At 72.6% G+C, this 47,899-nt stretch carries 52 protein-coding genes, 1 pseudogene and 1 riboswitch; of the genes and pseudogenes, 29 read left to right on the forward strand and 24 right to left on the reverse strand.

What is annotated here, in order from left to right; translation table 11 throughout:
* The first annotated feature begins 508 nt into the window (after window positions 1-508).
* The 3 genes from IG86_RS0134300 (at window position 509) to IG86_RS0134310 (ending at window position 2,202) form a co-directional block, all read left to right on the forward strand.
* Entirely contained in the window at window positions 509-1,414 is a 906-nt protein-coding gene (locus IG86_RS0134300) for an aminoglycoside phosphotransferase family protein (protein ID WP_030823363.1), read from the forward strand.
* Window positions 1,411-1,887 carry a GNAT family N-acetyltransferase gene (locus IG86_RS0134305; RefSeq protein WP_030823366.1) on the forward strand — a complete coding sequence of 159 codons (477 nt, stop codon included), beginning with the start codon at window positions 1,411-1,413 and terminating at the stop codon, window positions 1,885-1,887. The genes IG86_RS0134300 and IG86_RS0134305 overlap by 4 nt, the downstream gene beginning before the upstream one ends.
* A gap of 111 nt (window positions 1,888-1,998) precedes the next feature.
* Window positions 1,999-2,202, forward strand: a complete 204-nt coding sequence (locus IG86_RS0134310; protein ID WP_030823369.1) for a hypothetical protein — start codon at window positions 1,999-2,001, stop codon at window positions 2,200-2,202.
* Between the two features lie 19 nt (window positions 2,203-2,221).
* On the opposite strand, the gene IG86_RS0134315 is transcribed toward IG86_RS0134310, so the two are convergent.
* On the reverse strand, window positions 2,222-3,214 hold the full coding sequence (locus IG86_RS0134315) for a zinc-binding dehydrogenase (RefSeq protein WP_030823372.1): 993 nt from the start codon (window positions 3,212-3,214) through the stop codon (window positions 2,222-2,224).
* 96 nt (window positions 3,215-3,310) lie between these two features.
* Here IG86_RS0134315 and IG86_RS0134320 point away from each other — a divergent pair, with 96 nt between their 5' ends.
* Window positions 3,311-3,985 carry a pentapeptide repeat-containing protein gene (locus tag IG86_RS0134320; protein ID WP_173429203.1) on the forward strand — a complete coding sequence of 225 codons (675 nt, stop codon included), beginning with the start codon at window positions 3,311-3,313 and terminating at the stop codon, window positions 3,983-3,985.
* 187 nt (window positions 3,986-4,172) lie between these two features.
* Window positions 4,173-5,180 (forward strand): annotated as a pseudogene (locus IG86_RS0134325) (glycoside hydrolase family 26 protein); the annotation flags it as partial.
* A 24-nt stretch (window positions 5,181-5,204) separates the two neighbouring features.
* Here the strand turns inward: IG86_RS0134325 and IG86_RS0134330 are convergent.
* From IG86_RS0134330 to IG86_RS0134340, 3 genes are all read right to left on the reverse strand, one after another.
* Window positions 5,205-5,708, reverse strand: a complete 504-nt coding sequence (locus tag IG86_RS0134330) for a hypothetical protein (protein ID WP_030823381.1) — start codon at window positions 5,706-5,708, stop codon at window positions 5,205-5,207.
* A gap of 75 nt (window positions 5,709-5,783) precedes the next feature.
* Window positions 5,784-6,407, reverse strand: a complete 624-nt coding sequence (locus IG86_RS0134335) for a response regulator (protein WP_030823384.1) — start codon at window positions 6,405-6,407, stop codon at window positions 5,784-5,786.
* Entirely contained in the window at window positions 6,404-7,600 is a 1,197-nt protein-coding gene (locus IG86_RS0134340; protein WP_045937446.1) for a sensor histidine kinase, read from the reverse strand. Before IG86_RS0134340 ends, IG86_RS0134335 begins: the two co-directional genes overlap by 4 nt.
* A gap of 306 nt (window positions 7,601-7,906) precedes the next feature.
* On the opposite strand from IG86_RS0134340, the gene IG86_RS0134345 reads away from it, so the two are divergent.
* Window positions 7,907-8,467 (forward strand): GlcG/HbpS family heme-binding protein, encoded by a 561-nt coding sequence (locus tag IG86_RS0134345; RefSeq protein WP_030823390.1) that lies wholly within the window; start codon window positions 7,907-7,909, stop codon window positions 8,465-8,467.
* Between the two features lie 53 nt (window positions 8,468-8,520).
* Window positions 8,521-9,933, forward strand: a complete 1,413-nt coding sequence (locus tag IG86_RS0134350; protein WP_030902168.1) for a M1 family metallopeptidase — start codon at window positions 8,521-8,523, stop codon at window positions 9,931-9,933.
* 14 nt (window positions 9,934-9,947) lie between these two features.
* On the opposite strand, the gene IG86_RS0134355 is transcribed toward IG86_RS0134350, so the two are convergent.
* Together IG86_RS0134355 and IG86_RS0134360 are read right to left on the reverse strand one after the other, a co-directional pair.
* Window positions 9,948-10,472 carry a GNAT family N-acetyltransferase gene (locus tag IG86_RS0134355; RefSeq protein WP_030823396.1) on the reverse strand — a complete coding sequence of 175 codons (525 nt, stop codon included), beginning with the start codon at window positions 10,470-10,472 and terminating at the stop codon, window positions 9,948-9,950.
* A gap of 88 nt (window positions 10,473-10,560) precedes the next feature.
* Window positions 10,561-11,136, reverse strand: coding sequence for a TerD family protein (locus IG86_RS0134360; RefSeq protein WP_030031143.1), 576 nt, complete (start codon window positions 11,134-11,136; stop codon window positions 10,561-10,563).
* Window positions 11,137-11,292: 156 nt separating this feature from the next.
* Between IG86_RS0134360 and arfB the strand changes: the two genes are divergently transcribed.
* Window positions 11,293-11,718 (forward strand): alternative ribosome rescue aminoacyl-tRNA hydrolase ArfB, encoded by a 426-nt coding sequence (gene arfB, locus IG86_RS0134365; RefSeq protein ID WP_030663206.1) that lies wholly within the window; start codon window positions 11,293-11,295, stop codon window positions 11,716-11,718.
* Between the two features lie 43 nt (window positions 11,719-11,761).
* Here the strand turns inward: arfB and IG86_RS0134370 are convergent, their stop codons facing one another.
* Complete coding sequence (locus tag IG86_RS0134370) at window positions 11,762-12,328, reverse strand: flavin reductase family protein (protein ID WP_078906132.1); 567 nt, start codon at window positions 12,326-12,328, stop codon at window positions 11,762-11,764.
* Between the two features lie 301 nt (window positions 12,329-12,629).
* Between IG86_RS0134370 and cdgB the strand changes: the two genes are divergently transcribed.
* Both cdgB and IG86_RS0134380 read left to right on the forward strand, forming a co-directional pair.
* The gene (gene cdgB / locus IG86_RS0134375; protein ID WP_030823402.1) at window positions 12,630-14,387 is read left to right on the forward strand and encodes a diguanylate cyclase CdgB; all 1,758 of its coding nucleotides are present in this window, start codon (window positions 12,630-12,632) and stop codon (window positions 14,385-14,387) included.
* A 68-nt stretch (window positions 14,388-14,455) separates the two neighbouring features.
* The gene (locus IG86_RS0134380; protein ID WP_030823406.1) at window positions 14,456-15,496 is read left to right on the forward strand and encodes a CBM35 domain-containing protein; all 1,041 of its coding nucleotides are present in this window, start codon (window positions 14,456-14,458) and stop codon (window positions 15,494-15,496) included.
* A gap of 16 nt (window positions 15,497-15,512) precedes the next feature.
* Here the strand turns inward: IG86_RS0134380 and IG86_RS0134385 are convergent, their stop codons facing one another.
* The 3 genes from IG86_RS0134385 to IG86_RS0134395 all read right to left on the reverse strand — a co-directional run bounded on the left by IG86_RS0134385 (window position 15,513) and on the right by IG86_RS0134395 (window position 18,652).
* Window positions 15,513-16,430 (reverse strand): 1-phosphofructokinase family hexose kinase, encoded by a 918-nt coding sequence (locus tag IG86_RS0134385; protein WP_030823410.1) that lies wholly within the window; start codon window positions 16,428-16,430, stop codon window positions 15,513-15,515.
* Window positions 16,431-16,568: 138 nt separating this feature from the next.
* The gene (gene nagA / locus IG86_RS0134390) at window positions 16,569-17,720 is read right to left on the reverse strand and encodes an N-acetylglucosamine-6-phosphate deacetylase (protein WP_030823413.1); all 1,152 of its coding nucleotides are present in this window, start codon (window positions 17,718-17,720) and stop codon (window positions 16,569-16,571) included.
* On the reverse strand, window positions 17,720-18,652 hold the full coding sequence (locus IG86_RS0134395; protein ID WP_030823416.1) for an ROK family protein: 933 nt from the start codon (window positions 18,650-18,652) through the stop codon (window positions 17,720-17,722). The genes nagA and IG86_RS0134395 overlap by 1 nt, the downstream gene beginning before the upstream one ends.
* A gap of 176 nt (window positions 18,653-18,828) precedes the next feature.
* Here IG86_RS0134395 and IG86_RS0134400 point away from each other — a divergent pair, with 176 nt between their 5' ends.
* Genes IG86_RS0134400 through otsB form a run of 3 tightly spaced genes read left to right on the forward strand, consistent with a single transcriptional unit; the run spans window position 18,829 to window position 21,289 of the window.
* Entirely contained in the window at window positions 18,829-20,127 is a 1,299-nt protein-coding gene (locus IG86_RS0134400) for an extracellular solute-binding protein (RefSeq protein WP_030823419.1), read from the forward strand.
* Window positions 20,128-20,170: 43 nt separating this feature from the next.
* Window positions 20,171-20,407, forward strand: coding sequence for a DUF3263 domain-containing protein (locus tag IG86_RS0134405; protein ID WP_030823422.1), 237 nt, complete (start codon window positions 20,171-20,173; stop codon window positions 20,405-20,407).
* Window positions 20,408-20,440: 33 nt separating this feature from the next.
* Window positions 20,441-21,289, forward strand: coding sequence for a trehalose-phosphatase (gene otsB, locus IG86_RS0134410; protein WP_030823425.1), 849 nt, complete (start codon window positions 20,441-20,443; stop codon window positions 21,287-21,289).
* Window positions 21,290-21,427: 138 nt separating this feature from the next.
* Here the strand turns inward: otsB and IG86_RS0134415 are convergent, their stop codons facing one another.
* Window positions 21,428-22,885 (reverse strand): alpha,alpha-trehalose-phosphate synthase (UDP-forming), encoded by a 1,458-nt coding sequence (locus IG86_RS0134415; protein WP_030902174.1) that lies wholly within the window; start codon window positions 22,883-22,885, stop codon window positions 21,428-21,430.
* 47 nt (window positions 22,886-22,932) lie between these two features.
* Window positions 22,933-23,883: a glucosyl-3-phosphoglycerate synthase gene (locus tag IG86_RS0134420; protein ID WP_030823431.1), complete on the reverse strand. Its 951-nt coding sequence runs from the start codon at window positions 23,881-23,883 to the stop codon at window positions 22,933-22,935.
* Between the two features lie 185 nt (window positions 23,884-24,068).
* Window positions 24,069-24,226, forward strand: a riboswitch (SAM riboswitch).
* Between the two features lie 17 nt (window positions 24,227-24,243).
* On the opposite strand from IG86_RS0134420, the gene thrC reads away from it, so the two are divergent.
* The 6 genes from thrC (at window position 24,244) to IG86_RS0134450 (ending at window position 29,847) form a co-directional block, all read left to right on the forward strand.
* The gene (thrC, locus tag IG86_RS0134425) at window positions 24,244-25,518 is read left to right on the forward strand and encodes a threonine synthase (protein WP_030902177.1); all 1,275 of its coding nucleotides are present in this window, start codon (window positions 24,244-24,246) and stop codon (window positions 25,516-25,518) included.
* Between the two features lie 36 nt (window positions 25,519-25,554).
* Window positions 25,555-25,833, forward strand: a complete 279-nt coding sequence (locus IG86_RS0134430) for a MoaD/ThiS family protein (protein ID WP_030027575.1) — start codon at window positions 25,555-25,557, stop codon at window positions 25,831-25,833.
* Between the two features lie 399 nt (window positions 25,834-26,232).
* Complete coding sequence (locus IG86_RS0134435; protein WP_030009783.1) at window positions 26,233-26,439, forward strand: cold-shock protein; 207 nt, start codon at window positions 26,233-26,235, stop codon at window positions 26,437-26,439.
* Between the two features lie 317 nt (window positions 26,440-26,756).
* Complete coding sequence (gene groL / locus IG86_RS0134440; RefSeq protein WP_030823434.1) at window positions 26,757-28,376, forward strand: chaperonin GroEL; 1,620 nt, start codon at window positions 26,757-26,759, stop codon at window positions 28,374-28,376.
* Window positions 28,377-28,625: 249 nt separating this feature from the next.
* The gene (locus tag IG86_RS0134445) at window positions 28,626-29,165 is read left to right on the forward strand and encodes a hypothetical protein (protein ID WP_157854963.1); all 540 of its coding nucleotides are present in this window, start codon (window positions 28,626-28,628) and stop codon (window positions 29,163-29,165) included.
* Between the two features lie 73 nt (window positions 29,166-29,238).
* Window positions 29,239-29,847, forward strand: coding sequence for a phosphoribosylanthranilate isomerase (locus IG86_RS0134450; protein WP_030823438.1), 609 nt, complete (start codon window positions 29,239-29,241; stop codon window positions 29,845-29,847).
* Here the strand turns inward: IG86_RS0134450 and IG86_RS0134455 are convergent.
* The gene (locus IG86_RS0134455) at window positions 29,844-30,731 is read right to left on the reverse strand and encodes a S41 family peptidase (RefSeq protein WP_030823440.1); all 888 of its coding nucleotides are present in this window, start codon (window positions 30,729-30,731) and stop codon (window positions 29,844-29,846) included. The genes IG86_RS0134450 and IG86_RS0134455 overlap by 4 nt on opposite strands.
* Window positions 30,732-30,858: 127 nt before the next feature.
* Here IG86_RS0134455 and IG86_RS39385 point away from each other — a divergent pair, with 127 nt between their 5' ends.
* Entirely contained in the window at window positions 30,859-31,041 is a 183-nt protein-coding gene (locus tag IG86_RS39385; RefSeq protein ID WP_045937381.1) for a hypothetical protein, read from the forward strand.
* 27 nt (window positions 31,042-31,068) lie between these two features.
* Here the strand turns inward: IG86_RS39385 and IG86_RS0134465 are convergent, their stop codons facing one another.
* Both IG86_RS0134465 and IG86_RS0134470 read right to left on the reverse strand, forming a co-directional pair.
* A complete protein-coding gene (locus IG86_RS0134465) occupies window positions 31,069-32,808 on the reverse strand; it encodes a serine/threonine-protein kinase (RefSeq protein WP_030902180.1) in 1,740 nt (579 codons plus the stop codon).
* A 125-nt stretch (window positions 32,809-32,933) separates the two neighbouring features.
* A complete protein-coding gene (locus IG86_RS0134470) occupies window positions 32,934-33,281 on the reverse strand; it encodes a protease inhibitor I9 family protein (RefSeq protein ID WP_030823444.1) in 348 nt (115 codons plus the stop codon).
* 364 nt (window positions 33,282-33,645) lie between these two features.
* Between IG86_RS0134470 and IG86_RS0134475 the strand changes: the two genes are divergently transcribed.
* Both IG86_RS0134475 and IG86_RS0134480 read left to right on the forward strand, forming a co-directional pair.
* Window positions 33,646-34,839: a S8 family peptidase gene (locus IG86_RS0134475; protein ID WP_030902191.1), complete on the forward strand. Its 1,194-nt coding sequence runs from the start codon at window positions 33,646-33,648 to the stop codon at window positions 34,837-34,839.
* A 60-nt stretch (window positions 34,840-34,899) separates the two neighbouring features.
* Entirely contained in the window at window positions 34,900-36,297 is a 1,398-nt protein-coding gene (locus IG86_RS0134480) for an outer membrane protein assembly factor BamB family protein (RefSeq protein ID WP_030902193.1), read from the forward strand.
* Here IG86_RS0134480 and IG86_RS0134485 read toward each other — a convergent pair.
* Both IG86_RS0134485 and IG86_RS0134490 read right to left on the reverse strand, forming a co-directional pair.
* Complete coding sequence (locus tag IG86_RS0134485) at window positions 36,284-36,499, reverse strand: DUF397 domain-containing protein (RefSeq protein ID WP_030823453.1); 216 nt, start codon at window positions 36,497-36,499, stop codon at window positions 36,284-36,286. The two genes, IG86_RS0134480 and IG86_RS0134485, sit on opposite strands and share 14 nt — an antisense overlap.
* Window positions 36,492-37,319 (reverse strand): helix-turn-helix domain-containing protein, encoded by an 828-nt coding sequence (locus tag IG86_RS0134490; protein ID WP_030902195.1) that lies wholly within the window; start codon window positions 37,317-37,319, stop codon window positions 36,492-36,494. The genes IG86_RS0134485 and IG86_RS0134490 overlap by 8 nt, the downstream gene beginning before the upstream one ends.
* 115 nt (window positions 37,320-37,434) lie before the next feature.
* Between IG86_RS0134490 and IG86_RS0134495 the strand changes: the two genes are divergently transcribed.
* The 4 genes from IG86_RS0134495 (at window position 37,435) to IG86_RS0134510 (ending at window position 38,855) form a co-directional block, all read left to right on the forward strand.
* Window positions 37,435-37,653, forward strand: coding sequence for a hypothetical protein (locus IG86_RS0134495; protein WP_030823456.1), 219 nt, complete (start codon window positions 37,435-37,437; stop codon window positions 37,651-37,653).
* Window positions 37,650-38,168, forward strand: coding sequence for a hypothetical protein (locus IG86_RS0134500; protein ID WP_107056314.1), 519 nt, complete (start codon window positions 37,650-37,652; stop codon window positions 38,166-38,168). Before IG86_RS0134495 ends, IG86_RS0134500 begins: the two co-directional genes overlap by 4 nt.
* A gap of 70 nt (window positions 38,169-38,238) precedes the next feature.
* On the forward strand, window positions 38,239-38,445 hold the full coding sequence (locus IG86_RS0134505) for a type II toxin-antitoxin system VapB family antitoxin (protein ID WP_030663139.1): 207 nt from the start codon (window positions 38,239-38,241) through the stop codon (window positions 38,443-38,445).
* Window positions 38,436-38,855 carry a PIN domain nuclease gene (locus IG86_RS0134510; protein WP_030663137.1) on the forward strand — a complete coding sequence of 140 codons (420 nt, stop codon included), beginning with the start codon at window positions 38,436-38,438 and terminating at the stop codon, window positions 38,853-38,855. The genes IG86_RS0134505 and IG86_RS0134510 overlap by 10 nt, the downstream gene beginning before the upstream one ends.
* A gap of 16 nt (window positions 38,856-38,871) precedes the next feature.
* On the opposite strand, the gene IG86_RS0134515 is transcribed toward IG86_RS0134510, so the two are convergent.
* The 4 genes from IG86_RS0134515 to murQ are packed head-to-tail and all read right to left on the reverse strand — an operon-like array spanning window position 38,872 to window position 42,368.
* Window positions 38,872-39,459, reverse strand: a complete 588-nt coding sequence (locus IG86_RS0134515) for a GNAT family N-acetyltransferase (RefSeq protein ID WP_030902200.1) — start codon at window positions 39,457-39,459, stop codon at window positions 38,872-38,874.
* A complete protein-coding gene (locus IG86_RS0134520; RefSeq protein ID WP_030902202.1) occupies window positions 39,456-39,854 on the reverse strand; it encodes a hypothetical protein in 399 nt (132 codons plus the stop codon). Before IG86_RS0134520 ends, IG86_RS0134515 begins: the two co-directional genes overlap by 4 nt.
* Window positions 39,855-39,894: 40 nt before the next feature.
* Entirely contained in the window at window positions 39,895-41,406 is a 1,512-nt protein-coding gene (locus IG86_RS0134525) for a PTS transporter subunit EIIC (protein ID WP_030902205.1), read from the reverse strand.
* A 32-nt stretch (window positions 41,407-41,438) separates the two neighbouring features.
* Entirely contained in the window at window positions 41,439-42,368 is a 930-nt protein-coding gene (murQ, locus tag IG86_RS0134530; RefSeq protein WP_030902207.1) for an N-acetylmuramic acid 6-phosphate etherase, read from the reverse strand.
* Window positions 42,369-42,849: 481 nt separating this feature from the next.
* On the opposite strand from murQ, the gene IG86_RS0134535 reads away from it, so the two are divergent.
* Window positions 42,850-43,224 (forward strand): hypothetical protein, encoded by a 375-nt coding sequence (locus IG86_RS0134535; protein WP_030663127.1) that lies wholly within the window; start codon window positions 42,850-42,852, stop codon window positions 43,222-43,224.
* Between the two features lie 7 nt (window positions 43,225-43,231).
* On the forward strand, window positions 43,232-43,501 hold the full coding sequence (locus IG86_RS0134540) for a DUF4031 domain-containing protein (protein ID WP_030037438.1): 270 nt from the start codon (window positions 43,232-43,234) through the stop codon (window positions 43,499-43,501).
* Between the two features lie 34 nt (window positions 43,502-43,535).
* Here IG86_RS0134540 and IG86_RS0134545 read toward each other — a convergent pair whose 3' ends face one another.
* The 3 genes from IG86_RS0134545 to IG86_RS0134555 all read right to left on the reverse strand — a co-directional run bounded on the left by IG86_RS0134545 (window position 43,536) and on the right by IG86_RS0134555 (window position 46,943).
* Window positions 43,536-44,807, reverse strand: a complete 1,272-nt coding sequence (locus IG86_RS0134545; protein ID WP_030823468.1) for a serine hydrolase domain-containing protein — start codon at window positions 44,805-44,807, stop codon at window positions 43,536-43,538.
* A 149-nt stretch (window positions 44,808-44,956) separates the two neighbouring features.
* Complete coding sequence (locus tag IG86_RS0134550; protein WP_051785564.1) at window positions 44,957-46,183, reverse strand: Cmx/CmrA family chloramphenicol efflux MFS transporter; 1,227 nt, start codon at window positions 46,181-46,183, stop codon at window positions 44,957-44,959.
* Between the two features lie 73 nt (window positions 46,184-46,256).
* Entirely contained in the window at window positions 46,257-46,943 is a 687-nt protein-coding gene (locus IG86_RS0134555; protein ID WP_030823473.1) for an HD domain-containing protein, read from the reverse strand.
* Between the two features lie 110 nt (window positions 46,944-47,053).
* On the opposite strand from IG86_RS0134555, the gene IG86_RS0134560 reads away from it, so the two are divergent.
* The gene (locus IG86_RS0134560; RefSeq protein WP_030823476.1) at window positions 47,054-47,740 is read left to right on the forward strand and encodes a copper homeostasis protein CutC; all 687 of its coding nucleotides are present in this window, start codon (window positions 47,054-47,056) and stop codon (window positions 47,738-47,740) included.
* The last annotated feature ends 159 nt before the right edge of the window (window positions 47,741-47,899 follow it).

Genomic DNA, 47,899 nt, shown 5'->3' on the forward strand with positions numbered 1-47,899 from the left:
GCGTTCGAGCGGTCTCGGTCGTACCCGGTGGTCGCGCGCTCGTCCTGCGGGGACACCCCACCCCGTCCCCCCTCCCCTCCACCCGCGAAGCCGCAGGCGGGCCGGAGACCCCAACGGGATCCCGGATTGCTGCCGGAGCGGGCGGTGGGGTGGGGACACGTAGGAGGGTCCCCGCAGGACGAGGCGCGACCACCGGGCACAGCCGCGAGGTGCCCGAACGCGCCGAGCCGAGGAGATCCTCCTGCGGGGCACCGCCCCACACCGGCACACCGGCAAGCACCCCGACGGGCCCGGGCCGTACACCGCCGAGCAAGCCCGGGCACCGGCAAGCACCCCGACGGGCCCGGGCGGTACACCGCCGAGCAAGCCCGGGCACCGGCAAGCACCCCGACGGGCCCGGGCGGTACACCGCCGAGCAAGCCCGCAGGGCACCGGCAAGCACCCCGACGGGCCCGGGCGGTACACCGCCGAGCAAGCCCGCAGGGCACCCAGGGCATACGTTCGGGGGATGGTTGACATCACCGAGATTCCGGACGGGCTGGTCGAGGCGCAGGTCGGGTTCAACGGGGACGCCGGGCGGGAGTTCATCGCGGCGTTGCCCGGGCGGGCCGCGGAGTTCCTGGAGCGGTGGCGACTGCGGCGCTGCGGGCCCGTGATGCACGGGGTGACGGCCCTGGTGGTGCCGGTGGAGCGGGCCGACGGCGGTGCGGCCGTGTTGAAGCTGGTGTCGCTGGACGAGGAGTGCGTGGGGGAGCCGGTCGCGCTGCGCGCCTGGGACGGGGACGGCTGCGTACGGCTGCTGGAGCACGACGCGGCCACGGGCACGCTGCTGCTGGAACGGCTGGACGGGGAGCGGGACCTGGCGGAGCTCGCGCGGCGGGACGCGCGGCAGGCGGTGCGGGTGGTGGGGGAGTTGCTGGCGCGGCTGACGGCGGTGCCCGCTCCGGCCGGGCTGCGCGGGCTCGGGGACATGGCCGCGGGGATGCTGGCCGACGTACCCCAGGCGGTGGGGCGGCTGGTGGACGAGCGGGACCGGCGGCTGCTGCGGGACTGCGCGGCGGCGGTCGCGGACGTGGCGGGCGAGCCCGGGGACCGGTTGCTGCACTGGGACCTGCACTACGGGAACGTGCTGGCGGGCGGCCGTGAGCCGTGGCTGGCGATCGATCCGAAGCCGCTGGCCGGTGATCCGGGATTCGACCTGATGCCGGCGATCGTCAACAACTTCCGTGTGGAGGAAGTGCGGTGGCGGTTCGACCTGTTGACGGAGGCGGTCGGAGCGGACCGGGGGCGGGCGCGGGCGTGGACGCTGGGCCGGGTGTTGCAGAACTGTCTGTGGGACGTGGAGGACGGCGAGGAGCGGCTGGACGGGGAGCAGTCCGCGGTCGCGGAAGCGCTGCTTAGGCTGCGGGCATGATCCGTAGCGCTGAAGTGGCCGATGTCCCCGTCATCCACGCGATGATCCGTGAGCTCGCCGAGTACGAGAAGGTGCCGCACGAGGCGCGCGCCACCGAGGAGCAGTTGCGGGAGGCGCTGTTCGGGGCGCGTCCGGCGGTGTTCGCGCACGTGGCGGAGACGGCGGAGGGGGAGGTCGTCGGGTTCGCGGTGTGGTTCCTCTCGTTCTCGACGTGGCGCGGGGTGCACGGCATCTATCTGGAGGACCTGTACGTACGGCCGGGCGTGCGCGGCGGCGGGTACGGCAAGGCGCTGCTGGCGGAGCTGGCGCGTACGTGTGTCGAGCGCGGCTACGAGCGGCTGGAGTGGTCGGTCCTGAAGTGGAACGCGCCGACGATCGCCTTCTACGAGGCCTTGGGCGCCCGCCCGCAGGAGGAGTGGGACGTGTACCGCCTGACGGACGGTGCGCTGGCGGAGCTGGGCCGGGAGGCGTAGCCGGGCAGAGTCGCCATTACGCCGTCGCGCCCCTTCTGCGTATAGTCCGAATGGGCTATCTTCATGTAGTCACAACTGGCTTGCTGTGCAGTGTGGTTGAGGTGGTGGCGCGTGCCGCCGATCGGCAAGGAATCGTCCCGTTGGCTGGTTGACCTTCCGGAGCGTGCCGTGTCCGAGATCGAGTCGAAGAAGCCGTTCCTGGAGCTGCGTGCGGGAGGGTTCCACCTCGTGGTGCAGAAGCCGCCCGTGCGCCTGATGAGCGTGTTGGTCGCGGTCGGCTGCTCAGGCTTCACCGCGTGGTGGACGTCCCGATGACCGCGCCCGCCCCGCCGGGTCACGGTTCCAGGACGACCTTGCCGGTGGTGGCGCGGTTTTCCAGGTCGCGGTGGGCGGTGGCGGCTTCGGCGAGCGGGTAGCGGGTCACGGCGGGCCGGAGCCGGCCGGCGGCGGCCTCGGCGAGGGCGCGGGTCTCCAGGAGGCGCAGGGGGTCGTCGCCGCCGGCCCGTTGGAGCATGGCCGGGCCGAGTACGCCCTGGGTGGTGATGCCGCGGGCGGTGAGGTCGGCGCGTTCGGTGTCGGTGAGGTCGAGGGGGCCGCCGGACCAGCCGAAGACGAGGTGCAGTGCGCCGGGGGCGAGCAGGCCGAGGGTGGTGCGGGCGGTGTCCCCGCCGACGGAGTCGAAGAGGACCGTCGCTCCGCCGGGGTGGTGGGCGCGGACGGCTTCGGGCCAGGCGGGATCGGTGTAGTCGAGGGCGAGGTCGGCGCCGTTCGCGGCGGCCCGGGCGGTCTTGGCGGGTCCGCCGGCGAGGGCGATCACGGTGGCGCCGGCGTTCTTCGCGTACTGGACGAGCAGCGTGCCGATGCCGCCGGCGGCGGCGGGTACGAGGGCGACGGAGCCGGGTCCGAGGTCGGCGAACTGGAGGATCCCGAGGGTGGTGCGGCCGGTGCCGATCATGGCGACGGCCCGGGCGGGGTCGAGGCCGTCCGGTACGGGGTGCAGCCGGTGGGCGTCGGCGACGGCGTACTCGGCGTAGCCGCCGGGGGCGAAGCCGAGGTGGACGACGACGTCGCGGCCGAGCCAGCCGGGGTCGGTGCCGGGGCCGAGGGCGTCGACGGTGCCGGCGACTTCGCGGCCGGGGACGGTGGGCAGTTCGGGGAGCGGGGCGGGCGGGCCCTGGACGCCGCGGCGGAGGCTGGTGTCGAGGAGGTGCACCCCGGCGGCGGCCACGGCGATGCGGACCTGGCCGGCGGCGGGGGCGGGGCGGGCGGTGCGCTCGTAGGTGAGGTTCTCGGCGGGGCCGAAGGCATGGAGGCGGACGGCGTTCATGGTCGTGGGCATGGGCATGGGCCCAGGCTGCGACCTCGACCTCGGTTGAGGTCAAGAGCGCGGGCTGTTGTCAGTGCGGTCGGTCACGATGGGGGCATGGTGCGAAACGGTCGGCAACAGTCGGTGAAGGTGGCGCGGAGGCCGGAGCTGCGGCTGCCGGACCTGACGGCCTGGGAGGGGCTGGAGCTGGAGCCCGACGGGGACTACGACGGGCTGGAGTTCGCGGACCTGGACCTGGCGGGGCAGGAGGGGGCCGGCGCCCGGTTCATGGACTGCGCCGTGCGGCGCTGCGCTCTGGACGAGGCGGGGCTGGCGAAGGCGCGGATCCTGGATTCGGTGCTGGAGGGGGTCCGGGGGGTGGGGACCGACCTGTCGGGGGCCTCGCTGCGGGACGTGGAGCTGGTGGACGCCCGTCTGGGCGGGGTGCAGCTGCACGGGGCCGGGCTGGAGCGGGTGGTGGTCCGGGGCGGCAAGATCGATTACCTGAACCTGCGGAAGGCGCGGCTGCGGGACGTGGTCTTCGAGGGGTGTGTGCTCGTGGAGCCGGACTTCGCGGGCGCGGTGCTGGAGCGGGTGGAGTTCCGGGACTGCGCGCTGCGGGGGGTGGACTTCTCCGGGGTCCGGATGGCGGATGTGGATCTGCGGGAGGCCGCCGTACTGGAGATCGCACGGGGGGTGGACGCGCTGGCCGGGGCGGTGATCAGCCCGGCGCAGCTGTTCGATCTGGCCCCGGCGCTCGCTTCCCAGCTGGGGGTGCGGGTCGTGCCGTAGCCGTAGCCGGAGTCCGGGTGCGGCGCCGTGGCCCCCGGGCCCCCGCGCTCGAACGCCGGCGGGGCTGGGTGGGCGGGACGGCTGCGGCGAATGGCCGAGTGTCCGCATCGTCGGCGGGGCGGTTTGCCGGGTGAGGTGCCTAAGGTCACAGGCAGGCACACCGGTGCACGAGGTCTGTGGAGGTGTCATGTCCCACCGGAGCCGCCGGATCCGATGGCTGGTCGGAGCCTGCGTCACCACGGTCGCCGTCGCGCTGCTCCTCGTGGTGGGCGGCCCCGGCGCGCGGCCGCCGCGGGCCGGGTCCGGGGGCGGCGCGGGGACCGGGACCGGGTCCGGCGGGACGGCTGTCGGCGCCTACCTCCACTACGGCTCGCCCGGCGTCGAGCGGATGGAGGAACTCTCGCGCTGGCTCGGCGGTACCGAGCTGCGCGCAGGGCACACCTATCTGCCCGGCGACACCTGGGCGAACATCGAGGGGGCGCCGGATTCCCTGCGCACGTGGGCGCGGTGGCGCAACGAGAGGGCCGATCGGCTGTTCGTCCTGAACGTGCCCATGCAGGAACACAACGAGGCCGGTGTCCCCGACGCCCGGGTCGCTGAGCTGATCCGCTCCGGCGCCCGGGGAGCGAACGACGACCACTTCCGGCGGTTGGCCGGGCGGCTGGTCGACCTGGGCGTGCCGGACACGGTGATCGTGCTCGGCTGGGAGATGAACGGCTTCGACTACACCCACCGTTGCCGTCCCGATCCGGAGAACTGGAAGGCGTACTGGCGGCGCATCGTGGCCGCCATGCGTTCGGTGCCGGGACAGCGGTTCCGTTTCGATTTCGCGCCCAACCGCGGGAGTGACGCGATCGCCTGGACGAGCTGTTATCCCGGTGACGACGTGGTGGACATCGTCGGCATGGATTCCTACGACCAGGAGCCCGGCCGTACCTTCGACGAGCAGGTCACGCAGCCCTACGGACTGCGCCGGCAGGTCGATTTCGCCAAGGCGCACGGCAAGAGGATCTCGTACCCCGAGTGGGGGCTGTTCCGGCACGGCGACAATCCCGAGTACGTGCGGGGCATGCTGGCCTGGTTCGCCGAGCACGAGCCGCTGTACCACAGCATCACCGACTACTGCCCGCACGGCGTGTGGCAGTGCGGGCAGAACCCGCGCTCGACGCAGGTGTTCCGGGAGTTCCTGTCCGGCGGACGGGGCTGACTGCCGCTTCCGTCAGGCGGGGACGCGGGGGAAGCGGGCCTGGAGGGTCCAGATGGCCGGGTTGTCGGCGAGGCCGTCGTGCATGTCGATCAGGTCCGCGATCACGTCGTGCAGGAAGTCGCGGGCTTCGCGGCGCAGCAGCCGGTGGCTGAAGGTCAGCGGGGCCTCTTCGGCCGGCATCCAGTCGGCCTCCACGTCGACCCAGCCGAAGCGGCGCTCGAAGAGCATGCGGTCCGTGGACTCGGTGAAGTCGATCTCGGCGTACTGGCGGTTGGCGGACCGGTTGCCGCGCGGGTCCCGGTCGAGCTGCTCGACGATGTCGCACAGGGCCCAGGCGAAGTCCAGGACGGGCACCCATCCCCAGGCTGTGGACACTTCCCGGTCCGAGTTGGTGTCGGCGAGGTAGACGTCCCCGCAGAACAGGTCGTGGCGCAGCGTGTGGACGTCCGCCGACCGGTAGTCGGTCTGCGGGGGGTCGGGGAAGCGCCGGGAGAGGGAGTAGCCGATGTCGAGCACGTACCCGATGGTGTCACGGGTCACCGAGGCTCCCCACCCCGGACCGGGTGGGAGGGGCGCGTCAGGAGGGGCGGCTCAGGAGGGCAGGAGGCGTTGTTCCTTCGCGACGGAGACGGCGCCGGCGCGGGTGTCGACGCCGAGCTTGTCGTAGATGCGCCCCAGGTGGGTCTTGACGGTGGCCTCGCTGATGAACAGGGCGCGGGCGATGTCGCGGTTGCCGAGGCCGCGTGCGAGCTGTCCGAGGATGTCGAGCTCGCGGTCGGTGAGGGTGGGGCGGCTGCCGCGCATGTGGGCCATCACGCGGCTCGCGACCGGCGCGGAGAGGGTGGTGCGGCCCTGGGCGGCCGAGTGGATCGCGGCGAAGAGCTCCTCGGGGCGTTCCGCCTTCAGGAGGTAGCCGGTGGCGCCCGCGCCGATGGCCCGGGTGATGTCCGCGTCCGTGTCGTAGGTGGTCAGGACGAGGACGTGCGGGGGCTGCGGGAGCGCGGTGATGCGGCGGGTGGCCTCGACGCCGTCGATGCCCTCGCCGAGCTGGAGGTCCATGAGGACCACGTCGGGGTGCAGCTTGGCGGCCAGGGCGACGGCCTCCTCGCCGCTGCCCGCCTCGCCGAGGACCTCGATGTCGCCTTCGCTGCCGAGGAGCGCCAGCAGACCGGCGCGGACCACCACGTGGTCGTCGCAGAGCAGGATCGTCGTCATGGAGCGGGCTCCAGGGGGATGGCCGCGGAGAGGACGGTGCCCTCGCCCGGCGTGGATTCGATGGTCAGGGTGCCGCCCAGCTGGCGGACGCGGGCCCGCATCGCCGGGAGGCCGTGTCCGCGGCCGTCGGCGTCGGTGCGGGGTTCGCTGAAGCCGTGGCCGTCGTCGGCGATGTCGAGCACGACCTGGTCGCCGAGGAAGCTGAGGGTGAGTGCGGCCGTACGGGCGCCGGAGTGTTCCCGGACGTTGGCGAGGGCGCCCTGGGCTATGCGCAGCAGGGCGGACTGGACGCGGTCCGGGAGGGGGGCCTCGGCGCCTTCGAGGTGGAAGCGGACCTCGATGTCGGGGCCGGCGTCGAGGGCGCGCAGGGCGTCGGCGAGGCCGGCGCCGTCGGCGAGCTCGGACGGGGCCAGGTCGTGGACCAGTCGGCGGGCCTCGGCGAGGCCGTGTGCGGCGATGCCGGTGGCGGTGCGGACGTGCGCGCGGGCGGTGGCGGGGTCGGTGTCCCAGGTGCGGTCGGCGGCCTGGAGCAGCATCTGCTGGCTGGAGAGGTTCTGCGCGAGGGTGTCGTGGATCTCCATGGAGAGCCGCTGGCGTTCCGCGAGGGTGCCTTCGCGGCGCTCGGTGGCGGCCAGCTCCCGGCGGGTCCGGATCAGGTCGTCGATCAGCGCGCGCTGGGCCTGGGCCTGGCGTTCCATGTGGACGAAGACGGCGGTGGCGAGTGCGGCGACGGCGGGCGGCGCGAGGAGCAGGTTGGGGTCGAAGGACTTGGACAGCTGGAGCTGGGCGGTCACGACGAAGGCGGTGAGGAGGGCCACGAGGACGATCGCGGCGCGCGGGGGGAGGGTGCGCAGGGCGGTGAAGAACAGGGGTACGGCGCACCAGGCGAAGCTCGGCGCGAGGACGACCAGGACCACCCAGGTCGTGACGACCAGGCCGAGCCAGAGGAGGCGGCGGCGGGTGGGGGCGGCGCCGAGGGCGGGGCCGAGTACGTAGAGCAGGGCCAGGGTGATGCTGAGGGCGAGGACCCAGGGGGTGCGGGGTTCGCCCGGGTGGCGCAGCAGGAAGCGGGCCACGGAGGCGCCGAGGAGGAGGAAGAAGGCGGTGTGCGCGACCGTCGCGAGGGTTCGGGTGTCCGGCCTGATCGCGGGGTGACTCACCGGGTGCTCCTGGTGTGCGGGGGTTGCGTCCATTGTCGCCTGCGGCGGTGTTGCCGGGGCTCCGCCCCGGACCCCGCGCCTCGATCGCCGACGGGTCTGGAACGGTGCCGACGGGGCCGGATCGCGCCGGGTCTGACCAGCAAATACCGCGCCGGAGGCGAAGCGCATCGGCCGATCGGTTGACCCCCGGGTCAGCCGGTGTGGTGGGCGGGGCGAGCCGGTACGGGGACGGGGCGGAGGGGGGTGCGGGGACAGGCTTGGAGCAGTGAAGGAGCCGGTCCGACCGGCCCGGACAGACCCGAAGCCGTCACCGTGTCACCGTTCTCAGGAGCAGCAGAGATGAACACCCGCACCCGCGTCCTCACCGGTACCGCCCTCGCCGTCGCCCTGGGCGCCGGAGCCTTCGGTGCCGTGAGCGCCAGCGCGACGCCCGCGTCCACCACCGCGCAGGCCGCCGCCGTGGCGGGCAAGAAGGACGGCCCGAGCGACAAGGACTTCACCACGACGACCCACCTGACCGTCGACGCCGCCACCCGCGCCGCCCAGGCCGCCCTCAAGGCCGCCGCGGCGGAGAACCAGAAGGTGACCGTCGCGGTGGTGGACCGCAACGGCAACACCATCGTCACCCTGCGCGGCGACGGCGCCGGCCCGCAGTCCTACGAGTCGGCGCAGCGCAAGGCGTACACCGCCGTGTCGTGGAACGCTCCCACCTCGGTGCTCGTGGGCCGTCTGGCGCAGGCCCCGAACCTGAAGGACATCCCCGGCACCCTCTTCCTCGGTGGCGGCACCCCGGTCCAGGCGAACGGCGCGCCCGTCGCCGGCATCGGTGTGGCCGGTGCCCCGAGCGGCGACCTGGACGAGAAGTTCGCCAAGGCCGGCGTCGACGCGCTCGGCAAGTAAGTCGACGCGCTCGGCAAGTAAAGAGAGCGGTTTGCCCGCTTAGGATCGAGTGTGTGGACCACCGCGCGCTTCCCCGCCTCGCCGCCCCTGCCGTAGCCGCCCTGCTCGCCGTCACCACGGCGTGCACGGGGGGCACGGTGCAGGGGCGGCCGGGTGCGTCGGGGCTGCGCGACCCGTACTTCCCCAAGGCCGGAAACGGCGGCTACCAGGTCGAGCACTACGCGCTGGACCTGGACTACGACCCCGCCGACGGGGTGCTGCACGGCAGGGCCGTCATCACCGCGCGTGCCGAACAGGGGCTCAGCTCCTTCAACCTCGACCTCAGCGGCCTGCGCGTGGAGGAGGTGAGCGTCGACGGTGAGGGGGCCCGGTTCAACCGGACCGGCAACGAGCTGACCGTGCGTCCGTCCGACGACCTGAAGAAGGGCCAGGTCTTCCGCACGGAGGTCGGCTACAGCGGGCGGCCCAAGGCCCTCACGGACGCGGACGGCTCCAAGGAGGGCTGGATCGCGGGCGAGGACGGCGCGGTCGGCGTCGGCGAGCCGGTCGGGTCGATGACCTGGTTCCCCGGCAACCACCATCCCAGCGACAAGGCCTCCTACGACATCACGATCACCGTCCCGAGCGGCTACGAGGCCGTTTCGAACGGGGAGTTGAAGTCCCGGACCGAAGTCGCCGACGGGCGCACGCGGTTCGCGTGGCACAACCCGGAGCCGATGGCGAGCTACCTGGCCACCGCCGTCGTCGGCCCGTACAAGGTGACCACCGGGCGTACGCCGTCCGGAGTGTCCCTCTACAACGCGGTGTCGCCGCAGGAGGCGGCCGCGAGCGAGCGTTCGCTGGCGCGGCAGTCGGAGATGCTGGAGTGGGGCAGCCGCCGGTTCGGCCCCTACCCCTTCGGCACGGCGGGCGCGGTCGTGCTGCCCGCCGGGACCCTCGACTACGCGCTGGAGACGCAGACCAAGCCGGTGTACCCGGGTGCTCCAGTGGACGAGGCGCTGGTGCTGCACGAGCTGTCCCACCAGTGGTTCGGCAACTCGGTGTCGCCGAAGACCTGGAAGGACATGTGGCTCAACGAGGGCTTCGCGACCTACGCCGAGTGGCTGTGGGACGAGGACCACGGCGGGCCCACGGCGCAAGCGCACTTCGACGCCCTCCTGACCGGTGACACGGACGTGGACGAGGCCGCCGATTCCGACTGGGCGGCCTTCCCGCCGGCCGATCCGCCCGGGCCGCAGGACATCTCGGCGAGCCCGGTGTACCAGCGCGGCGCGATGGTCCTGCACCGGATCCGGCAGGAGGTGGGCGACGAGAAGTTCTTCGCCATGGTGCGCGGCTGGGCCGCCGACCACCGGCACGGGAACGCGAGTACGGCCGACTTCACCGCCTACGCGCAGGAGAAGACCGGCCATGACCTGCAGAAGGTCTGGGACGTCTGGCTGTACGGGAAGGACCGGCCGGAGTAGCCCTGTTCGCCGGGTTACGCGGCGTCGAGGGGTTTGCGCAGCACCGTGCAGTCGCGGCCGAGTTCGCGGTCCTTGGCGCGGCGCACGGGTGAGTAGCCCTGGGAGCGCCAGAAGGCGAGGCCCTCGGGGTTGTTGTCCAGTACGGCGATCTGTACGCCGGTGCGTCCGGCGGCGCGGAAGCGGTCCTCGACCAGGGTGGCCACGGCGCGGCCGTGTCCCTCGCGGTGCGCGGTGGCGTCGATGAGCAGCAGGCCGATCCAGGGGTCGTCCTCACCGGGGGCGGCGGACGGGTTGTGGGCCAGGGTGGCGGCGAGGCCGACGAGGCGGCCGGCGCTGCGGGCGAGGAGGATCTCCGCGCTGTCGTGGGCGAGTTCGTCGGCGAGGGCGGCCGCGACCTGTTCGACCGTGATGCGGTTCGGATCGGGGAAGTCGCCGCTGAGTTCGAAGAACGCGTGGTTGGTCGAGTAGAGGGCGGCGATCTCGGTCAGGACCGGGCCGGGGAGGGCGCCGTCCACGGGGACCAGCGGTTGGAGGATCACCTGTGGAACGGTAGCGAAGCCCCCTCCCCGGACGGCCGGGAGGGGGCTTCGCGGGCGCCGGTGTCGGTCGGCGCCGGACCGTGCGGAATCAGACGTTGACGCCGAAGTCCTGGGCGATGCCGGTGAGGCCGGAGGCGTAGCCCTGGCCGACCGCGCGGAACTTCCACTCGGCGCCGTTGCGGTAGAGCTCGCCGAAGACCATGGCGGTCTCGGTCGCCGCGTCCTCGGAGAGGTCGTAGCGGGCGATCTCGGCGCCGCCGGCCTGGTTCACGACGCGGATGTAGGCGTTGCGGACCTGGCCGAAGTTCTGGCTGCGGCTCTCGGCGTCGTAGATCGAGACCGGGAAGACGATCTTGTCGACGTCGGCGGGCAGGCCCGCGAGGTTGACGTTGATGGCCTCGTCGTCGCCCGCGCCCTCGCCGGTGCGGTTGTCACCGGTGTGGACGATGGTCTGGTCCGGGGTGGACTTGTTGTTGAAGAAGACGAAGTGGCCGTCGGAGACGACCTTGCCCGTCGCGTTGACGGCGATGGCCGAGGCGTCGAGGTCGAAGTCGACACCGGTCGTGGTACGGACGTCCCAGCCGAGACCGACCGTGACGGCAGCGAGGCCCGGGGCCTCCTTCGTGAGCGAGACGTTGCCGCCCTTGGACAGGCTGACAGCCATGGGAATGTCCCTTTCCTCATCCGACATGCACGTACAGGCGGTCAAACTACCGCTGACCTCTATAACGCGACGAGAGGCCTGTCGGGTTCCCGCTGTGAATTCCGGGTGACGGCAAATGCGGGTGACGCGGGGCGGGCGGGCGCGGATCATAGGGGCATGCCTGGTCCTTATGTCATCCGCGGTTCGGTCGCGCTCCCCGAGGGGGAGCTCTCCTGGCGTTTCTCGCGGTCCTCCGGGCCCGGCGGGCAGCACGTCAACACGTCGGACTCGCGCGTGGAGCTGCTGTTCGACCTGGCGGCGACCAAGGCGCTGCCCGAGGTCTGGAAGGAGCGGGCGCTGGAGCGCCTGGCGGGTCGGCTGGTGGGCGGGGTGGTGACCGTACGGGCCTCCGAGCACCGCTCGCAGCTGCGCAACCGGGAGATGGCGCTGGTCCGGCTGGCCTCCCTGCTGGCCGAGGCGACGGCGCCGCCGCCCAAGCAGCGCAGGCCGACGAAGATCCCGCGCGGGATCAACGAGCGGCGGCTGCGGGAGAAGAAGGCGCGGGCCGAGACCAAGCGGGGCCGGACCGGCCGGGACTGGTAGCCGCGGCGGCGGGGTCCCCCGCGACGGGACGCGCCGCCCGGGCTCAGCCCAGGTGCCGGTAGCGCCCGCGGAAGTACGTCAGCGGCGGGGAGTCCGGGGACGGCAGCGCGGCCGTCAGGACGCGGCCGATCACCAGTGTGTGGTCGCCCGCCTCGACGCGCTTCTCCGTACGGCACTCCAGGGTGGCCAGGGCTCCGTCCAGCAGGGGCGCGCCGGAGGCCTCGCCGCGTACGTACGGGAGGTCGGCGAAGAGCAGCCGGTCGCTGATGCGGCCCTTCATGGCGAAGCGGCCGGCGATCTGGAGCTGGTGGTCGGCGAGGACGGAGACCGCCCACAGCGGCTGCTCGGCCAGCAGGTCGTCCATGCGGGAGCCCTCGCGCAGGCTCACCAGGACCAGGGGCGGCTCCAGCGACACGGACATGAAGGCGGTCGCGGTCATGCCGACGTCCTCCCCGCGCGGGCCGCCGGCCGTCAGCGGGGTCTCGTGGGCGGTGATCAGGCACACGCCCGCGGCCAGCCGGGACATCGCGGCGCGGAACTCGTCATTGCTCACCCCCTCAGCATGGGGGTTCGCGTCGGGCGGGGCGGGTACGGGGGTCGTCTTCAGCACGGTGAAACGCTAATCTCGCCCTCCCGTACGGCACATCGGGCCCTGGTCCGAGTCGCGCCCCCACCCCTGGGCCTAGGCCCCGGCGTATCGTTTGCTCACGAGAAGGCGGGGGAGCGCTCCCAGCCCGAACCCTCTCAACGCGCACCGTTATTCATCTCATGTGACTTGAGTCACAGAGGGCAAGATTTGTTGACCCTGTGTACCTGCCGCACAGCTCACTGTGATTCAGTGGACGGGACACCGCAACGAAACGCCGATGACAAACCTGGAGTTGCTGTCGAGGTCTCGGGGAGAGCGAGCAATGGAGACCGAGTCGGAGCCGTACGTCCGTCTTGCGACCCTGCGGCAGCTGCACCGGGTGGTGGCCGATCTCAATACGGCCCGGAGCCTGGCGGACACTCTGCAGACCGTCGTGGACGGCATCGTCGTGGGCCTCGGCTATGAGCTCGCCTGTGTCAACCTCGTTCGCCCCGACGGCGATCTGGTCGTCGCCGCCTTCGCCGGCGACCCCGCCGCGGAGGCCCTCATCACAGGTCGCGTGGGGTCCCGCGCCTCGTGGGAGCGCCGTCTGACGATGGGTGAGTGCTGGGACGGGCTCCGCTTCATCCCGCACACGGAGGGCTGGGTCCTCCTGGAGGACGACGTCCCCCAGTGGCACACCGACGGCCCCGATCCGCGCTTCGAGGACGAGTGGCATCCGGAGGACCGGCTCTACGCCCCCATGTATGCGTCCGGCGGGGAACTTCTGGGTGTCATTTCGGTGGACAGACCGCGCAACGGCCGCCGGCCCGGCGCCTGGGGCCGTGAAGCGCTCCAGATGTACGCCTTCCAGGCGGCGATTGCGATCAGCAATGCCAGGCTCCGAGCGAACATGCAGCGCGCCCTCGTCCGGCTGGAACGCGAGCAACAGGCGCTCCGCGCAAGTGAAGAGTCGTTCCGCCAGGCCTTCGAGTACGCGCCCAGCGGCATGGCCATCGCCGAGATGGGCGGGGACCAGCACGGCCGGCTGCTGCGCACCAACGACGCGCTGTGCCGGCTGCTCGGCCGCCCCGCCTCCGTACTGCGCCGCTACTCCTTCTCCGACCTGGTCCACCCCGAGGACATCGGCACCCTGCTGCGCACCTCCGCCGAGGGCGGCCGCGCCGAGCTGCGCCTGGGCCGCCGGGACGGCACGTACGTGTGGGTCTCGCTGCGCAACTCCGTCGTGGCGGACGCCGCCGACGGGCCGCGCTTCCTGCTGACCCACGTCGAGGACATCGAGGAGCGCAAGCGCCACGAGCTCCAGCTCGCCCACCGGGCCAGCCACGACTCGCTGACCGGCCTGCCCAACAGCGCCGAGTTGAGGGCCCGGCTCGGCGCGCGGCTGTGTCGCAGGCCACAGTCCGCGCGGGCCAGCGCGATCGAGGCCCTGGACGCGGCCTTCGAGGGGCGTGACGCCCACGGCGGCCAGGCCGGGCAGGCCGGCCAGGTCGGGCACGACGGCTACGAGGTGCGGGCGGAGGCGGGTGGTGCCGGTGAGCACGGCTTTCAGTCCGACGGCCCCGACCGGTACGGAGGATCCGATCCCTTCGACTTCCCCGGGGCGCCGACCGCCCCGACGGACGGGCCGTACGACCACCACGTCCACACGGTGGCGCCCGCGACCGACGTCGACGACGGGACGAAGGGGCTCGCGGTGCTCTTCTGCGACCTCGACGGCTTCAAGTCGATCAACGACCGGTTCGGGCACCACACGGGCGACGCGGTCCTGATCGAGGTCGCCCGGCGGCTGACGACGGGCGTCAGGGACGGTGACACCGTCGCCCGGCTGGGTGGTGACGAATTCGTCGTCCTGGCCGACGGCCTCGGCGCCGCGGACGCCGCGGACCTCGCCGTCCGGCTGCGCAACGCGATCATCCCGCCGATCCGCGTGGACGGCCGTGCGGTGCGTGTGGGCGCCAGTTTCGGCATTGGCTGGGCCAGCTGCGGGATGTCGGCGGACGAGGTGCTGCGCTCCGCCGACCAGCGGATGTACATCGAGAAGAGGTCCCGCTCCAAGGCGCACCGCAGGGCGGGCTGAGACGGTCTGTCGCCCGTGTGCGCACCTGTTCGGGGTAGGCTCCCGGGGGTCGAAAGGAGTGACCTGCGATGACGACGCCCGCGAACAACGGCCCGCACGGTGGGGCGAACAAGCCCGAGGACGATGATCCGTTCGGCTATCTCTACGAGGACGGCCAGGCGGCCGGAGCCGCCCCGCCCACGTCGGGCGGCGGGTACGGCTACCCCGGCGGGGCGGCCGGCGGTCACGCAGGTGCGCAGCCCGGTGTTCCCCGTACCTCGCACCACCAGGTGCGGACGGTGGGCGAGCGCAGGAACGGCGGCGGCCAGCGCGGCCCCGTCCCGCACCAGCAGAGCCCCGCGCAGCAGCCCCCCGGCTACCAGGCCCAGTACCAGGCCCCCGAGGCGCTCCAGGCGGGTGGCTACGGTGTTCCGCAGCAGCCCCATGCCGCGCAGACCCAGACGATCGGGCAGCCGGGCGGGCACGGCGGGCACGGCGGCCGTGGTGGTGCCTCCAGCCGGCGCGGTCTGCTGATCGCGGCGGTCGCGGTGGTCGGCGCGGTGGTGATCGGCATCGGCGCTGCCCTCGCCTTCGGCGACAAGGACAAGCCCGAGGACAAGGGCCAGGACACCGCGAACGGCGGCCAGCAGTCGGCGGCCCCGCAGAACCCGGCCAGCCCCACCCCGAGCGCGAAGCCCTCGCAGGCCCCGCTGCCGAAGGCGGACTTCGGCGGCAGCGGCATGTCCCTCACGGGCGGTGCCAACCTGCAGAACACGCTGCCGGGTGCGAAGAGCGAGAACGGTCAGTACGTGACCGGCCTGAACGCGGTGGGTGCGGCGGCCACTTGGTCGGTGGACGTCCCGAAGGCGGGCAAGTACAAGCTGAAGATGACCTACGGGGTGCCGGGCAAGGACGCCAGCACCACGCTGACCGTCAACGGCGAGGCGCAGACCCGGGCGGTCAACATGGCGAACTTCTCCAAGGCCGCTCCGGGCGACTGGGCCAAGGGGTGGACCAACACCTACTCGCTGGTGGACCTCAAGCAGGGCGCCAACACGATCAAGATCTCGTGCGAGGCGGGCAACCAGTGCGACGTCGTCCTCGACCAGCTCTGGCTGGAACAGGGCTGATCGGCTCCACCGCCTTCTAGGCGGGCGTGACCTTCACCGACCCCCGTACCTCCTCGTAGGTGCGGGGGTCGAACTCTCCCGCCACCGGGGCGAGGACCGTGGCCGCCGAGAGGGCCACCGCGCGGGTGAGGCGGGCCGGCCAGTCCAGGCCCTCCGCCAGGGCCGACAGCAGGCCGGCGACGGCGGAGTCGCCGGCTCCGGTGGGGTTGCCGGACAGCGGGCGCGGCGGGGCGGCCTGCCAGGTGCCCTCGGCGGTGGCGGCCAGCAGGCCGCCCGGACCCAGCGAGGTGACCACCGCGTGCGCCCCGCGGCGGCGGGCGTCGCGCGTGGCCGGGAGCGGGTCGCGGGAGCCGGTGAGCTCGGCCAGCTCGGCGGCGTTCGGCTTGATGATCTCGGGTCGGGCGGCGACCCCGCGCCGCAGGGCCTCGCCGCTGGTGTCCAGGAGCACGGGGACGCCGGCCGCGCGGGCCAGCCGTACGAGCACCGCGTACGCGCCCACGGGCACGCCCGGCGGGAGGCTGCCGCACAGGGCCACCGCCCGCACCTGGGCCACGAGCTCCTCGTAGTGCGCGAGGAACAGCGACCACTCCGCGGGCGTGATGTGCGGGCCCGGCTCGTTGAACTGCGTGGTGTCGCCCGAGGCTTCGTCGACCACGGCCAGGGTGCGGCGCGAGGCGCCCTCGCAGGGCAGCAGGGCGTCCACCACCCCGGAGGACGCCGCCAGCATGTTCCGTACGAGCGAGCCGGCCGGACCCCCGGCGAAGCCCGTCGCGGTCACCTTGTGGCCGAGCGCGGCCAGGACGCGTGCGACGTTGAGCCCCTTGCCGCCGGGCCGTTCGGTGACGGTGGTGACCCGGTGCGAGGCGTGCGGAAGCAGCCGCGGCACGCGGTACGTGACGTCGAGCGCGGTGTTGAGCGTCACGGTCAGGATCATGGGCACTCCCGGGTCTGTTGCTGCCGGGATCATGCCAGGGGGTACCTCCCGGCGGTAGCGGGGGGAGTGAGGCGGTCGGCCCGGTCCCACGGGCCGACCACCTCGTCCTGTCCAGCCGCACGGCCGTCAGGCGGGCCTTCAGAGGGCCGGGCTGACGACCCATTCGCCGCGCCGCATGACGCCCTTGAGGTCGAAGGCGGCGTCCAGGACCACGAGGTCCGCGTACTTGCCGGGCTCCAGCGAGCCGATCTCGTCGTACAGGCCGATCAGCTTGGCCGGGTTGGCGGAGATCGCCTGGACCACGGACTCCACCGGCAGCTTGTCGAGGGTCACCGAGCGCTTGAAGGCGGTGTCCAGGGTGAGCGTCGAGCCGGCGATGGAGCCGCCCTCGACGAGGCGGGCCACCCCGCCCTTGACCTCGACCTCCAGCGGGCCGAGGTGGTACGTCCCGTCGCCGAAGCCGGCGGCGTCCATGGCGTCGGTGATCAGCGCCACGCGGTGCGCGCCCGCGTGGTGGAAGGCCAGTTCGAGGGCGGCGGGGTGCAGGTGGGTGCCGTCGTTGATGAGCTCGACGGTGATCCGCTCGTCCTCCAGGAGGGCGGCGATCGGGCCGGGTTCGCGGTGCGCGAGCGCGGGCATCGCGTTGAAGAGGTGGGTGGCCACGGTCGCGCCCGCGTCGATGGCGGCGCGCGTCTGCTCGTAGCTGGCGTCGGTGTGGCCGATCGCGGCGATGACCCCGTGTTCGGCGAGCAGCCGTACCGAGTCCAGGCCGCCCGGCAGTTCGGTGGCCAGGGTGAACATGCGGGCGGCGCCGTGGGCGGCGTCGATGAGCTTGCGGACCTCGGCCGGGTCGGGGTCGCGGAGCAGGTCCTCCTTGTGGGCGCCCTTGCGGCAGGGGTTGATGAACGGCCCCTCGAAGTGGACGCCTGCGATCTCGCCTTCTTGCGTCAGCTCGGCCAGCAGCCCGGCCCGCCGGGCCAGTTCGTCCAGGTCCCCGGTGACGGTGGAGGCGACCAGGGTGGTCGTGCCGTGCGCGCGGTGGGTGCGTACGCCCTGGAGCACGTCCTCGGCGGTGCCGGAGGTGAACGAGGCGCCGCCGCCGCCGTGGTTGTGCATGTCGACGAAGCCGGGGACGATCCAGTGCCCGGTCAGGTCGACGATCTCCGCGCCCTCGCGCGCGCTGCCGGCGATGCGCTCGCCGTCGACGATGACCCGGCCGCCCGCCACGGTCCCGGTGGGCAGCACCACCCTGGCGCCGGAGAGAACAGTGCTGTGTGCGCTTCCGGACATCAGGCCGGTACCTCCGTGGCGAGTAGGTCCCAGGCGAGCAGCCCTGCGCCCAGGCAGCCGGCGGTGTCCCCGAGGGCCGCCGGAACGATGTGGGGGAGCCGCTGGAACGTCACGCGCTCCTCCACGGCCTTCCGTAGTGGTGTGAACAAGGTTTCCCCGGCCTCGGCGAGCCCGCCACCGATGATCAGCGTGCGCGGGTCCAGCAGGGTGATCGCGGTGACCAGCCCGTCGGCCAGGGCTCCGACGGCGGCCAGCCACACCTCACGGGCGCGCGCGTCGCCGGATTCGACGGCCTTGGCGCAGTCGGCGGCGTCGGCCGCCGGGTCGCCGGAGGCGGCCGCCCAGGCGCGGCTGACGGCGGCCGCGGAGGCGAGGGTCTCCAGGCAGCCGCGCTGCCCGCAGCCGCAGTCGGGGCCGCCGGGGCGGACCACGATGTGCCCGATCTCACCGGCGTAGCCGTGGGCGCCGGCCTCGATGCGGCCGGCGATGCCGATGGCGCCGGCGATGCCGGTGCCGAGCGGCACGAAGAGGAAGCGGTCGGCGCCCCGGCCGGCGCCGATGCGGCCTTCGGCGAGTCCGCCCGTGCGCACGTCGTGGCCCAGGGCCACGGGGATGCCGCCGAGGCGTGCGGCGAGCAGCGCGCGCAGCGGTACGTCGCGCCAGCCGAGGTTCGCCGCGTAGACGGCGATCCCGTGGTCGGCGTCGACGATGCCCGGGACGGCGACCCCGGCGGCCGAGGCGGCCCGCCCGAAGCGTTCCCGGCCGGTGGCGAGGAGCTCGGCGGCGAAGTCCTGGATCGTCTCGACGACGGCGTCGGGGCCCCGCTCGCGGCCGGTGGCCCGGCGCGCTTCGTGCAGCAGGGTGCCGTCGGCGGCGACGAGGGCGGCCTTCATCCCGGTGCCGCCCACATCGAGGGCGATGACGTGTTTCACGGGTTTCACAGAGACAGTCTCGCGTGCTCGGCGTGGAAAGGTCTAGTCCATTGAGGGGGATTGTTGAGTGACCATACAAATCGGGCGTGCTGGTGGGGAGCCCGATGTGGACGAGCCGCCAAAGTGGTGTAGACCTTACGTGGATCGTACGTACAACAAGGGGTGGATCGATACCTGTGAAGGGCCGATACCTGAGCCTGGCCGCGTCCGGCGCCGCGCTGTGCCTGACCGCTGTGACGCTGACGGGCTGCGGAGCCGTCGACGGACTCACCGGAGACAACGAGGTGACCCTCCGGGTCGTGGCGGCCGACTACGGGGACAATCCGCAGAACTCCTCCGCGGCCTACTGGAAGGACCTCGCCGACGGCTTCCACAAGGACCACCCCGGCATCAAGGTCGAGGTCGACGTCTTCTCGTGGTCCGAGGTCGACGCCAAGGTCGCCGAGATGGTCAAGGCCGGCAAGGCCCCCGACATCGCGCAGATCGGCGCCTACGCCGACTACGCCGCCGCCGGCAAGCTGTACTCCACGGCCGAGCTGCTCTCGGTGAAGACCGAGGCCGACTTCCTCGCCCCGCTCGCGGACGCCGGGAAGGTCAAGCAGACCCAGTACGGCATGCCCTTCGTCTCCAGCACCCGGCTGCTCTTCTACAACGAGAAGCTCCTCGCCGACGCCGGCGTGATCGCCAAGGACGCCAAGGGCTGGCAGCCGAAGAGCTGGGCGGACCTGGAGGCCGCGGCCAAGAAGCTCAAGGGCGCGGGCGTGCCCACCCCCTTCGCGCTGCCGCTGGGCCGCGAGGAGGCGCAGGCCGAGACGATGATGTGGATGCTCGCGGGCGGTGGCGGCTACACCGACAACGAAGAGGGCTACTCCATCGACTCCGCCGACAACGTCAAGTCGCTGGAGTTCCTGCGCGACAAGATGGTCGGCCAGGGCCTCACCGGCCCCGTCGAGCCGGGCAAACTGGACCGCCAGGCCGCCTTCGAAGCCTTCACCAAGGGCGAGGTCGGCATGCTCAACGGACACCCGACGCTGATGAAGCAGGCCGAGGCCAAGGGCGTGAAGTACGGCATGGTCGCGCTGCCGACGTCCGACGGCTCCCAGCAGCCGGCGATGGGCGTCGCGGACTGGGTCATGGCCTTCAAGAACGGCCACCGCGCCGAGTCCGGCAAGTTCCTGGACTACCTGTACCAGCCGAAGAACGTGACGGCCTTCACCGACAAGTACGACCTGCTGCCGGCCACCACCACCGGCTACCAGGCGAAGCAGGCCGCCACGAGCGGTCCGGCGCTCCGGCTGAAGCCCTTCCTGGCGGCGCTGCCCAGCTCGCGCCTGTACCCGGTCGGCAAGAAGTCCTGGGCGGGCGTCAGCGAGGACATCAAGCAGGACATCGGCAAGACCGTCCAGCCCGGCGGACAGCCCGCCAAGGTGCTGGAGGACATCGCCACGGCGGCCCGCGCGGCGGACCCGCGCTGACCCGACGCCGCCGTCTGTCGGACGGCGGCGTTAATCTGGCGGTATGACGGACGAGGGGCAGCTGACGGCCGCGGAGGCCGCGGTGCTCGCGTACGAGGGACGCACCTGGCCGGGGCCCGGGGCCAAGGAACGGGCCATACGGGAAGGGCTGGGGATGACCCCCGTCCGCTACTACCAGCTGCTCAACGCGCTCATGGACGACCCGCGGGCACTGGCCCACGCCCCGGGCACCGTCAACCGGCTGCGCAGGATCCGCGAAGCCCAGCGAGCCCGGCGATAGCCGTCGTCCCGCCGGGCCGTTAGGGTCGTGCCTATGGGGAGCCATCCGCACGACCTGCCGATGCCCGTCACCGCAGCCGGACGCGAGGGACTCGAAGCCCTGCTCCGCGCACCCCGCCGGTCCGTGGTCGCCCTGGACTTCGACGGCACCCTCGCCGACATCGTCCCGGACCCGGACCAGGCCAGGGCACATCCCGAAGCCGTTCCCGCCCTCTCGGCCCTCGCCCCCGAGGTGGACTCGGTGGCCGTGGTCACCGGGCGGCCCGCGGGCGTCGCCGTCCGCTACGGCGGCTTCGCCGGGGTGCCCGGACTGGAACACCTCGTCGTCCTCGGCCACTACGGCGCCGAACGCTGGGACGCCGTGACCGGCATAGTCCACGCCCCCGCCGAGCACCCCGGGGTGGCGGCCGTACGGGCCGAGCTGCCCGGGTTCCTGGACTCGATCGGGGCCTGGCGCGGCACCTGGATCGAGGAGAAGGGCCGGGCGCTCGCCGTCCACACCCGGCGCGCCGAGGACCCGGCGGCGGCCTTCGCGGCGCTGCGGGAGCCCCTGACCGAGCTGGCCGCCCGGCACGGGCTGATGGTCGAACCGGGGCGGGCGGTACTGGAGCTCAGGCCCCCGGGCATGGACAAGGGCGTCGCCCTGACGGAGTTCCTGGCGGAGCGGGACGCCGAGACGGTGCTCTACGCCGGGGACGACCTGGGCGACCTCGCCGCGTACTCGGCCGTCGAGAAGCGGAGGGCCGAGGGGCTGCCCGGGCTGCTGGTGTGCAGCGGCTCGGCGGAAGTCCCGGAACTCGCCGCCCGCGCCGACCTCGTCCTCCCCGGACCGGGCTCCGTGGCCTCCTTCCTGGCCGCCCTGGCCGTGGCACTGCGGGGCTGACCTCCTCTGCCGGGCGCGGCGCCGTGGCGGGGGCGCTGCCCCCGAGCCCCCGAGCCCCCGCGCCTCAAACGCCGGCGAGGCTGAAAGAACCAGCCCGTCCGGCGATTGAGGACCGGGGCCGGGCCGGGCCCGGCAACCTCAGGCCTCCAGAGCGGAGAGCTGGGCCGTGAACCACTGGGCCGGGGGAAGGGCCGTCGCGGCCGCCGCCAGGCGTTTGGTGCGTTCCGCACGCTCCTCGTCCGGCATGGACAGCGCCGCGTGCAGCGCCTCCGCCGTCTGCGACACGTCGTACGGGTTCACCGTCAGCGCGTCCTCGCGGAGCTCCTCGTACGCCCCCGCCCCCGTCGACAGCACCACCGCGCACCCCGCCTCCGACACCACCGGGATCTCCTTCGCCACCAGGTTCATCCCGTCCCGCACCGGGTTCACCAGCGCCACGTCCGCCATCCGGTAGACCGCCAGCGACCGGGCGAAGTCGTCCTTCACCGACACCAGCACCGGCTGCCAGTCCTCCGTGCCGAACTCCGCGTTGATCTCCGCCGCCAGCTCCGCGACCGCCGCCGTGTAGTCCCGGTACACCTTCAGGTCCTGCCGTGACGGGTACGCCGAGGCCAGGTGCACCACCCGGCCGCGCCACTCGGGGTGGACCGTCAGCAGCTCCCGGTAGGCCAGCAGGCCCCGCAGGATGTTCTTCGACAGCTCGGTCCGGTCCACCCGGGCGATCGTCCTGCGGCCCGCGACCTGCGCCCGCAGCTCGGCCAGCTTCGCGTCCACCTCCGGCCGGTGCGCGAGCGCCCGCAGCTCTTCGGCGTCCACGCCCAGCGGGTACACGGCCACCTCGGTCCGCTTGTGCCGCACCGGACTCGACGGGTTCTTATGGACGTACCTCGCGTGCGACGGCTCCACCCCGGCCGCGGACTTCGGCTCGGCGATGCCCCGTTCGTCGTCCAGGTGCGCACCGTCCATGAAGGTGTGTGCCCAGGCCCAGGTGTGGAAGCCGACGACGTCCGCGCCGAGCATGCCCCACACCAGCTCGCTGCGGATGTCGTCGGGCAGCATCCGCAGGAACTCCTGCGACGCCCACGGCGTGTGCGTGAAGTGCGCGATCCGCAGGTCCGGCCGCAGCTCCCGCAGCTGCCCCGGGACCAGCGCCAGGTGGTAGTCCTGCACCAGCACCCGGGCCCCCTGGGCCGCCTCCTCGGCGAGGGCGCGCGCGAAGGCCTCGTTGTACGCCACGTACGAGCCCCACCGCCGCCGGAACTCCGCGTCGAAGACCGGCTCGCGCGGCACGTCGTACAGGTGGTGGTGCGTGAACCACAGCACCGAGTTCGCGATGCCGTTGTAAGCGTCGTCATACATCGTGGGATCGATGTCCAGCATCCGGACACCGGGCTCGGAGACGTCCCGCCGGACCGCCTCCCGGTCCGCGTCCGAGAGCGCCGCGCAGATCCACAGCGCACCCGGCTGCTCCGCGAGGGCCGCCGAGAGTCCGGAGACGAGACCGCCCCCGCCGCGCCGGGCACTGAGGGTGCCGTCGTCGGAGAGGGCGTAGGAGAGCGGGCCGCGGTTCGCCGCGACGAGTACCTGAGAAGCCATGCGGCGAACCTAGCCCGGCCCGCGCTCGCTCAAACGTATGGACACGGTCACGCGACGTGGCGCCGGCCGTACTCCTGCACGCCCCGCATCGGCGGCCGCTCCTCGGTGTCCACCGCGTACGTCCGTGGCACGAACCCCTCCGGACCCCGCTCGAACTGCGTCAGCTCCGGCCGTACGAGGTGCCCGCGCGAGAGCCGCACCTGGGCCGTCCGGTAGATCGCAGCGGCCATCCGGCCCAGCGCCTGACCGTCCTGGTGGCGGTGCAGCCGGACGCCCACGTCCACCTGGGCCAGCGCGTCCAGTCCGACGGTGTGCAGCGCGTCGACCAGCAGGCCCAGCTCGACGCCGTAGCCGACGGGGAAGGGCAGGCGTTCCAGCAGGGAGCGGCGCACGGCGTACTCGCCGCCCAGCGGCTGGACGAAGCCGGCCAGCTGCGGCCAGTGCAGGTTCAGAAGCGGGCGGGCGACCAGCTCGGTGACCCGGCCGCCCTGGCCCGGGGCGTCCCCCAGCGGCCGGTCGTACATCGCCTTGACGAACTGCACGCCGGGGTCGGTCAGCAGCGGGCCGACGATCCCGGAGACGAAGGCGGCGGAGAAGTCCCGCAGGTCGGCGTCCACGAAGCAGACGATGTCGCCGGTGGTCGCCAGCAGCGAGCGCCACAGCACCTCGCCCTTGCCGGGCAGCGCCGGGATCCGCGGCAGGATCTCGTCGCGGTGCACCACCCGCGCGCCGGCCTTCGCCGCGACCTCGGCGGTCCGGTCGGCCGAGCCCGAGTCGATCACGACCAGCTCGTCCACGAGGGGGACCGGCAGTCCCTCGATCAGCTCACGCCGGATCACCTCGACGATCGCGCCGACCGTCGCCTCCTCGTCGAGCGCGGGCAGCACCACGCTGACCGTGGTCCCGGCCGCCCGTTTGAGGTCGAGCAGCTGGTCGAGCGGTCGGTCGGCGGCGGACCAGGAGCGGTCGGCCAGCCAGCGCTCCACCTCTTCCAGCACCCTCAGCACTCCCTGCGTATCGGCGTTATCCGCCTTTTTGTGATCCATCTCGCGGTTCGGACGGCTGTCTCAACCGCCCGCCCCTTCGGTTACAGTCTTGAACAACGCGAAGGACCACCGCATGCCGGGGTCCCCCGCGTACAAACGCACCGGCGCGCCACAGAGCGCGTGTGCCGGTGCCATACCGCTCATCCAGAGGGGCAGAGGGACACGGCCCGTTGAAGCCCCGGCAACCCTCCAGTCGGTTCTCGCGATCGCGCAGCAGCGCTCGTCAGCGAGGTCCCCGGCTAGGGAAGGTGCCAATTCCGTCTCATGGCGAAATGCGCCATGGGGAAGATGAGGAGAAAGGGCCTCGCCATCATGGCTGCACAGACTGTCGCCACCTCTGTCGATCTCGGACCTGCCACCGGCCTTTCCTGTCGCGAGTGCGGTACCCGCTTCGAGCTCGGTCCCATCTTCGCGTGCGTCGAGTGCTTCGGACCGCTGGAAGTCGCCTACGAGCTCCCGACCGGTGACCCCGAGGCCCTGCGCGCCGCGATCGAGGCCGGCCCCAACAACATCTGGCGTTACGCGCCGCTGCTGCCCGTCCCCGCCGACGTGGCGTCCAAGCCCAGCCTGAACCCCGGCTTCACCAAGCTCGTCGACGCGGCGAACCTGGCCAAGGAGCTGGGCGTCACCGGCAAGCTGTACGTCAAGGACGACTCCGGCAACCCGACGCACTCCTTCAAGGACCGCGTCGTGGCCATCGCCGTCGAGGCCGCCCGCGCCTTCGGCTTCACCACCCTGTCCTGCTCCTCCACGGGCAACCTGGCCGGCGCCGTCGGCGCCGCGGCCGCCCGGGCCGGCTTCCGCTCCTGCGTGTTCATCCCGCACGACCTGGAGCAGGGCAAGGTCGTCATGGCCGGCGTGTACGGCGGCGACCTGGTCGGCATCGAGGGCAACTACGACGACGTCAACCGCTTCTGCTCGGAGCTCATCGGCGACCCGCTGGGCGAGGGCTGGGGCTTCGTCAACGTCAACCTGCGCCCGTACTACGGCGAGGGCTCCAAGACCCTTGCGTACGAGATCTGCGAGCAGCTCGGCTGGCAGCTGCCCGACCAGATCGTCATCCCGATCGCGTCCGGCTCGCAGCTGACGAAGATCGACAAGGGTCTGCAGGAGCTGATCAAGCTCGGGCTCGTCGAGGACAAGCCCTACAAGATCTTCGGCGCCCAGGCCGAGGGCTGCTCCCCGGTGTCGACCGCCTTCAAGGCCGGTCACGACGTGGTCCGCCCGCAGAAGCCGAACACCATCGCCAAGTCCCTCGCGATCGGCAACCCGGCGGACGGCCCGTACGTCCTGGACATCGCGCGCCGCACCGGCGGCTTCGTCGAGGACGTCAACGACGAGCAGGTCGTCGAGGCCATCAAGATCCTCGCGCAGACCGAGGGCATCTTCGCCGAGACCGCGGGCGGCGTGACCGTCGGCGTGACGAAGAAGCTCATCGAGAACGGGCAGCTCGACCCGGCGCTGACCACCGTCGTCCTCAACACCGGCGACGGCCTCAAGACCCTGGAGGCGGTGGCCGCGGACAGCGGACAGACCGCCACCATCCGCCCCAGCCTGGACGCGTTCCGCGCCGCCAGCCTGGCCTGACCACCCTCCACGCACTACCGGAAAGGCAGTAGCGCCATGAGCGTCAACGTCCGCATCCCCACCATCCTGCGCACCTACACCGGCGGTCAGGCCGAGGTCCCGGCCGAGGGCGCGACCCTCGCCGAGGTCATCGAGTCCCTGGAGAAGAACCACCCGGGCATCGCCGCGCGCGTCCTGGACGACCAGGGCAAGCTCCGCCGCTTCGTGAACGTCTACGTCAACGACGACGACGTGCGCTTCGAGGGCGGGCTGGAGGCGGTGACGCCGGACGGCGCCGGCGTCTCGATCATTCCGGCTGTCGCGGGCGGCTGCTGATCCGGGGCTCAGCCCCCGGCCGACAAAACGAAATTACCCCCTCCGCTAAAAGCGGAGGGGGTAATTCTGCTTGATTGGGCACGGTAGAGTTGGGGAAGTCCCCTCCGCTGGACTTGCCCGCTGCATATGAACGGGTCGCGCGAGGGTCGACATCGGGTCAATGTGCGGGTGCGGTATGGGGCTTTGGCGAGATATGCCGGGCCCGAGTTGCCCTGGAACATGCCAAATTTTCACTCTATTTCAATGTTTCTCGGTGTCCAGATTTCTCGTCGGATTGACCTGTTGCAGACAGCACTCGCGCAGATACATTCAGCCTCGGTCGAAGCGTTCCGACGCAAGTTCTGACCCGGTAACGCGAAGTGCGTTCCCGCGCAAGGGCCAGTAATAGGGGAGTTAGGCATGGCTCAGGGCACCGTCAAGTGGTTCAACGCGGAGAAGGGCTACGGCTTCATCGCGGTCGACGGTGGTGCGGATGTGTTCGTCCACTACAGCGCCATCCAGATGGACGGGTACCGCACCCTTGAAGAGGGTCAGCGGGTCGAGTTCGAGATCTCGCAGGGCCAGAAGGGTCCGCAGGCGGACATGGTCAAGCTCGCGCTCGGCTAGTCCCGGAGCATCGACCACCGACGCACGGTCTTCCGTCGAAGACCCGGAAGATCCACGAGGGGCCCACATCCCGGACACGGGATGTGGGCCCCTCGCGTGTCACCAGGGCCTTCGACGAAGCCGCTTGCACTCGACGGGGTCGAGTGCTAATCATTGGCGTTAGCACTCTACGAGTGAGAGTGCTACTGAAACGAGGACCGGGTCGGTGAGGCCCGCAGGGTCCGGTGGGAAGGAACCGCCGGGCACGCAGGCCGTCCGTCGCGGGCGCGGGCGCGGTCCTGGGAGCAATCCACCGCTGTCCGGGAGGACCACTTCAGATGGCCAAGATCATTGCGTTCGACGAGGAGGCCCGTCGCGGCCTCGAGCGTGGGATGAACCAGCTCGCCGACGCCGTCAAGGTCACCCTTGGCCCCAAGGGTCGCAACGTCGTCCTTGAGAAGAAGTGGGGCGCCCCCACGATCACCAACGATGGTGTCTCCATCGCCAAGGAGATCGAGCTCGAGGACCCGTACGAGAAGATCGGCGCCGAGCTGGTCAAGGAAGTCGCCAAGAAGACGGACGACGTCGCCGGCGACGGTACGACCACCGCCACCGTCCTGGCCCAGGCGCTCGTCCGCGAGGGCCTGCGCAACGTGGCCGCCGGTGCCAACCCGATGGCCCTCAAGCGTGGTATCGAGAAGGCCGTCGAGGCCGTCTCCGCCGCCCTGCTCGCCCAGGCCAAGGATGTCGAGACCAAGGAGCAGATCGCTTCCACGGCCTCCATCTCCGCCGCCGACACCCAGATCGGCGAGCTCATCGCCGAGGCCATGGACAAGGTCGGCAAGGAAGGCGTCATCACCGTCGAGGAGTCCCAGACCTTCGGTCTGGAGCTGGAGCTCACCGAGGGCATGCGCTTCGACAAGGGCTACATCTCGGCGTACTTCGCCACCGACATGGAGCGCATGGAGTCGTCCCTCGACGACCCGTACATCCTGATCGTCAACTCCAAGATCGGCTCGGTCAAGGACCTGCTGCCGCTCCTGGAGAAGGTCATGCAGTCCGGCAAGCCGCTGCTGATCATCGCCGAGGACGTCGAGGGCGAGGCCCTGTCGACCCTGGTCGTCAACAAGATCCGCGGCACCTTCAAGTCCGTCGCCGTCAAGGCCCCGGGCTTCGGCGACCGCCGCAAGGCCATGCTCGGTGACATCGCCATCCTCACGGGCGGCACGGTCATCTCCGAGGAGGTCGGCCTCAAGCTCGAGAACGCCGGCCTGGACCTGCTCGGCCGCGCCCGCAAGGTCGTCATCACCAAGGACGAGACGACCATCGTCGACGGTGCCGGTGACAGCGACCAGGTTGCCGGTCGCGTGAACCAGATCCGCGCCGAGATCGAGAACTCCGACTCGGACTACGACCGCGAGAAGCTCCAGGAGCGCCTCGCGAAGCTGGCCGGCGGCGTGGCCGTCATCAAGGCCGGTGCCGCGACCGAGGTCGAGCTCAAGGAGCGCAAGCACCGCATCGAGGACGCCGTTCGCAACGCGAAGGCGGCCGTCGAGGAGGGCATCGTCGCCGGTGGTGGCGTGGCCCTGCTGCAGGCCTCCGCGGTCTTCGAGAAGCTGGAGCTCGAGGGTGACGAGGCGACCGGCGCCAACGCCGTGAAGCTCGCCCTGGAGGCCCCGCTGAAGCAGATCGCCGTCAACGGTGGTCTCGAAGGTGGCGTCGTCGTGGAGAAGGTGCGCAACCTTCCGATCGGTCACGGCCTGAACGCCGCGACCGGCGAGTACGTCGACATGATCGCCGAGGGCATCATCGACCCGGCGAAGGTCACGCGCTCCGCGCTGCAGAACGCCGCGTCGATCGCCGCGCTGTTCCTGACCACCGAGGCCGTCATCGCCGACAAGCCGGAGAAGGCCGCCGCCGCTCCGGGCGGCATGCCGGGCGGTGACATGGACTTCTGATCGGCCTGTTGGTTGATCGGCTGTTCTCGAACGAGGGCGGCACCCCCACGGGGGTGCCGCCCTCGGGCGTTCCCGGTCCTCGGCAGCGGGCCGGCCGCGGAAGTGGGAAAACCGCTGGCCGGGGCGGCCCGGGCTGTGTGACCGTACGGCCCATGGGCCAATCCGTCGCTTATCCCGTCCCGCGCACCACCGATCCCGTCGAGCCCGGGCGGGGCTGAGCGCCGGATGGGAAGTTCGCGGGCGTACCCGGTGTACAGGACCGACGACCTCGGTGAGGCGTACCGGCGGGCCCGGCTGTTGTGCGGGCGGATGAGGCCGCTCGAACCGGAGATGTGGCTGTGCGCGCGGACGGAGAGCGTCGCCGAGGCCCGGGGGATGGCGGCGCTGCTGCCGGCGGGCATGTTCGATCCGTCGGACTACTGGGCGGCGGCGGACACCTGGTACCTGGGTGCCGAACTGCCACGCGACGACCGGGAGCTGGCGGCGGCGCTGCCGCTGACCGTCGACGCGTACGCGGCTCCCGGACCGGTGGAGCAGGCGTTCCTGCGGGCGCTGCGCGGAGGGGCCGCCACGATGCTGTGGCGGGGGGCCTGGCCGGACGTGCCCGGGATACCGTCCTCGTCGGCCGACCCGACGAACCAGCGGGTGGAGCTGGACCTCAACGAGGAGCATCCCGACGGGCGGCACACCGTCTACGTGCACTTCGCGACCGCCGACGACGCGGGCGCCGCCCACCTCGCGGACTTGGTCGGCGGGACCGTGCTCGGGCCCGTGCAGGTCGGCCGCTGACGAAGGCCGGTCCGCTCCGGTCCGCTCCGGTCCGCTCCGGTCCGCTCCGCTCCGCTCCGCATAGGCTGGGCGTATGGCTGACCTCTTCGTCAAGATCTGCGGGCTCAGGACCGCGCCCGACGTCGACGCCGCGGTGGCGGCCGGGGCCGATGCCGTCGGGTTCGTGTTCGCGCCCGGCAGCCCCCGTACGGTCGACGCCGCGACCGCGCGCGAGCTGGCGGCCCGGGTGCCGGACCCGGTGCTGACCGTCGGGGTGTTCCGCGGGCAGTCCGTCGAGGAGGTGCGCCGCCTCGCCGAGGAGAGCGGCGTACGGGCCGTGCAGCTGCACGGCGAGGAGGGCCCAGGCGACTTCGCGGCGCTGCGCGCCGAGGGCCGCACCCTGCTGCGGGCGACCGCCGAGCGGGTGGAGCGCTGCGGTGAGTACGGCGAGGACCTGCTGCTGCTCGACGCCCCCGACCCCGGTTCCGGCAAGCCGTGGAACTGGGGGTCGGAGGACTTCACCGCGCCCGAGGGTCGCTGGCTGCTGGCGGGCGGGCTGAACCCGGGCAACGTGCGTGAGGCGCTCACGGCCACCGGGGCGTGGGGCGTGGACGTGTCCAGCGGCGTCGAACGGGAGCGCGGCGTGAAGTCGCCGGAGCTGATCCGCGCCTTCGTCGAGGCGGCGCGCGCCGCCCGGGGCTAGGCCGTGGCCCGGAGTGCCTTGAGGGCCGTTTCGAGGGCCTGGTCGGCCGGGGCGGGGAGGTCGGGGAGGACGCCGACGCCTTCCCAGTTGCCGCCGGTCACGGTGCTGATGCTGCGTGCGATCGGCACGGTCACCTGGATGTGCTCGGTGAGCGTGTGCCGGACCGTGGGGTGGGCGCCGCCCCGGGTGGTCTCGCCGACGAGGGTGGCGCGGCCGTGCGCCTGCAGGGTGTAGGCGACGTCCTCGCCGCCGGAGAAGGTGATGGCGCTGGTCAGTACGTACACCGGGCGGTCGAGGTAGCGGGGTGCGGGCAGGTGGCCCGCGGTCCAGTACTGGCGGGTGGTCCGGCTGGTCCCGTCGTAGATGTCGTGCAGGTGCACCTGGTCGTCGGGGAAGAAGTAGCTGCACCACATGGCGGCTCCCTCGGGCATGCCGCCGAGGCAGGAGCGGAGGTCCAGGACCAGGGCCGAGCTGCCGGCGGCGAGCTGCATGGCGGCGCCGATGACGGCCGCGCCCTCGTCGGTGCCGGCTATGCGGCTGATCTCGATGAGCGCGACGCCGTCGTCGAGCCGCTCCACGCGGCGCACGCCCTGGTTCTCGGCGCGCAGCAGCGCGAGGAACGCGGAGCGTCCGGCGTCCTGGTCCTCCGGCTCCAGCGACAGGGTCTCCTCGACCCACAGGAGCCTCATGTGCTTGTCCGGGCACACCTCCTGGAGGTCTGCGGTGACCGCCCGGCAGAGGTCCGGTCCGTCGAGGTCCGCGTAGGCGCCGGAGGCGCGGCGGCTGCGGATCGCGGCGCCGATCTCCGCGACCTTCTCGGGAAAGACGTAGCCCGTCTCGATGCACTGCAGGGCCTGTTCGATGATCTCTTCGTTGTGAGGCACGGTGGGTCATGCTAGGTCGTGAACCGGGAGCAGCCCAGCGGGATTTCGCCGGGGGTGTGCCGCATGGGATCCGGAGGGCGGGGCAACAGGGCGGTGAGGACGCTTCGTCGTTGAGGAGGTGGAAGCGGTGCGCCGTAAGAAGGTGCTGAACTCCTTTCCCGCCGGTGACCCTTACGGCAGTTGGCCCGCCGAGGAGTACGCGGCCAGGTGCCGGGAGCGCGGCCTGCGGGCGACCGTCGTGATGGACCTCGACGCCGACGCCTTCCTCGTCGTGGCACTCGACGGGGACGCGCCGCACGGCGCGGTGTGACGCCGCCCGCCGCTCCCCGGGAGTGCGTCAGGAAGCCGCGCGCCAGATCGTCATGTCGGCCCTGAGCCAGCTGGGGTTCTTCGACAGGCCCGGGGCGGACTTGATCCCGATGACGAACAGCGCGATGTCCCCCGAGGGGTGCCTGACGCAGACCTCGCTGCCGGCCGCCAGGACGTGCAGCGTCAGCTCGGACCGCTGGGCGAACTCCAGCTCTTCGCGGCACGTTTCGAGGCTGCCGGTGCCGGCCTTCTTCGGCGTGGAGAACACGCTGTCGTCGCTCTCCATGACGCAGCCGCTGGCCATCCCGCACTTCATGCGGATGTCCCCGGTGCGGTCACCGTCCTCGTGCTGGACGGGCTCCTTGAAGCTGATCGAGTTCTTCTCGTTCAGCTCCAGCCCGGGGTACGGGACGGGCTTGGGCGGCTGCGACGCGCTCGGCGTCGGTGTCGGAGTGGGCGTCGGCGTGGGCGCGGTGCCGGCCGGTGTCGCCGCCGGGCCGGACGACTTGGCCGCGGCGGTCTCCCGTCCGGCCGCCCGGTCCGTGCCGTCCATGAGCTTCCAGCCCAGGCCGGCCAGCGTCAGCGCGCCGGTCATCGCCACCACGCCGGCGACCCGTGCGGCGCGCCTGCGCTTGTGCACCGCCGCCGGAGCGCCCGTTCCCGGACGTGCGCCCGTTTCCGGCTGCGCGTCCGACGCCGCCCGCGGCTCCGATGCCGTCGGCTTCGCCACGACCGCGGCTTCCGACGCGGCGGACGTAGCCTGCCCGGGCTCCGGCGCCGCGGCTCCTGCCGGGAGGGCCGTCGCGTGGTCCGCGTCGCTCCCCGGCGTCCCGCCCCCCGGCGTCGGCCGCGCCGTGGCGGGCCGTGCGACGGGACCCGGTATCTCCTCCTCCGGGCCCGCGACCTCCCGCCAGACGGCCGGTCCGCCGCCCGCGATGGCCTCCTCGCCCAGGTATGCGCGGCACCACGCCAGGATCTCCGCCGGGGTGGCCCGCTCCTCGGGTGCGGTGGCCATGCACAGGGCGAACAGCGGCCGCAGCGGTTCCGGCAGTTGGGCCAGGTCGGGTTTGGAGTGCACGATCCGGAACAGCACGGTCATGGAGGGGCCGTTCCCGTACAGCGGCTTGCCGAGCGCCGCGAAGGCCGCCGTCTGGCCGAGCGCGAAGACGTCCGTGGCCGGCGTGGTCCCGCCCGCCAGCCCCTGCTCGGGGGCCATGTACTGGGGTGTGCCGATGGTGTTGCCCGTGGCGGTGGCGGTGAGGCCGGAGGCCTGCGAGATGCCGAAGTCGATGACGCGGGGTCCGTCGGCGGCCAGCAGTACGTTCGACGGCTTCAGGTCGCGGTGCACGACGCCCGCGCCGTGCACGGCCACGAGGGCCTCGGCCACGCCCGCCATCAGCCACACCACCGCGGCGTCGGGCAGCGGACCGCGCCGGGCGACGGCCTCCGACAGCGACGGACCGGGCACGTACACGGTGGCCAGCCAGGGCGGTGTCGCCTCCGCGTCGGCGTCGATCAGTTCGGCGGTGTACGCCCCCCGGACCCGCCGGGCGGCCTCCACCTCCCGGCGGAAGCGCCGCCGGAAGGTCGGGTCCTCGGCGAGTTCGGGGTGCACCACCTTGAGCGCGACGGGACGGCCGCCCTGGGTGTGCGACAGGTAGACCCGGCCCATGCCCCCCGACCCGAGCCGGGCGACGAGGCGGTAGCCGCCCACGGTCTGCGGATCGTCAGCCCGCAGCGGCTGGAACGCCTCGGTCGCGCTGTTCATCGGTCTCCCCCCGATCCCTACCGGACCAACCGATGAGTTGATCCACGTAACCCTAAGCGCCGGGCGGGTACGGGGTGATGCCGGGGAGCCGGGGGCGGGCCCCGGGCGCCGGCGTCGCGTACGGGTCAGTCGGCCGTGCCGAAGGAGGACACGCCGCCGTCCTCGTGGACGGACTCCACCCCTGGCATGACGCGCAGGGCCATGACCTGGCCGGGGCTCAGCCGGGCGGAGAAGCCGTGCAGGGCGGTGCTGTAGACGTAGTCCGGGGAGGCGCCGACCATTCCGGCGACCCTCGCCGGATCGACGTCCTTGTGGACCGTGACGATGTACGGGGCTTCGTCGGCGGTGGCCACACGGGACACGGGGGCGGCCGTGGCGGCGGTGGCCGCGGCCGCGGGCAGGACGGTGACGGCGGCCAGGACGGCGACGGCAGCGGGCAGGGCCCGGCCCGCTCGGCTCATGAGGATGCGCATGGGGGGAGGGCATCACGCACGGCCGGGCCGGTCAAAGACCCCGGTGGGCGTGGCGGGTGCACGGGCGGCGCACCGGCCGTGCGCCCCCTGAAGTGGGGGCGGACCGTACGGGTGATCCTGCCGGGCGGTCACCGGCCGTGCGGGCCGGAGCACGGCCGGGACGGCACAGCGGGGCAATCCTTTCTGCACTGCGCACCGGGCGGCACGGGGGCGCGAGGCACCGGCCGCGCAACCAGGTGAGCCGGTGGTTCGCCCCGCCCGGCGGTGGCATCGATGGAGCTGAGAGCCGCCCCCGCAAGAGCACCCGGTGCCGTGAGGGCGGCTCATCCATGCCGTATGTCCACCCCGTCAGAGAGCCCTTTCCATGCGCCTGCTCGCACGCCTGGCCGCCGCCACCCTGCTCACCGTCCCCCCGATCGCGGCGGGCAGTGCCTCCGCCGCCGCCCCGGAGCCGACTCCGGCACCGCTGAAGACCGCCGCCAACCCGGTACCCGGCCGGTACATCGTGACGCTGGACAAGGGGGTGGACGCCGCCAAGGCCGCGCAGAAGCTGGGCCTGAAGCCGTCGTTCGTCTACACCTCGGCGCTGAACGGCTTCGCGGTCCCGATGACCGCGCTCCAGCTGACGGTCGTCCGCAACAGCCTGGGGGTGAAGTCGGTCGAGGAGGACGCGAACGTCCAGTCCGTCCCGAAGCCGAGCACCGTCGCGGGCATGCGGGCCCCGTCGAACTCGTGGGGCCAGGACCGCATCGACCAGAAGGAGCTGCCGCTGGACGACAACTTCACCGTTGAGGGCAACGGCGCCGGGGTGACCGCGTACATCCTCGACACCGGCATCGACTACAACCACACCGAATTCGGCGGCCCCGACGCCACCCGTGCCACCTTCGGTTTCGACGCCATCGCGGACGGCCGCAACGGGCAGGACTGCCAGGGCCACGGCACCCACGTCGCGGGCACGGTGGCGGGCAAGACGTACGGGGTCGCACGCAAGGCGAGCCTGGTGAGCGTCCGCGTCCTCGGCTGTGACGGCAAGGGCACCTGGTCGGGGATCATCGCGGGCCTGGACTGGGTGGCGAAGAACGCCAAGCAGCCGGCGGTGCTGAACGCCTCCCTGGGCGGGGACCGGTCGGACTCCGTGAACAACGCCGCGGACGCGGTCACCGACGCGGGTGTGCTGCCGGTCGTCGCGGCCGGCAACTCCGCGAAGGACGCGTGCGGGGTCTCCCCGGCATCGGCTGGGAAGGTGGTCACGGTCGCGGCGAGCAACCAGTGGGACGAGGAGACCGACTTCTCCAACTGGGGCTCGTGCGTCACCCTGTACGCACCTGGCCAGGCCGTCGTCTCCGCCAAGCTCGGCGGTGGCAGCGTGGCCCTGGACGGCACGTCCATGGCCGCACCGCACGTCGCGGGTGTCGCCGTCCTCTACAAGCAGGCGCACCCGAGCGCGGCGCCCGAAGAGATCGCGGAGTTCATCGAGCAGGAATCCACCAAGGACGGGCTGAGCAAGCTCAGCCCCGCCAGCCCGAACAAGCTGCTCTTCACCGCTGGTCTCTGACCCGGACCGGTGACCGGATCCCCGACAGGCGAGCCAACTAGGCTGCCCCCGAGGGGGATCATGGACGACCACACATCGCAGGGCGCGCGGTGGATGCCGCGCGCCCTGTTCGTTTCCGGCACGGCCGTCGCCGCCGTGACCGGGCTGTACCTGCTGCTGCTCGGCCACATGGCCTTCGTCGAATGGACCCGGGGCAGGGGATGGCTGCTGCTCCTCACCCCCGCCCTGGGTCTGCTCGCGTACGTACTGCTGGCGCGCGGGCGCGGCGGGAGCCGGGGCGCGCCGGTCCGCTGGCTGGCGGCGGCGCTCGCGCTGGCCGCGCTGTGGCCGGCCTGGCAGGGGTACGCGTGGATGCGCGGCCCGCAGGCGTACGCGTGGACCTGGTGGCAGGCGGAGAACCCGGAGCAGGCCCGGCCCGTCGGCGCCTGGCAGCTCCCCTCGTACGGGCTCGTACGGGCCCGCACCGACGGGCTGCGCATCTACAACGGCGAGGGCCGCTCTGCGGGAGGGCGGGCCGCCCCCGAGGGCACCGCCTTCTGCGCCCTGAGCCGGACCGTCGCGCACGGCGTCGGACTGGTCGCGGCCGCTCGGCCTCCGGGCGGCTGCGGCACCCGGGTGTCGGCCGTGGACCTGCGGCAGGACGACGAACTGTGGGCCAAGGACCTTCCGGCGGCTCCCTCCGCCGACGTGAACTCACCGTCGGTGGCGGTGGTGGACGGCACGGCCGCCGTCGTCACGGACGGCGCCCTCCTCGGCCTGGACCTGCGCGGCGGCGAGGAACGCTGGCGGATGCCGGTCCCGTCCGGCTGCCGGGCCCGCGCGCTCGACGGGGTCGCCGAGCGGATCCTGTTCGTGGAGGACTGCCCGGGCGCCGGCACGGCGCGGCTGACGTCCCTGGACGCGCGGACCGGCACGCCGGCCTGGCAGACCCCGCTGCGGATCTCCTCGGGTGAGCTGCGGGTGCTGTCGGCGCGGCCGATCGCGCTGCGGGCGGGGGACGCGGTGCGGCTGTTCGACGACGCGGGGCGCGAGCGGGGCGCCGTGCCGGTGTCGGGCCCGAGCGAGGACCTCCTGACGGAGCCGGGCCCGCTGGTCAGCGGTGACCTGCTGGTCCTCCCGGTGAAGGGCAAGGTCCCGGGGGTCTCGGCGTACTCCCTGCTGGACGGCCACCGCGTGTGGCACGCCGGGCTGGACGGGGCCACGGTCCTGGGCCTCGCGCAGGGCCGCGCCCCGGGCGGGGTCGACGTGGTGACGTCGACCGCCGCACGGACACATCTGTGGCACCTGGACGGCGCCACGGGCAGGCGGAAGGCCGAGCCCACGATCCTGCGGGACGTCCCGCTGGGCCGCCGGTTCGAGATCTACCCGACGGGCACCGAGGGCTACACCTTCGTGAACCTCGACCCCGGGGGCGAACTGCCGTCGTACGTGGCCCTGAGGCGGGTCACAGGCTGGTGAGGAACGCCTTCCAGGCGGGCCCGCCGAAGGTCAGGTGGGGCCCGCCGGGCACCTTTGAGTCCCTGACGGGAACCGTTGCGCTGGCGCTGGCCTCGCCGGGGGTGTCCTTCGGCCAGGTGGCCATCTCCAGGCACTCGCCGCCGTCACCGCCGCTGTAGCTCGACTTGCGCCATATGGCCGCCGACAGGTCGTATTCAGGCATGCTCGTAATCCTTCGCCGCGGACTCGATCACGGTCAATGATTCCCGAGGCGAGAGTGCACTGGCCGTGAGCAGATCGTAGTTCAGCACGTGCCGGGCAACCGTGGCCGGATCGTCGAACAGCCGCCCCGTTCCGTTGCCTTCGGCGTAGGACAGCTGGGGGGCGTCATCGAAGGACATCAGCTTGAGGAGCCCCATCATCCCCGCGTGCGCGCCCGCACTGAACGGAATCACCTGGACGATGATCCGGTGCGTTCGGACCAGGGCAATGATGTGCCGCAGGGCTTCGGCCATCACCTTGCGACTGCCGACTTCGCGCCGGATGACCGCCTCGTCAAACACGCACCACAACAGTGGGGTAGTTGGATCAACGAGGAGCGATGCGCGAGCCAGACGGCTTTCGACCAGCTCGTCGATCACCTGCTCCGGTGCGGTCGGCTGGTAGGCGCGACATACCGCCCGCGCGTATGCCTCGGTCTGGAGCAGGCCAGGGATCAGCTGCGGCGCGTAGTCGCGGATCGTCTTCGCCATGGCTTCGGCCTCGGCCGCCTCGGCGAAGTGGTCCGGGTACTTGGACTTGGCCGCCGCGCCGCAGTTGCGGACGAAGAAGCCGTTCGTGCTGAGGATGTCGTCTATCTGGCGGGCGAATTCGATGTGCATCCGGCGCGTGCCCGCTTCGAGTTGGCCGATGAACGAGCCGCTCACGAAGAGCGGTTCGCCCAACTCGGCCTGGCTCAGCCCCGCGGCTTCGCGCGCCACGCGCAGTTCGGCGCCGAGCAGGGCGCGGGGTGAGGAGGACGGGTCGAGGTTCTTACCTGCCATGGCAACTCCAAGGCCAACAGGTGGGGTTGTTCTCGGTGCTTCCTTGAAAGGCTAGCCAGCTGATCACCACTCTGTGTGCAGAACCCGACCACTCAGAGTAGAAAGGTGACATGTCATGGTGCTCACTCCCACGGAACGGATCCGGGCGGTCGAGGAGGCCGTACGGGAGCTGAAGGAGGCCCTTGACGGGGTGGGCGTGGTGTTCCCCTCCCTGGACGTGGAACGGGTCTCGGCGGCCGGTACGTACGGGTTGCCGCTGGTCGACCTGGGCCGCTGCAACCTGGACACCGCGCTCCGGCTGGCCGCCGTGCTCCACGAGCGGGCCCACCCGTGAGCGAGTGCGGCCGGCCCCGGGTGGAGGCGGCGCTGGAGGGGTTCTTCGAGATGGCGGGGAGCTGGGAGTTCGAGCTGGCCTGGAAGCTGTGCTGGCTGGAGAAGGACCTCGCCGACGCCGGGTGGAGGGGCGGGCCGCCGGCTCCTCCGCCGCCGGGGTGGCAGCGGTTCACGCTGCTCCACGGCGGTGACGGCGATCCGCGCCACGACGCGCTCCGGGCGCGGCCGCCGCAGGGCTGCGTGGTGGACGAGTCCGAGGGCTGCTTCACGCTGCGCTGCGAACGGCCCGGCGGGCGGCTGCTGGACGCCGTCGCCGCGACGTGCGCCGAGATCCGGGACGAGCACGGGCTGCTGATGTCCGGGCTGGGGGCCGACGGCCCCGGCGACCGGGGCGCGCTGAACGTCGGGCGGCTGCTGTTGATGGCGGCCGACCGTGGGCCGCACGTCGGCTACTCGATGGACGACCTGGCCCGCTTCCTGCGCACGGCGGGCGGGGCGGACGATGCCGGCACGTGAGGGGCGGACCCGCCCGCTCGGCCGTAGGATGGCATACAAATTGATCCGATCCGTATGCCTGGAGGCTCCGATGTCGCGCACCATGGTGGACCTGGATGATGCACTTCTTGCCGAGGCGGCGGAGATACTGGGCACGACGACGAAGCGAGCGACGATCAATGGAGCGCTGGCTGAGTTCGTGGCCGCTGCCCGGCGGCGGCGCTTCGTGGAACTGATGGACGAGGGCGTCTTCGACGACCTGCGCGACCCGGACGTGATGCGGGGTGCGTGGCGGTGACCAAGTACCTGGTCGACAAGAGTGCATGGGCCCGGATGCATCTGCCAGCAGTCCGGGACCGGCTGATACCGCTTCTGGAGCGGGGCCTTCTCGCGACGTGCGCCATCGTGGACCTCGAGATTCTGTACAGCGCGCGCAACGCCGAAGACCACGCACGCGGCAGATCCGTACGCCGAGGCTTCGACTGGCTCCCGCTCACTGATGAGATTGGCGAACGGGCCGTCGAGGTGCAGGGTCTACTCGCCCAGAGCGGTGATCATCGGCGCGCGTCGCTCGCCGACCTGCTGATCGCTGCGACAGCGGAGCGCCATGGCGCTGTGGTACTCCACTACGACGCCGACTACGACGGCATCGCCAAGGTCACAGGTCAGTCTGTGGAGTGGGTGGTGGAACAGGGGTCCGTCCCGTAGCCGGGTCGGGCTGGGCCTAGGGGGCGGTGTCCGTGCGCAGGCGGGCGTGGAGGTGCTCGTCGTGCCAGCCGTCCGCGTGGAGGAGGGCGCCGCGCATGGTGCCCTCCAGGGGGAAGCCGGCCTTCGTCGCGACGGCGCAGGAGGCCGGGTTGGCGACGGAGTGCGTGATGCGCACGCGGTGCAGGCCGAGGTCGTCGAAGGCCCAGCGGGCCAGCCGGTCGGTGGCCTTCACGGTGACTCCGGTGCCGCGCCCGGCGGGCAGCAGCCAGTAGATGATCTCGCCGCTGCCGCCCGCCAGGTCGATGTCGGCGATGCCGATCAGGCCGACGGCCCGGCCGCCTTCGGGGGCGATGGCCCAGGTCCCGGCCTTCTCCGCCTGCCAGCGTTCGCGCCAGAGGGCGATCCGCTCCTCGGCCCCGGCCAGGTCGAGCCGGCTCGGGCGGTTCCAGTGCCGGACGTCCGGGTCGTGGTACGCCGCGACGAGCGTGGGGGCGTCGTCCGCGGTCCAGGGGCGCAGGCACATCCCGCCGGGGAGGGCGAGTTCCGGATGCGGCAGTTCGCGCATCCGGCCGGACGGGACCACGGGAGGTATGGAATCGATCATGGTCCGATCATCCCCGCCGCCTCACGGAAGCGCAGCAGAAGGTACTGGGCGTTGGGGGAGCCCGAGTCGAACTGCTGGCGGCCCAGGTATTCCGGGACCGCCGGGCCCCAGAGCCACGCCTCGTCGCAGCCGTAGCAGAACGCGGCCTCGAAGAGAGGCGGTGCGGCCGGATCGCCGCCGTACGCCCGGACGCCCCAGCCGGGGGCGAAGCCGCAGAGCGTCTGTTGAGCGGTGGGAAGCTTCCCGATCAGGGTCAGGGCTCCGGCTGCCTCGGCGCCCTCCCAGCGGGCAGTCACCTCGCCGGTCATCGGTTCGCCCCGGCGTGCGGGGCCGGCGCTGACGCGGACGACGTCGAGCCGATCGGTGGCGCGGACGGCGCTGACGGGGAGCTTCATGCGGACAGCCTCGCCCGGGCCGGGCCCCGCAGGCCAGTGGCTATGTCATGGCCGGTGTCTTGGCCGGGTCGGCGGGGTCGGCGGGGCCGGCCGGGTCGGGGGCCGCCGGGGCCGGGTCGGTGTTGAGGTCGGTCAGCATCTGGCGGGTGAAGCCGAAGAAGTACGTGGCGGTGAAGCCGACGAGGTAGCCGGTCAGCAGGCCGCCCGCGTAGATCGCGACGGTGACGCCCAGGTTCGAGGTGCCGTCCAGCAGGGGGAAGAGGGCCCAGCCGGAGGGGCCGATGGCGGTGGAGCCGAAGGCGATGCCCAGCTGGTTGAAGAGGCCGACGAAGGCGCCGCCGGCCGCACCGCCGACGCACGCGGTGACGAAGGGGCGGCCGAGCGGCAGGGAGACGCCGTAGATCAGCGGCTCGCCGACGCCGAGGAAGCCCGCCGGGAGGGCCGACCTGATGGTGGCGCGGAGCGAGCCGTTGCGCGGGAGCCGGCAGTGGACGGCGATGGCCGCGCCGACCTGGCCCGCGCCCGCCATGGCGAGGATCGGCAGCAGGACGGTGTGGCCGGACTGCTCGATGAGCGTGGTGTGGATGGGGATCAGAGCCTGGTGCAGGCCGAGCATCACCAGCGGCAGGAAGAGCCCGCCCAGCACCAGGCCCGCGAACGCGCCACCGGTGGACAGCAGCCGGTCGGCGAAGGTGCCGATGGCGGCGGAGGCCTCACCGGCGAGGAACATCAGGCCGAAGAGGGTGACCAGGCCCGAGATCAGGACGGTGAGGGTGGGGGTGACCAGGACGTCCAGGGCCTCAGGGACCAGGCGCCGGCAGCGCTTCTCCACGTACACGGCGAGCAGGGCGGCCGCGAGCGCGCCGAGGACGCCGCCCTGGCCGGGCCTGAGTTCCGTCCCGAAGGCGGTGATCTTCGCGACGCCCGGGAAGACGATGATCGCGGCGACCGCGCCGCCCAGGATCGGGGTGCCGCCGAACTCCTTGGCGGTGTTGTGGCCGACGAACACCGCGATCAGCGACATGAAGCCGGACGCGATGGCGGCGAGTGCGGGGACGACGCCGGGCAGCCAACCCAGGTTCATGAGCATGCCGTTGAGGCCGGCGATGATCCCGCAGCCGATGAGGGCCGGGATCAGTGGCACGAAGATGTTCGCGATGCGGCGCAGCATCAGTTTGAAGGGGGTGGCGTTGCGCGCCTTCTGCGCCTCCTTCAGGGCCGCTCCCTGCGCGGCGAGTTCGTCGGCGGTGACCGGGTGGGCGGCGGCGGGGGGCGCGGCCGAGCGGCCCTCTTCGACGAGCGCCTCGAACTCCGGGGTGACGCGGGCGACGGCGCCGGGGCCGAGCACGATCTGGTAGGTGTCGTCCTCCACCACGCCCAGCACCGCCGGGAGGGCCCGGAGGGCCTCGTCCTGGACGAGCGAGCGGTCGCGCAGCGAGATGCGCAGGCGGGTCATGCAGTGCGCGATCGAGGTGACGTTGTCCGGGCCGCCGACCAGGGGGAGGATCGCGGCGGCCGTGGCGCGGTTCTTGTCAGTGGACTCAGGGGACATGGTGGTGGTCGCCTTGCCGTAGGGGGGTGGGGTCAGCGGGTCCGGGTGTGGGCGAGGGCCGCGCGGAGGTGGCCGCGGGAGGCGGCGAGGAGTTCGGCGGCGGTCGGGCCGTCGACCTCGCCGAGGACGACGAGGACGGCGTTCTTGACCTCGCCGCCGGTGGCGGTCAGCGCGGCCTCGATCTCCTCGTCGGGTGCGCCGGTGGCCAGGGCCACGATGCGGCGGGCGCGGGCGCGCAGCTTCTCGTTGGAGGAGCGCATGTCGACCATGAGGTTCCCGTAGGTCTTGCCCAGGCGGATCATGGTGATCGTCGAGATGAGGTTGAGGACGAGCTTCTGCGCGGTACCGGCCTTCAGGCGGGTGGAGCCGGTGAGGAGTTCGGGTCCGACGACGACCTCGATGCCGTGGTCGGCCGCGGCGGCGAGCGCCGAGCCGGCGTTGCAGGACAGGCCGACGGTGAGCGCGCCGCGGCCGCGGGCGGCCTCGACGGCGCCGATCGCGTACGGGGTGCGGCCGGAGGCGGAGATGCCGATGACGGTGTCGTCCGGCCCGATCCGCAGCGCGGCGAGGTCCTCGGCGGCCAGCTGCGGGGAGTCCTCGGCGCCCTCGACGGCCTTGACCATGGCGGAGGGGCCGCCCGCGATCAGGCCGACGACGTCGGCCGGGTCGGTGTTGAAGGTGGGCGGGCACTCGCTGGCGTCCAGGACGCCCATCCGGCCGGCGGTGCCGGCGCCGGCGTAGACGAGGCGGCCGCCGCGGTCCATCCGCTCCGCGATCGCGTCGATGGCGGCGGCGATCTGCGGCAGCTGCGCGGCGACGGCGGCCGGGACGGTGGCGTCCTCGGCGTTCATGGTGCGGGCGATGTCGAGGGTGGACAGCCGGTCGATCTCGGCGAGTTCGGGACGGAAGGCCTCGGTGGTCAGCGTCTCCAGCTGGGCGCGGAGTTCGGCGTTCGCGGTCATGGGCGGGGGCCTCCGGCGGTTCGGCGGTGGGTGCGGGCTTCGGTAGCGGCGGCCTCCGGGGCTCCGCCCCGCACCCCGCGCCTCGAACGCGGGCGGGGCTGGACGTGGCTCCGCCCGCCGGGGCCGGATTGTGCCCCGCCGGGGACGGGCCCGGCCCCGGGCCCGGCCCCCACCCCGGCCCCGGCCCGCAGCGAGGGCACCCGGCTTCCGGCCGGCCTCCTGGGGCTCCGCCCCAGACCCGGCGCCTCGAACGCCGGCGGGGCTGGGTTCGGCTTCGCCCCGGCCCGGGGGCCTGTGGGGGTGGCGCTGCGGGCGTGGGAGGGGGCGCGGGGTGGGCGTCCGGGCGGGCGGCCGGGAGGCCCTTTCGGCTCCTTGGTCACGCCTGAAAGCTATTTTCAGGCGGGGTGGTGGTCAATCCGCCATTGGGCCCACGGCAGGCCGGGCCTTCTTCACCGGTACCCGGCAGGTCCACAATGGGCCCATGGACCGAACGACCCCCCTGGAACAGGCGCTGCACGTCGCCCGCGCACTCGTGCTCGCCGATCTCGCCGCAGGTGAGGTCGCCGATGCCGATGTCGTCTCCCTCGTCGAGGATTCGGTCACGCACCGCCGGTGGTGGGTGGAGCAGTGGCCGGAGGGCGTCGACTACCTACCGGGGCTCGTCGCCCAGGACGTGCAGGACTCGCTGCTGGAGAAGTACGGGCGCTGGCCGCTGTGCCCGGTCTGCAACCACGGCGATCCGCACGCGCTGGACGTGGAGCCGGAGCTGGGACCCGACCCGCACTGGGTGTGCTCGGAGGCGGGCGTGAGAGTGGCCGCGGTCGGCGGCCTCGGCCCGGTCTTCGGCCTCCGGTGAGCCGCCGGTGACCGTCTACATCGACCCGCCGACCTGGCCGGGTCACGGCCGCATGTGGTCGCACCTGGTCAGCGACGTCTCGTACGAGGAGCTGCACGCCTTCGCGGCGGGCATCGGCTGTCCGCCGCGGGCCTTCGAGCGGGACCACTACGACGTGCCCTCGTACCGGTACGCCGACGCGGTCGGGGCGGGTGCGGTGGAGGTCGGCAGCAAGGAACTCGTCCGCCGCCTCACCGCGGCCGGCCTGCGCCGCCCGAAGGGCCGGCCGGCAGCCTAGGTCGTGTCGGGCCGAAGGCCAGGGGCGAACGGCCCTACGGCTTCGGCGACGGGGGCGACGCAGGTGACGCGGGCGACGCAGGTGTCGCAGGTGACGCGGGCGATGCGGACGGTTGCGGGACCGGGTTGGGCTGCGCCGCCGCCGGGAGGTCCCAGACGTGCTCCGGGGTCACGATCTTGGTGATCCTGTTGGCGATGAGGGAGCTCAGGCTGCCGAACTTCCCGTCGACGTCGGAGTTCACCACGATCACCATGGTGGCGCGGGCCTGCGGGAGCCGGACGGCGACGGTCTCGTAGCCGGGCAGCTCGCCGTTGTGGCCGATCCAGCCGTCGAGTTCGGCGATGCCGAGCCCGTAGCCCACGTCGGGGTGCCCGGTGGGCAGCATCCGCAGCCGCTGGGCCTGGGTGTCCGGCTCCAGCAGCCGGTCGCCGTCCGGCAGCCGCCCGCTGACCAGGGTCGGGACCCAGCTGTGCAGGTCGTCGATGGTGGAGATCATCGCGCCGGCCGCCCAGCCCCAGGACGGGTTCCACTGGGAGGCGTCGACGGTCGCGCCGTCCGGGGTGAAGTTCGTGTAACCGTGCACGTACGGGCTGGTGATCTCGGCGCCGGTCGGCAGCGACGTCGCGTCCAGGCCGGCCGGTGCGAAGACGTGCTGCTGCAGGTAGGTGTGCAGGGGCTGCCCGCTGACCTTCTCCACGAGCAGGCCGAGCAGGACGGTGTTGGTGTTGGAGTACTCCCAGCGCGCGCCCGGCGGGAAGTCGGCGGGGTGCCGGAAGGCGATGTCCAGCAGCTGCTGCGGGGTCCAGGAGCGGTACGGGTCGGCCTTGAAGGCGGCCATCCAGCGCGGGTCCTCGGTGTAGTTGTAGAGGCCGCTGCGCATCTCGGCGAGCTGCCGCACGGTGATGCGGTCGCCGCCGGGCACCCCGTCGAGGTAGGTCGAGATCGGCGCGTCGAGCCGCACCTTCCCGTCGTCGACGAGCTGGAGGACGCCGGTGACGGCGAAGGTCTTGGTGACGCTGCCGATGCGGGTGTGCATGTCGGTCTTGATGGGGGTGCCGGTGGTCTTGTCGGAGGTGCCGAAGGCGCGCACGTAGGCGTCGTCGCCGTCGATCCACAGGCCGACGCCCACGCCGGGGATGCCGGCCTCGCGCATGGCCGCGGTGATCGCGTCGTCGAGCTTCTCGGCGATCACGTCGTCGATGCCGACCCGGCCCGGCGGGGCGGCGGCGGGGGCCTGGCCCGCGCACAGCGCGGTCAGCAGGAGGGAGGCGGCGGCCAAGACGGTGGGCGTGCGGTACCGGCCCATGCAGGATCACCTCTGACGCGCGTCCCCGAGCGGTATCCGGATCCCCGAGCCGACCTTCCCATCGTAGGAAGGCGGCTCCGGGGCGGCGACCGGGACCGCGGGGGCGGCGTCGGGCGGGGCCGGACGCGGTCGGGCCGACTCGGGCGCGGTCAGGCGCGGGCGGGCTCCCCGGCGGGGGCCGCCGTGGTGGCGCCGGCGCCCGCGGCGACCACGCGGGTCGCGCGCGGCGGCGTACGTCGGTCCAGGCGCAGGGCGGTCACGGCGAGGGCGATCGCGGTCACCGTCATGGCGGCCCCGGCCCAGGCGGTCGCGGAGAAGCCCAGGCCGGCGTCGATGACGGTGCCGCCGAGCCAGGGGCCGCCGGTGTTGCCGAGGTTGAAGGCGGCCGTCGTGGTCGCTCCGGCCAGGGTCGGGGCGGCGCCGGCCACGTTGAACATGCGGGCGTTGAGCGCCGGGGCGGTGAAGAACGCCGAGACGCCCAGCAGGAAGGACAGCGCGATCGCGGCGACGGCGACCGGGGCCAGCAGGGCGAGCACGGTCAGGAAGACGGTGGAGGCGGTGATGCCCCAGATCATCACGCCGAACAGGTGCGCGTCCGCGACCCGGCCGCCGATGGTCGTGCCGACGAGCGCGCCGATCCCGAAGAGGCCGAGGATCCACGGGACCCACTTCGAGTCCAGCCCCGCCACGTCCGTGAGCAGCGGCGACAGGTAGCTGAAGGCGCAGAAGACGCCGCCGGCGCCCAGTGCGGTGATGCCGATCGCGAGCCACACCTGGCGGTCGCCGTAGATGCGCAGCTCGCGGCGGAGCGTCGGCCTCTCGGCGGGCAGCGGGATCCGGGGGATCAGGGCGAGGATGCCGGCGAGGGCGACGGCGGAGGCCGCGGCGACCGACCAGAACGCGGAGCGCCAGCCCAGGTGCTCGCCGAGGAACGAGCCGGCCGGGACGCCGAGGACGTTGGCGATCGACAGGCCGCCGATCATCACGGCCATCGCGCGGGCCCGCTGGTCCTTGTCGACCATGGCGATGGCGACGGCCGCGCCGACGGCCCAGAAGCCGGCGCAGGCGAAGGCCGCGACCACGCGGGAGGCGAAGAGCAGCTCGTAGGAGGGGGCCAGCGCGCCCGCGACCTGCCCGAGGCCGAAGACGCCGATCAGGGCGACGAGGGTGGTGCGGCGGGGGAGGCGCAGGGTGGCCACGGCCAGCAGGGGCGCGCCGATGACCATGCCGATCGCGAACGCGGATATGAGCAGGCCCGCCTGCGGGATGCTGACGCCCATGTCGTCGGCGATCGGCGGCAGCAGCCCGGAGAGCATGAACTCGCTGGTGCCGAGTGCGAAGACGGACAGGCCGAGGACGTAGACGGCGACGGGCATGCGGGGGCGTGCGGCGACTGCGGGCATGACTGTCACCAACCCGTGCGAACGCCCCCGAATTCCCCCGGGCGTGTCATTCGTGTGACGGCGGTGCGGTCAGGGCGGCGAGCTCGGCGGCGAGGTTCGCGCGGGCCGGGGCCTCCCAGTGCGCCGTGCCGTGGGGCGTGCGGAAGAGCCGCGGCAGGTCCAGGAGCTGGCGCAGTACGGCGGCGCGGCCGGCGCGGAAGGCGTCGTCGGGGACGAAGCCGTACTCGTCGCGGACGGCGGCGGCGTAGGCGGCGTACGCCTGCGCGGAGCCGGCCAGCACCGCCAGGTCCGCGTCGCAGAGCACCTCGCCGTCGGTGTCGCCGGGGGCGGGGTCGTGGGTGACGGTGAGCCGGACCAGGCGGGCCACCTCGGCCGTGCGCGCGGCGTCGACGCCCAGCTCGGGGAGGGCGCGCTCGGCCAGGGCGGCGCTGCGCTCCTCGTTCTCGGAGCGGTCGGGACGGTAGACGGCGTCGTGGAACCAGGCGGCGAGCCGGACGGCGGCGGGGTCGGCGGCGTACGGGGCCAGTACGTCGATGCGTGCGAGTACGTCGGCCAGGTGCGCGGTGGTGTGGTAGCGGCGCTGCGGCTCCGCCCAGGCGGCGAGGAGGCGGTCGGCGTAGCGGTCGGGGTCGCGGTCGGGATCGCGGTCGGCGGGGGCGCAGGCCTCGGCGACGGTGGCCCGCCAGCGGGCGCGGAGGTCCGTCGTGTCGGTGTGCGGGGTGCCTATGTCCATGCGCACATTGTGGGGGTGGCGTGATTGTGCTGGTGGAGCGCGGCCGGAGGAACGTACCCTGGATATTGGACTAGACCTATTTTGTGTGGCTTCTCGAAGGATGGGATCGAATGAGCAACCGTGCGCTCCTGGAGGTGATCGCCCTCGACGTGGAGGACGCGGTCGCGGCCCAGGCCGGTGGGGCCGACCGACTGGAGCTGGTCACCGACATGGCCGCCGAGGGGCTCACCCCGGCGCGCGAGACCTTCGCGGCGATCCGGTCGGCGGTCGACATCCCGCTGCGCGTGATGATCCGCAAGGCGGACGGCTTCGCCGCGGGGGACGTGTCCGTCCTGGCCGCGACGGCTCGTCAGCTGCGGGCGGAGGGGGCGCGGGAGTTCGTCCTGGGCTTCCTGAACGCGGACGGCAGCCCCGACCTGGCCGCCGTCGAGGCGGTCGTCGCGGAGCTGGACGGCTGCCCGTGGACGTTCCACCGGGCGATCGACCGTGCGGCGGACCGGGACCAGCTGCGCAAGGCGCTGGCGGACCTGCCCGGCCTGGACACCTACCTGACGGCGGGCTCGGCGGCCGGGGTCGACGAGGGGCTGGCGGTGCTGCTCGCGGAGGCGGGGCGGGGTGGCGAGCCGGGGTACGGGGCGCGGATCCTCGTCGGCGGCGGCCTGACGCTCGCCCACCTGCCGGTGCTGAGGGCGGGCGGGGTGGACGCGTTCCACATCGGCGGTGCGGCGCGGCCCGACGGATGGGGTCGGCCGGTCTCGGCGGCTGCCGTCGCCGAATGGCGCGCCGCACTGGGCTGACCGGCCGCGCCAACAAATCACGTTCTACGTCCCGGACGACACCCCACCCCGTCCCCGTCCCCGGCGGGCGGACCCACATCCGGCCCCGCCGGCGTTTGAGGTGCGGGGTGCGGGGTGCGGGGTGCGGGGTGCGGGGTGCGGGCCCGGTCAGGTGAGGGC

Origin of the sequence: Streptomyces virginiae (assembly GCF_000720455.1) — a bacterium.
Lineage (GTDB): Bacteria > Actinomycetota > Actinomycetes > Streptomycetales > Streptomycetaceae > Streptomyces > Streptomyces virginiae.

Coding starts and splice junctions, on each gene's coding strand:
- IG86_RS0134300 (WP_030823363.1), top strand. CDS start 509: ATGGTTGACATCACCGAGATTCCGGACGGGCTGGTCGAGGCGCAGGTC.
- IG86_RS0134305 (WP_030823366.1), top strand. CDS start 1,411: ATGATCCGTAGCGCTGAAGTGGCCGATGTCCCCGTCATCCACGCGATG.
- IG86_RS0134315 (WP_030823372.1), bottom strand. CDS start 3,214: ATGAACGCCGTCCGCCTCCATGCCTTCGGCCCCGCCGAGAACCTCACC.
- IG86_RS0134320 (WP_173429203.1), top strand. CDS start 3,311: ATGGTGCGAAACGGTCGGCAACAGTCGGTGAAGGTGGCGCGGAGGCCG.
- IG86_RS0134335 (WP_030823384.1), bottom strand. CDS start 6,407: ATGACGACGATCCTGCTCTGCGACGACCACGTGGTGGTCCGCGCCGGT.
- IG86_RS0134340 (WP_045937446.1), bottom strand. CDS start 7,600: ATGGACGCAACCCCCGCACACCAGGAGCACCCGGTGAGTCACCCCGCG.
- IG86_RS0134345 (WP_030823390.1), top strand. CDS start 7,907: ATGAACACCCGCACCCGCGTCCTCACCGGTACCGCCCTCGCCGTCGCC.
- IG86_RS0134360 (WP_030031143.1), bottom strand. CDS start 11,136: ATGGCTGTCAGCCTGTCCAAGGGCGGCAACGTCTCGCTCACGAAGGAG.
- arfB (WP_030663206.1), top strand. CDS start 11,293: ATGCCTGGTCCTTATGTCATCCGCGGTTCGGTCGCGCTCCCCGAGGGG.
- cdgB (WP_030823402.1), top strand. CDS start 12,630: ATGGAGACCGAGTCGGAGCCGTACGTCCGTCTTGCGACCCTGCGGCAG.
- IG86_RS0134380 (WP_030823406.1), top strand. CDS start 14,456: ATGACGACGCCCGCGAACAACGGCCCGCACGGTGGGGCGAACAAGCCC.
- IG86_RS0134385 (WP_030823410.1), bottom strand. CDS start 16,430: ATGATCCTGACCGTGACGCTCAACACCGCGCTCGACGTCACGTACCGC.
- nagA (WP_030823413.1), bottom strand. CDS start 17,720: ATGTCCGGAAGCGCACACAGCACTGTTCTCTCCGGCGCCAGGGTGGTG.
- IG86_RS0134405 (WP_030823422.1), top strand. CDS start 20,171: ATGACGGACGAGGGGCAGCTGACGGCCGCGGAGGCCGCGGTGCTCGCG.
- otsB (WP_030823425.1), top strand. CDS start 20,441: ATGGGGAGCCATCCGCACGACCTGCCGATGCCCGTCACCGCAGCCGGA.
- IG86_RS0134415 (WP_030902174.1), bottom strand. CDS start 22,885: ATGGCTTCTCAGGTACTCGTCGCGGCGAACCGCGGCCCGCTCTCCTAC.
- thrC (WP_030902177.1), top strand. CDS start 24,244: ATGGCTGCACAGACTGTCGCCACCTCTGTCGATCTCGGACCTGCCACC.
- IG86_RS0134430 (WP_030027575.1), top strand. CDS start 25,555: ATGAGCGTCAACGTCCGCATCCCCACCATCCTGCGCACCTACACCGGC.
- IG86_RS0134435 (WP_030009783.1), top strand. CDS start 26,233: ATGGCTCAGGGCACCGTCAAGTGGTTCAACGCGGAGAAGGGCTACGGC.
- groL (WP_030823434.1), top strand. CDS start 26,757: ATGGCCAAGATCATTGCGTTCGACGAGGAGGCCCGTCGCGGCCTCGAG.
- IG86_RS0134450 (WP_030823438.1), top strand. CDS start 29,239: ATGGCTGACCTCTTCGTCAAGATCTGCGGGCTCAGGACCGCGCCCGAC.
- IG86_RS0134465 (WP_030902180.1), bottom strand. CDS start 32,808: ATGAACAGCGCGACCGAGGCGTTCCAGCCGCTGCGGGCTGACGATCCG.
- IG86_RS0134470 (WP_030823444.1), bottom strand. CDS start 33,281: ATGCGCATCCTCATGAGCCGAGCGGGCCGGGCCCTGCCCGCTGCCGTC.
- IG86_RS0134475 (WP_030902191.1), top strand. CDS start 33,646: ATGCGCCTGCTCGCACGCCTGGCCGCCGCCACCCTGCTCACCGTCCCC.
- IG86_RS0134480 (WP_030902193.1), top strand. CDS start 34,900: ATGGACGACCACACATCGCAGGGCGCGCGGTGGATGCCGCGCGCCCTG.
- IG86_RS0134485 (WP_030823453.1), bottom strand. CDS start 36,499: ATGCCTGAATACGACCTGTCGGCGGCCATATGGCGCAAGTCGAGCTAC.
- IG86_RS0134490 (WP_030902195.1), bottom strand. CDS start 37,319: ATGGCAGGTAAGAACCTCGACCCGTCCTCCTCACCCCGCGCCCTGCTC.
- IG86_RS0134495 (WP_030823456.1), top strand. CDS start 37,435: ATGGTGCTCACTCCCACGGAACGGATCCGGGCGGTCGAGGAGGCCGTA.
- IG86_RS0134505 (WP_030663139.1), top strand. CDS start 38,239: ATGTCGCGCACCATGGTGGACCTGGATGATGCACTTCTTGCCGAGGCG.
- IG86_RS0134515 (WP_030902200.1), bottom strand. CDS start 39,459: ATGATCGATTCCATACCTCCCGTGGTCCCGTCCGGCCGGATGCGCGAA.
- IG86_RS0134520 (WP_030902202.1), bottom strand. CDS start 39,854: ATGAAGCTCCCCGTCAGCGCCGTCCGCGCCACCGATCGGCTCGACGTC.
- IG86_RS0134525 (WP_030902205.1), bottom strand. CDS start 41,406: ATGTCCCCTGAGTCCACTGACAAGAACCGCGCCACGGCCGCCGCGATC.
- murQ (WP_030902207.1), bottom strand. CDS start 42,368: ATGACCGCGAACGCCGAACTCCGCGCCCAGCTGGAGACGCTGACCACC.
- IG86_RS0134535 (WP_030663127.1), top strand. CDS start 42,850: ATGGACCGAACGACCCCCCTGGAACAGGCGCTGCACGTCGCCCGCGCA.
- IG86_RS0134545 (WP_030823468.1), bottom strand. CDS start 44,807: ATGGGCCGGTACCGCACGCCCACCGTCTTGGCCGCCGCCTCCCTCCTG.
- IG86_RS0134550 (WP_051785564.1), bottom strand. CDS start 46,183: ATGCCCGTCGCCGTCTACGTCCTCGGCCTGTCCGTCTTCGCACTCGGC.
- IG86_RS0134555 (WP_030823473.1), bottom strand. CDS start 46,943: ATGGACATAGGCACCCCGCACACCGACACGACGGACCTCCGCGCCCGC.
- IG86_RS0134560 (WP_030823476.1), top strand. CDS start 47,054: ATGAGCAACCGTGCGCTCCTGGAGGTGATCGCCCTCGACGTGGAGGAC.